This is a genomic window from Kitasatospora sp. NPDC096128 (genome assembly GCF_040303105.1).
Lineage (GTDB): Bacteria > Actinomycetota > Actinomycetes > Streptomycetales > Streptomycetaceae > Kitasatospora.
The window spans coordinates 1-55,395 of sequence record NZ_JBEOSP010000048.1 but is presented as its reverse complement, the minus strand read 5'-3'; the positions used below and the strand labels follow the sequence as shown (position 1 = coordinate 55,395).

Below are 55,395 nucleotides of genomic sequence, written 5' to 3'. Positions count from 1 at the left end.
TCGCTGAAGGGCGCCAACCTCTGGAAGGAGGTCCACAACCGGCTGAACAAGCCGGGCGCCGGCCTCTCCGGCGGTCAGCAGCAGCGCCTGTGCATCGCCCGCGCGATCGCGGTCGAGCCGCAGGTCCTGCTGATGGACGAGCCCTGCTCCGCGCTCGACCCGATCTCCACCCTCGCCATCGAGGACCTGATCGGTGAGCTGAAGTCGCAGTTCACCATCGTCATCGTGACCCACAACATGCAGCAGGCGGCCCGCGTCAGCGACCGCACCGCCTTCTTCAACCTGGCCGGCGTCGGCCAGCCGGGCAAGCTGATCGAGCTGGACGACACCCAGCGGATCTTCTCCAACCCGTCCGTGCAGGCGACCGAGGACTACATCTCCGGCCGCTTCGGCTGAGCCGGACCCCAGCTGTCCCGCGGTGCTGCATGGCGGTGCCGCCGCGGGGCATGAAGAAGGGCCCGCCCCCGAGATGTGGGGGCGGGCCCTGTCTCTTGCTCGCCCGCTCGCCGCCGGGGCGGGGGCTCGCCCGCTCGCCGCCGGGGCGCTGGGACCCGGCCCTTCGGCTCGGGGCGGATCAGGCCGGTTCCGGGCCGGGGATCAGCCCCAGAACAGGTGGACGAACCAGTACATCAGCGCTGCGACGATGGCGGCCGCCGGCATCGTGATGAACCAGCCGAGCACGATGTTCTTGGCGACGCCCCAGCGCACCGCGCGGATCCGCTTGGTGGCCCCCACGCCCATGATCGCTGCGGTGATCACGTGGGTGGTGGAGATCGGCGCCTTGAAGACGAACGACGTGATGTACATGATCACCGAGGAGGTGGCCTCGGCCGCGAAGCCCTGCGGCGGGTCCAGCTCGATGATCTTGCGGCCGAGAGTGCGCATGATCCGCCAGCCGCCCGCGTAGGTGCCCAGCGAGAGCATGGTCGCGCAGGAGATCTTCACCCAGACCGGGATGTCGCCGGTGGTCTGGTGGCCGGAGATGGTGAGCGCCATGACCACGATGCCCATGGTCTTCTGGGCGTCCTGCAGACCGTGGGCCAGCGCCATCGCGGCGGCCGAGGCGGTCTGGGCGACCCGGAAGTTGCGCTTGGCCTTGTGCGGGTTGGCCCGGCGGAAGATCCACAGGATCGCCAGCATCACGATGAAGCCGCCGATCAGGCCGACCACCGGCGAGACGATCATCGGGATGACGATCTTGTCGAGGACCCCGCTCCAGATCACGTCGACGCCGCCGGCCAGGGCCGCGCCCACCATGCCGCCGAACAGCGCGTGCGAGGAGGAGGACGGCAGGCCGAAGTACCAGGTGACCAGGTTCCAGGCGATCGCGCCGACCAGGGCGGCGAAGAGGATCGCCATCCCCTGGTTGCCGGTGGGGGTCTCGATGATCCCCTTCGAGACGGTGTGCGCCACCCCGCTGCCCAGGAAGGCACCGGCCAGGTTCATCACGGCGGCCATCGCGAGCGCGGCCTTCGGGGTCAGCGCCCGGGTGGAGACCGACGTGGCGATCGCGTTCGCCGAGTCGTGGAAGCCGTTGGTGTACGTGAAGAAGAACGCAACGCCGATGACGGCGATGAGTGCAGCCATGTCCACGAGGGTCAGGACTCCTTGACGGCGATGGTCTCCACCGTGTTGGCGACGTGCTCGAACGCGTCCGCCGCCTCCTCAAGGACGTCCACGACCTGCTTGAGCTTGAGGACCTCGATGGCGTCGTACTGACCGGAGAACAGGTGGGCGAGCAGCTTGCGGTGGATCTGGTCGGCCTGGTTCTCCAGCCGGTTGACCTCGATCCAGTACTCGGTCAGGTTCGACATGCTGCGCAGGTTCGGCATCGCCTCGGCGGTGAGCTCCGCGGCGCGGGCCAGCACCTCGATCTGCTGCTCGATGCCCTTCGGCAGGGTCTGGATGTCGTAGAGGACGACCAGGTCTACGGCCTCCTCCATGAAGTCCATGATGTCGTCCAGCGACGAGGCGAGGCTGTAGATGTCCTCGCGGTCGAAGGGCGTGATGAAGGAGGAGTTCAGCTGGTGGAAGACGGCATGGGTGGTGTCGTCCCCGGCGTGCTCGGCGGCGCGCATGCGCTCGACGATCTCCGCGCGGGCCGACACGTCTGATCCCAGCAGTTCCAGCAGGAGCTTCGATCCGACGACGAGGTTCTCCGCGGCGGCGGCGAACATGTCGTAGAAACTCGTCTCCTTCGGGGTCAGGCTAAAACGCACGGAATTCTCCGATGTGCGGGGTACGGACTGAACGATGCTAGGTGCAACCAAGCGCGATCGCGCAAACGGGGTGGTGACCGAGGAGGCGGATCCTCCCCTTCCGTTCGGCTGTCGCACCGGCTGCCCCGGACCGCACCGCCAGGTGCGGCGCAAGGACTCAGTCTGACGGAACCTCGACGCGTTTGCCCCGTCCCGCGTGCGGAAGCCGGGGGCGCCGCTCAGACGGGTGAACCCCGCCACGACCCCCCACCAGGCCGTTCGGCACATGCCGGGTGCGCCGTCGGAACACCACGCGGGGCCCCGGTGTTGGACACTGGTGGCCGACGCAGCCACCAGGCACTCAGACGAAGGCGGGCCGATGACCACGACGCAAGCGCGCACCGAGCCGGACCCCGGGCCCGGGACCGAGCCGCAGGCCGGCGCCCCCGCCCCCGCGGGCCACGGCGGGCACGGCCCGCACGGCTACAGCGCGCAGAAGGACGCCCACCTCAAGCGGCTGCGCCGGATCGAGGGCCAGATCCGCGGCCTCCAGCGGATGGTGGACGAGGACGTCTACTGCATCGACGTGCTCACCCAGGTCTCGGCCAGCACCAAGGCCCTGCAGTCCTTCGCGCTCTCCCTGCTGGAGGAGCACCTGCGGCACTGCGTCGCCGCGGCCGCCGAACAGGGCGGCGTCGAGCTGGACGCCAAGGTGGCGGAGGCCTCGGCCGCGATCGGCCGGCTGCTGCGCAGCTGACGCACCCCCGGCGGCCCGGGGCGTCCGTCGGCCGCCGCCCGTCAGCCCTCGCCCGTCAGCCCTCGCCCTCCTGCTCGGCCCGGGCCGGGGCCACCCGGTCCAGCAGCACCTCGTCGATCCGTTCGGTCGGCAGCCGGTCACCGGAGCTGGCCGTCGCGGCGATCATCAGCTCGCCGGCCAGCTCGATCTCGTCGAGGGCCGCGTCGTCGTGGCCGCCGTTGCGGCCGCCCGTGGACGACACCACCTGCACCACCCCTTCAGTGCCTCGCCAGCCCGGGCGGCAGCCACCCGATGTCCAGCCTAGGCACTCCGGGGCCCGTCCACATGGCACGGACGGGCCATCTCGGCGCCGCCGAAACGGGTGGCCGTCGCTCCCCGGACGGCCACCCGCTCCGGCGGCGCCCCGTTCAGCCCCGGCGCCGGAGCGCTGCCCCGGCGGACTACTTCGGGCTCTCCGTCGGCTTCATCTGGTAGATGTCCGAGGCGGGCGGCTCGGCCGCCTCGACCGGCTTGCCGAAGTCCGACAGCGAGGTGGTCGAGGTGACCTTCACCTGGTCCTTGGCCTCCTTCGACCCGGCGACCCCGGCGAAGGTGAACACCTCCACCACCTTGTGCAGCCGTCCCTGGTCGTCCAGCCAGGCGTCGTAGGGGACCTCCTTGACGGTGAAGGTCTGCCCGCCCATCCGCAGGCCGTCCCCGCCCCGGCCGCCGGTGGCGTCGGCCGCCTTGGCCAGGTCCAGGGTGCCGCGGTAGTGGTGCAGCGGGGCGCCGTCCAGCGTCTCGGTGCCGACCAGGTCGGCCTTCTGCACCCCGCGCAGCGCCCCCGCCGCCGAGGCCGGGTCGGTGGCGCCGCTGCTGACCAGGTTGCCGTCCGGCAGCTGGCGCACGTCCAGCTTCACCCACTTGCCCTCGGGCACCTTGGCGCCGCTGTTCTGCAGGTAGACGGTGCCCGGCAGGACCACCTCGACGATCTTCCCGGTGGTCGCCGCGCCGGGCGGTACCTGGACCTCCAGCCGGCCGATCCGCTTCACGTAGTCGTAGCCGCCGGTCCCGGAGAAGGAGGCCTTCTTGTCGGCGGACTCCGTGACCAGCTCGGTGGCGACGTGCGCGGAACCGGTGCGGCCCGTGATGTCGGCGGCGTTGCGCACCGCCGTCAGCGGGTCGCCGGCCAGCTGGTCCGGGGCGTTCGACTGCTGGTCGGAGGAGCCGCCGCCGGAATGGCCGGAGCACCCGGCGGCCCCCGCGGCCAGCGCCGCGGCGAGCACGGCGGCAGCGGCCGCCGAGCGCAGGCGCGGCCCCGGACGGCGCGCCGGCCGACCGGTCCGCTGCTGGTCGGTCATCTTCATCCTCGCGACAACCCCCTCGGGCCCGACTGCCCGCCCGACTGCGGCACCGGGTGGGGCACCGGGAGGGCAGAGCTCTTTCCGGGCAAACGAGTTGGGTCGCGAAGGGTTACGGGTCCGGGTGGAACCGACGGGTGTCGCGCGGGGGCCGCCCGGCGCGTTACCGTGAACCCCGTGCACAGTGAGCTGCCGGCCGCCCCCGGCACCACCCCGATGCCCGAGCACCGTGTCGCGGTCAGCGAACGCGGCTCCTTCGCCTTCGCCACCTGCAGCTGCGGCTGGTACTCCGCCGCCCGCCGCTCCCGGGACCTGGCCCGCCGCGAGGGGGTCGGCCACCTCGCCGAGCACGGGGCCGAGGCCTCCGACTAGACCGTCCGGTCCGGCCGGGCGCCGACCCGGGCCCCGGCCCGGTCAGGCCGCGAGGTCGGACTCCGGCGGCTGCTCCTCCCGGCGCACCGCTCCCCGCCCGCGGCGACGGCCGCCCTGGGCGCTGCCGCGGCCGGCGGCGCCGCGCTCCGGCGCCCGGATCAGCGGGGCCACCGCCGTCCGGCCCAGCGCGTGGCAGAGCGGGACCAGCACCGCCATCGCGATCGGCGCCAGCAGCAGTACCACGGCGACGGCCAGCGCGAAGCCGCCGATCACGTCGGTCGGGTAGTGGACGCCCATGAACATCCGGCAGAAGCCCTGCAGCAGGGCCAGGCCCCCGGCGATCCAGCCCAGCTTCCGGTTCACCAGGAACAGCGACACCGCCACGGCCATCGTCATGGTCGAGTGGTCGCTGACGAAGGAGTGGGTGCCGGCCTTGCCGTCCACCAGCACCAGCAGCCCCGGGTGGTCGACGAAGGGCCGCGGCCGGTCCACGATCGCGGCGATCGGCAGGTTGGCCAGTTCGGCGACGGCCACCGAGAGCGGCACCCAGAGCAGCCCGGCGATCGCCACCGGCGCGTCCGGGCGGCGTCTGGCCTGCAGCCAGCCGACCAGCCCGAGCAGTGCCAGGCCGATCAGGATGCCGTACTCGCCGATCCACGAGACCGCGTGGTCCAGCCACTGCGGGGAGCGCTTGGCCAGGCCGTTGACGGCGTAGAGCAGACCGAGGTCGGGGTTGGTCGTGTCGGCAAGCGGCGTCGACACGCCGCACCTCCTTCTGGTCCGCTGCACCTGTTCGATCCCGCCGGGCCCGCCCGGCGCGCGAAGCTGACGAGGGGCCACCGGACCCAACGTCATCGCCGGGACACAGCGTTCCACGGAAACGCGCGGTTATGGAAACTTGACTCAGCGTCCACAGCCCGCACACAGATGGGACGGACGACTCAGCCGGTCCTGCCGGTTCCGGCGGATGCGTCGGCCCGTCCCGCGGCCGTCGGGGCGGGCGGGGCGGCGGCCGCCGGCTGGGCGGGGGCGGCCGGGGTGGTCGGCGCCGTCGTGCCCGGGCGGCTCGGGGCGTTGACCGCGCCGTTGCCGTTGTTGCCGCGGGTCGGCAGCGCCTGGGCGCCGTCCGAGGTGACCCGGGTCGCCCCGATGTACTCCCTGGTGTCGATCTTGTCGTAGCGGATCACCGCCCCGGTGTGCGGCGCATTGAGCATGTAGCCGCCGCCGACGTAGATCCCCACGTGGTGGATGCTCCGCGGGTCGCTCAGGTCCGTCGCGAAGAACACCAGGTCCCCCGGCCGCAGCTGGTCGCGCGAGGGGTGCGGACCGGCGTACCACTGGTCGTTGGCCACCCGGGGGAGCTCGATCCCCACCGTCTCGAACGCGGCACGGGTGAGCCCGGAGCAGTCGAACTGCCCGTTCTGCGAGGCCAGCCCCTCACCGCCCCACAGGTACGGCGTGCCCAGCTTGGTCTGCGCGAAGTAGATCGCGGCGGCCGACTGCGCGGACACCTCCACCGGCGCGGTCGGCGCGGCGAAACTGCGGGCCATCGCCTGGATGTTCCGGACGTACCCCTGGGTCTCCTTGTACGGCGGGATGCCCCGGTTCTTCGTCACCGCGTACGGTCCCGCGTTGTAGGCGGCCAGCATGTTGGCCTGGGGGTCGCCCGGCACACCGGCCACGTCCTTGGCGAGCGCGCAGTCGTACACCGCCGCCGTGGCGATCGCGTCGTACGGGTTCCAGACGTCCTTCTTGCCGTCCCCGTCACCGTCGGTGGCGTACACCGGCCAGGTGTCCGGCATGAACTGCGCCATTCCCTGCGCCCCGACCCCGGATTGGGCCTTGGGATCGAAACCGCTTTCCTGGTACAGCTGCGCCGCGAGCATCGGCGGGGAGATCTCCGGGCAGAGCGAGCCCCACTTCTGGATCGCGTCCTGGTAGGCCGCCGGGACGGTCCCCGGAGAGAGGGCGGAACGATTCGCCGTCAGCTGCGGCGTCCCACTCGCCGCATACGTCCCCATCGTCACCAGACCGAGGAACCCGATCGCGACAACTCCCGCAGCAGCGGCGGCCGTACCGCCCTTCCGGAGTACCATCAGCACCATCCCGACGAATCGTCAGTCGAAGTGTCCCGGAAGGCGTTGCTCACCGCAATCATCAGAGATACAAAGAGTGAGCGCTATCCTTCGTACGGTGGACATCCTCGCGTACGTGTCCGATGCCTCACGACCAATCCGCGAGAAGTAGCCAAGTCGACATCAGATCTGGCCAAGAATAGGCACCGACCCTTCGCGCGGGCGGGGTCCGGGCCCTTGAATTTGCCTGATCGGGCGGTGAGATGGAAATGAACCTGAGCAGCGTGCACACCTATGCGGTCGGCCACCTGGCCGAGGACCCCCCCAAGAAGCCGAATATCGACACCATCATCGGCGGGATCGCCCCGGACTGGGGCCCGTTCGCGAGCCTCGGGTCGGAGGCCCGGGTGATGGTCGAGGTCATCATGGCCGTCGCCATCCTCGTCTGCCTCGGCATCGCCGTCTGGGGTGCGGCCAAACAGCGGATCGGTGCGACCGCGATGCGCGACAGCTTCGGCGCCGAACAGGGCAAGGGGCTGATCATCGCCGGGCTGACCGGCGTGTTCATCATCGGATCACTCGGCACTCTGTTCACCATTGTCTACGGCATGGCTATCTGACGATCAGACAGCAGTGATCCGGCCCGCCTGAGGGCAGGTTCCCGCCCGGACCTCCCCAGTGGGCCGACCCGCCAGTAGTCCACCCCCGTTCCCACCCCCCGTCCGCGCCCGCCCCCGGACGGAGGGCCCCCGGAGCCGCCCCGGCTCCCCGCACCAGGAGGGCCGCCGTGCCGTTGTCCGACGACCAGCCGCACACCCGTACGCGGCTGCCGGTCGACGAACAGCCCTCCGCACTGCCGACCGCCCGTCAGTCACGGCCGCTGCGCACCCTGCTGACCGTCCTCGTCGTGGTCACCCTGCTCGTCGTGGCCATCTCCATCGCCAACCGCGGCAAGCCCGGCCCCGGCCCCGGCGGCAGCTCCGCCGACCGCGCGGCCCCCAGCGCCTCCTCCGGCGCCGGCCCGGCCCCCAGCGGCGACCAGCCCGTCGGCACCACCGTCAACGGCATCGCCTCCGGCTACCCGCACAGCGACCAGGGCGCCCAGTCCGCCGCCGCCAACTACGCGGTGGCGATCGGCTCCCCGGACATGTTCCGCACCGACAGCCGCCACACCATCGTCGCCACCATCGCCGACCCGGGCTCGGTCGGTGCCCTGCAGAGCCGCCTGGACCAGGGCTTCGGCGGCGACACCGCCGCCCGCTACGGCCTCGACGCCCAGGGCCGCGCGCCCAAGGGCCTCACCTTCGTCAGTCGCACCGTCCCGGTCGGTACCAAGTCGACGGGCTACACCGACGCGGACACCAAGGTCGAGGTGTGGTGCACCGGCCTCACCGGCCTCGCCGGCGAACGCTCCGTCCAACCGGTGACCGCCAACTGGTTCACCCTCACGCTCTCGCTCCACTGGACGGGGAGCGACTGGAAGCTCACCGACTACACCAGCAGGCAGGGCCCCGCGCCGATGCCCGGAGACCAGCAGGCCGCCACCGCCGAGGAGATCACCGGCGCCGTCCAGCAGTTCGGGGGGTTCCGCTATGCCCGTTGACCAGACCGATCGCCGTACGACCGCACGCCGTGCGGGCACACTGGCCGGTGTCTTCGCCACCTTGCAGGTGGCGGCGATGCTGGCGGCCCAGCGGGTGTTCGCGGAGCCGACGCCGACGCCGTCCGCCACTCCCACCTGCCAGAAGGTCGATCTTCCGATCCCGGGCAGCGATGCCGGATGCGCTCCCAACGGAGCCGTCGTCATCCCCGGCGGCGTCAGCAACGTCACCGACCCGCTCGGGTCGCTGGCCAAGGGCTGTGCCCAGGCGGCGGCGTGGGTGGTGCGGAACCTGTCGGGGGCGATCGACGGGACGACGTCGGTGGACTTCACCAACCAGTCGTTCCTGCAGCAGTACGCCGTGGTGTTCGCCGTGTCGACGGTGATCACGCTGGTGCTCTGGCTGCTCGCGGTGACCAAGCGGGCGGTGCGTGGGGTGCCGTTGACGACGGCGATCTCGGAGGCGGTCGGCTTCCTGTGGCTGACGGTGGTGGCCTCCGCGTTCACGCCGTTGATCCTGTTCACCGTGGTGAGCGTGACGGACGGTCTGACGAAGGCGATCGCGGTCGGGACGAAGTCGGACACCGGGACGTACCTGGGCGGGTTCGCCGACACCCTGGAGAAGGGGAACGTCGGCGGCGGCCCGCTGATCCTGGTGCTCGTGTCGCTGGTCGCGGTGCTGGCGGCGGCGGTGCTCTGGATCGAGCTGGTGATCCGGGCGGCGATGCTGTACGTGGGGGCGCTGCTGGGGACGGCGGTGTACGCGGGGCTGGTGGACCGGCAGTTGTGGAAGCACGTGCGCCGGTGGGCCGGGATGATGCTGGCGGTGGACCTGGCGAAGCCGATCATCGTGATCATCCTGGGGCTGGCGGGCGCGGTGGCGACCGGTGCCGGGGCCAACGACGACTTCGCCCGGGTGCTGTCCGGGCTGGCGATCCTGTTCCTGTCGATCTTCGCGAGCGCCGCGGTGTACCGCTTCGTCCCGACCTTCGGCGACGAGATGCTGAACATGCGCGGGGCCCGGGCCAGCGCGGTGCAGGCCGGCTCGGCGATGATCAACGGGACCGCGAACCTGATGAAGCAGGGCATCACCACCCACGGCGACCGCGGTCCGCAGGCCGGCGGCGGCGGGGGTGCGGGCGGCGGCTCGGTCGCGCCCGGCATCGCCGCGCACGCCGGCCGGACGCCGGCTCCGCCGCCGCAGGCCGGGCCGCCGCCGCAGGCCTCGGTTCCGAACCGCGACAGCAATCCAGCGAAGGGAGGGTGACGGGTAAGTGAGCAGCGAACCGCTCGGCCAGTACGGGGCCCAGTACGCCCAGCCGTACGTGCACCAGCGCCGTACCTACCTGATCGGCAAGGCCCGCCCGAACGCGGTGATCGGCCGGAACCGGGAGTCCGGCGAGATCATACTGATCATCTTCGGGGCGTTCCTCGGGATGCTCTGGGGTCTGCTGATGCCGGTCCTGCCGTTGCGGATCGCCGGCCTGCTCGGTCTGCCGCTGCTGGCCATCGCGGCGGTCTACGTGCCGTACCGCAAGCGGACGTTCTACCGGTGGGTGGAGATCAACCGCACCTACCGCCGGACGGTCCGCAGCGGGCGCGGGGTGTGGCGTTCGGACGCGATGGACGCGGGCACCCGGATGGACGGCCGCGAGGTGGAGATCGGCCCGCCCCCCGGGGTGGGGCGGCTGCGCTGGCTGACCGCGCCGTTCGGGCCGGACGAGGTCGGGGTGCTGATGCACCTGGAGCGGCGGACGGTGACGGCCGCGATCGAGATCGAGGGCCCGGGTGTCGGGCTGCGCGACTCGGAGGACCAGGAGGCGCTGGTCGACCGCTTCGGCACGCTGCTGAAGCACGTCGCCAACGGGGACGGCTTCGTGACCCGGTTGCAGATCCTGGCCCGCACCCTGCCGGCCGACCCGGACGCCCATGCCAAGGACGTCGAGCGCCGCGGCGACCACGACGCGCCGCGCTGGCTCCAGGACTCGTACGACCAGCTGCAGTCGATGGTGTCGACCTCCTCGGAGCAGCACCGGGCGTACCTGGTGGCCTGCATGCACTACACCCGTGACCTGGCCGCCGAGGCGCACGCGATGGGCCGCAGCGCCTATGACAACCGTGCGACCGGCGGGCGGGCCCGGGACGACGACGGGCTGGCGGCCGTGATGGCCCGCGAGCTGACCGACATCTGCGCCCGGCTGGCCGAGGCGGACATCCGGGTGCGCCAGCCGCTGGGCCAGGCCCGGCTGTCCTCGCTGCTGCACTCGATGTACGACCCGGACCACCCGATCGACCACATCCAGGCGATGTCCCGGCGCAACGCCTGGCCGGCCGAGCTGGACGCGACCCACCCGCAGTACCTGACGGCGAAGACCCGGGAGTCGGCGACCCGGGAGCCGTGGTGCCACGCCACCGCGTGGATCAAGGAGTGGCCGCTCACCCCGGTGGGCGTCAACTTCCTGGCTCCGCTGCTGGTGCACACCCCGGACGTGATCCGGACGGTCGCGGTGACGATGGACCTGGAGCCCACCGACGTCGCGATCGAGCGGATGCTGACCGAGAAGACCAACGACGAGGCGGAGGCCAGCCGAGCGGCCAAGATGAACCGCACGGTCGACCCGCGCGACCTGGCCCACACCGGCCGGGTGGACCAGCGCGGTGACGACCTGGCCTCCGGCGCGGCCGGGGTGAACCTGGTCGGCTACATCACGGTCTCCTCGCGCAACCCCGACGCGCTGGCCCGCGACAAGCGGACCATCCGCGCCTCGGCCGGCAAGAGCTACCTCAAGCTGGAGTGGTGCGACCGCGAGCACCACCGGGCCTTCGTCAACACCCTGCCGTTCGCCACCGGCATCCGCCGCTGACCGTCGCGCCGGTCCCCGCCCGGGCCGGCGCTCGTCCACCCACTGCGCTCGTCCACCCCTAGCTGACACCAGGAGGCCGCCCATGGCGCTCGGCAACCTCACCGACGCGTTCACCAGCCTGATGTTCGGCAAGGTGGAGACCACCCGGCTGCCGGTACGCACCTCCACCGGCCAGGCGCAGGCGGTCTACCTGCCGACCGCCGCGCCGGGGCTGGGCGACTCGGGCGTGATCATCGGACGCGAGGTGTACAGCGGCAAGGGCTACGTCTACGACCCCTTCCAGCTGTACGGGCAGCAGCTGCCGGCCCCGCACTGGCTGGTGCTGGGTGAGTCCGGCAACGGCAAGTCGGCGCTGGAGAAGACGTACGTGCTGCGGCAGTTGAGGTTCCGTGACCGGCAGGTCGTGGTGCTGGACGCGCAGGGCGAGGACGGCGTCGGCGAGTGGAACCTGATCGCCAACGCGCTGGGCATAAAGTCGATCCGGCTGGACCCGATGGCCGCCCGGGACGGCGGGGTGAAGCTCAACCCGCTGGACCCGGCGATCACCCAGACCGGGCAGCTGTCGCTGCTGCGCACCATCATCGAGGTGGCGATGGGGCGCGGGCTGGAGGAGCGGGCGGGCTTCGCGCTGAAGGCCGCGCACGCCCATGTGGTCTCCTCGGTGAAGGACCGCCAGCCGGTGCTGGACGACATCATCGACACCCTGCGCAGCCCCGAGCTGTCCTCGGTGGAGTCGCTGGGCGTGGCGGTGGACGAGGTGCAGTCCTGGGGTCTGGACGTGGCGCTGGTGCTGGACCGGCTGGTCGACGGCGATCTGCGCGGCATGTTCGACGGCCCGACCACCGACGGCATCGACCTGGACGCCCCGCTGATCGTCTTCGACCTCTCGCACATCGACCGCAACTCGATCGCGATGCCGATCCTGATGGCGATCGTCGGGGTGTGGCTGGAGCACACCTGGATCCGGCCGGACCGGAAGAAGCGCATCTTCCTGGTCGAGGAGGCCTGGCACATCATCAACAGCCCCTTCGTGGCCCAGCTGTTCCAGCGGCTGCTGAAGTTCGGCCGCCGGCTCGGGCTCTCCTTCGTGGCGGTGGTGCACCACCTGTCGGACGTGGTGGACGGCGCGGCGGCCAAGGAGGCCTCGGCGATCCTGAAGATGGCCTCCACCAGGACGATCTACATGCAGAAGGCCGAGGAGGCGCGGTCCACCGGCCGGGTGCTGGGCCTGCCGCGCTGGGCGGTGGAGATCATCCCGACCCTGTCGCCGGGCATCGCGGTCTGGGACGTCAACGGCAACGTCCAGGTGGTCAAGCACATCATCACCGACACCGAGCGGCCGCTGGTGTACACCGACCGCGCGATGACCGAGGACGCGGTCGCCGAACGGGTCCGGGCGGAGCGGCAGTTGGCGGCCGAACCGGGGGTCTGAGCGGGGGCCGCCGGGAGGGGGTCGGGCGAGGGCCCGGGAGGGGCCGCGGAGATCGTGCGCAGGCTTTCCGTCCCGGCCGGAGGGCGATGGTTCGTCAGCAGGTAATCCTCTCGTTACGTTCGAGGTCCTGACAGCTACGCGCGTTGACCCTAGGCTGCACTCGCGCAACACATTGCCCACGCGCCGGTGCGTTCCGCCGCCGCGTGCTCCTCCGAGGTGCAGGGGACCCCTCATGCTCACCGTCAGATCCCGACGGGCGGCGTTCGCCGTCGTCGCCGCCGCAGGTCTGTTCGGCACGGTGGCCGTGCCGACGGCCGCCCAGGCCGCCGATGCCAACGCCAAGCGTCACAAGACCGTCAACCTCCAGCTGCTGGCGATCAACGACTTCCACGGCAACCTGGAGCCCCCGGCGGGCTCCTCCGGCACGGTCAAGGAGGTCGACCCGGCGACCGGTCAGGTCGTCTCGACCCCGGCCGGCGGCATCGAGTACCTGGCCACCGAGCTGCGCAAGGCGCGGATCCCGGCCGACGACTCGATCACCGTCGCGGCCGGCGACATCGTCGGTGCCAGCCCCCTCACCTCGGCGCTGTTCCACGACGAGCCGACCATCGAGGCGATGGACAAGCTCGGCCTGGACGTCACCTCGGTGGGCAACCACGAGTTCGACCAGGGCGCGGCGGAGCTGCTGCGCAAGCAGGAGGGCGGCTGCCACCCGACCGACGGCTGCTACGAGCCCGGTCGCACCTTCAAGGGCGCCAACTTCAACTACCTGTCGGCCAACGTCACCGACGAGCAGTCCGGCAAGCCGCTGCTGCCGCCGTACTGGGTGACCAAGTCGCAGGGCGTGAAGATCGGCTTCATCGGCGTCACCCTGGAGGGCACGCCGAACATCGTGACCGCCGAGGGCGTCAAGGGCCTCAAGTTCGCCAACGAGGTCACCACGATCAACAAGTACGCCGCGGAGCTGAAGGCCAAGGGCGTCAACTCGATCGTCGCGCTGATCCACGAGGGCGGCTACCCGGCCAGCAGCGTCTACAACTACGACTGCGGCCCGGCCGGCCAGGGCGTCTCCGGCCCGATCGTCGACATCGCCCGGAAGATCGACCCGGCGGTCGGTGCCATCGTCACCGGCCACACCCACAACGCGTACGCCTGCAGCATCCCCGACCCCGACGGCGTGCCCCGCTCGGTGACCAGCGCTGCCTCCTTCGGCCGGCTGTTCACCGAGATCGACATGAAGCTGGACAAGACCACCGGCGAGATCGTCCGCCCGTCGGTCAAGGCCGAGAACCACGTGGTCCGGCGCACGGTCGAGAAGGCCCCGGACATGACGGCGCTGATCGACCACTACTCCAAGCTGGCCGCCCCGAAGGCCAACCGGCCGATCGGCTACATCTCCTCGGACATCAACGGCCGCGGCAGCAGCGACCTGGAGAAGCCGCTCGGCGACGTGATCGCCGACGCCCAGCTGGAGGGCCTCGCCCCGGCCGCCAAGGGCGGTGCCCAGGTCGCCTTCATGAACCCGGGCGGGCTGCGCTCCGACCTGGTCTACAAGGCCTCGGGCAGTGAGGGCGACGGGGTGGTGACCTATGGCGAGGCGTTCACCGTCCAGCCGTTCACCAACATGATGCAGGTCAAGACGCTGACCGGCGCCCAGCTGGTCCAGCTGCTGCAGCAGCAGGTGAGCGGCCTGAACGACGCGGCGCCGAAGATCCTCCAGGTGTCCTCGAACCTCCACTACACCCTGGACATGCGCAAGACCGGCGCGGACCGGGTGGTCCTGGACTCGATCCGGCTGAACGGTGCGCCGGTCGACCCGGCCGCCAAGTACCGGGTCGCCGCCAACGAGTTCCTGGCCGGCGGCGGCGACGGCTTCCCGGCCTTCGCGGCCGGCACCGACAAGCTCGTCGGCGCCTCCGACCTGGACGTCTTCACGGCCTACCTGACGGCCCACAGCTCGGCGGGCTCGCCGCTGAAGCCGCCCGCGCAGGACCGGGTCAAGGTTCTCGGCCCGGGCAGTGACATCGACTGACGGTGAGCCGGATGGGTCCCGGAGCGGGGCCCTCGGACGGGCGGGGCGCTGTCGGGGCGCCCCGCCCGTCCTGTTCTCCCGGCGGCTACTCGGGGGCGGGGCCGCCGGGAAGGCGTACGGTCGCCAGCGCACCGGGACCGCCGTCCTGGGCCGGGCCCAGGGTGACCTCGCCGCCCGCCTCCCGGACACTCTGCGCGACGATCGACAAGCCCAGGCCCGAGCCCGGGAGTTGGCGGGAGGAGGGGGAGCGCCAGAACCGGTCGAAGACGTACTGCAGTTCGTCCGGGGGAATGCCCGGACCGTGGTCGCGGACGGTCAGCACGCCTTGCTGGAGCCGGACTTCGATGGTGCCGCCGGGCGGGCTGTACTTCACCGCGTTGTCCAGCAGGTTGATCACGGCGCGCTCCAGGCCCGCCGCGTCGCCGTGCGCGTACCAGGGGTCGACGGTCGTCTCGAAGACCAGCCCCGGGCCGCGGAGCTTCGCCCGCTCGACCGCCCGCCCGGCGATCTCGTGCAGGGCGACCACGGTCAGGTTCGGCCCGGCCTTCGGGGTGTCGGGGCGGGACAGCTGGAGCAGGTCGCCGATCAGCACGGTGAGTTCCTGCATCTGGGCCTTCATATTGCCCAGCAGCTTGGTCTTGGTCGCCGGGGGCAGCGGGCGGCCGGTGTCGTTGCTGCGGATCAGCAGGTCGACGTTGGTGCGCAGCGAGGTGAGCGGCGTCCGCAGCTCGTGGCCCGCGTCGGCGATCAAACGGGTCTGGCGCTCGCGGGAGTTGGCGAGGGCGGTGCTCATCGAGTTGAAGGACGTGGACAGGCGGGCGATCTCGTCGTCCCCGTTCACCGGGATGGTGGTGCCGACTTCCTCGGTGCGGGCGATGTGCTCGACGGCGTCGGTGAGTCGGTCGACCGGCTTGAGGGAGGAGTGGGCGACGAGGCGGCCCGCGACGGCGGCGAGCAGGATGCCGCCGAGGGAGACGGCGCCGAGGAGGATGGCGAGGCCCTGGAGGGAGTCCTCGATGGGCTGGGTGGGGGTGGCGACCATCACCAGTCCAGGCTCCGGAGCATGTCCGGGGCTGCGGAGGACGGCCGGTGCCACACGGACCAGCGCAGGATCGCCGTTGGTGTACCTGCCGTTCCGAATGATGGACTGTCCGCCTTTGAGCCGGGCTACGGAGGCGTCGTCCGGTGAGATGACGATAGCCCTGGTCGCGTCTCTCGGAAGGCAGACCGCCATGGGATTGACCGCCACGAACTGGGTGTCTCTCGGGGCCGAGCCGCCGGGATCCGGCACGATGCCCTCGCGCTGTACCTGTTCCAGCGCGGCTTCCGGGGTTGCGGGGCAACTGCTGGCGAAGAGCGGTCGAGGCAGTGGCGTACTCGCCAGATCCGTCCGGACCTGGTCGTAGAGCTGCTTGTGCACGATGAACCAGCACGCCAGTGCCGACAGTGCGATCGCCACCGCCACCGCGGCCGCAGTCATGAACGTGAGGCGGCCGCGCAGCGAGCGGGAGCGGTACCAGTGGACGAGGCGCCGGCGTCTGCTGGGCACCACCCGGGGTGGAGCCAGCGGCGGGGGCGGAAAAGCGCTCACGCGCTGGTGCCGACGGCCGGGCGGAGGGCGTAGCCGACGCCTCGTACGGTCTGGATGAGGCGCGGCATGCCGCCCTGCTCGGTCTTGCGGCGCAGGTACATCACGTACACGTCCAGGGAGTTGGAGGAGGGCTCGAAGTCGAAGCCCCAGACCGCCTTGAGGATCTGTTCGCGGGTGAGGACCTGTCGGGGGTGGGAGAGGAACATCTCCAGCAGCATGAACTCGGTGCGGGTGAGTTCGACGGGCTTGCCGCCGCGGGTGACCTCGCGGGTGGCGGTGTTCATCCGCAGGTCGCCGAAGGCGAGGACCTCGCTGTCGTCCTCGGCGGCGGCGCGGGCGGCGGCCTCGGTGGCGAGGGCGTTGCGGCGCAGCAGGGCGCGGACGCGGGCGAGGAGTTCGTCGAGTTCGAAGGGCTTGGCGAGGTAGTCGTCGGCGCCGACGTCGAGGCCGGTGACGCGGTCGCCGACGGCGTCGCGGGCGGTGAGCATCAGGACGGGGACGGTGTCGCCGCGGGAGCGCATCCGGCGGACGGCGGTGAGGCCGTCCATCCGCGGCATCATGATGTCCAGCAGGACGAGGTCGGGCTTGTCGCGTTCGACGGACTCCAGGGCTTCGTAGCCGTCGGTGGCGGTGGCGACCTCGTAGCCCTCGAAGGCGAGGCTGCTCTCCAGGGCGTCCCGGAGGGCGGGTTCGTCGTCGACCACGAGGAGCCGGGCGGAGGGGTGGCCGGCCTCGGCGGGGGTGCGGTCGTCGGCGGACGGGGTCATGGGCTGGTGCCCTTTCTCGTCGGGTGGAGGGCCTGCTGGGTCCTGCTGGGTCTTGCCGGGTCTGCTGCTGGCAATTGTCCGCCTCGCGGATGCTCACCGGTTCCTACGGATTGTGGCTCACAGGCTCTGGCCGGCTTCGAGCTTCGGCAGGACCTGCTTGATGTCGTTCATCGGGATGGCGAAGCCGAGGCCGACGCTGCCGGCGCTGCTGTTGCCGGAGTTGCCGGAGCCGCTGGGCGCGTACATCGCCGAGTTGATGGCGATGACCTGGCCGTGGGCGTTGATCAGCGGGCCGCCGGAGTTGCCGGGGTTGAGGGCCGCGTCGGTCTGGAAGGCCTTGTAGGTGGTGGTGCTGCCGCTGTTCTGCGGCTGCTGGGCGCCGCCGCGCAGGCCGGGCAGGCCGGGCAGGAAGGGGAGGCCGAAGCCGCCGTTGCCGCTGGTGGAGCCCTCGTCGAGCTGGACGGTGACGTCGCGGTTCTCGGCGCTGATGATGCCGGAGGTGACGGTGCCGGTGAGGCCGTCGGGGTTGCCGATGGCGACGACCGGGTCGCCGATGGCCACGGTGGAGGAGTCGCCGAGGACGGCGGGGGTGAGGTTCTTGGCGCCGCTCGCGGTGATCACGGCGACGTCGAGGTTCTTGTCGGTGCCGGTGACGGTGGCGGAGGCGGTGGAGCCGTCCTTGAAGGTGACGGTGATCCGGCCGCCGTTCGAGGCGGTGTCGATCACGTGGTAGTTGGTGAGGATCTGGCCGCTGGTGTTCAGGACGACGCCGGTACCGGTGGCGGTGCCGTTGCTGTCCTTGACGGTGATCTGGACGACGCTGGGCGAGACGGCGGCGGCGATGGCGGGCACGTTGGCGGTGCCGTCGGTGCGGGCGGAGACGGGGCTGGCGATCGCTGCGACCCGGGTGTCGGAGGACTGCCGGTCGGCGGCGATGACCCCGCCGGTGACCCCGCCGATGACGGCGGCGATCGCGGCGACGGCGGTCACCAGGGCGAGCCGTCCGCGCAGCAGTCCGCGCCGGGCCCGGCCGCCGTGGCCGCCGTGGTTGCCGGGGCCTTCGGGGCCCGAGGGTTGTCCGAACAGCGTGGGCGGCACGGGCGGCATCGGCGGGGGAGGGGGCGTCGCGTCGAAGGCGCCGCCGGAGTGGTCCTCGCGGTGGCCGTGCCCGGCGTACGGGTCGGCGGTTTCCTCGCGGTGGCCGTACCCGGTGCGCGGGTCGGTGCCGCCGGTGCCGGAGCCCAGCACGGTGCCCTCGATGACGCGGGGCTCGTACGGACCGTACTGCTCGCTGGGGTTGTGCCGCTGTTCGCTCATGCCGACCAAGCTCCGCCTGGTGGATGAGGACCGGATGAGAAGCGGCTCAGAACGCGGCGAGAAGCCCGTTGACTTCTCATAAAGCCTGGTCAGGCCGCCGGTGGAGCGGAATCGGCCGTTCCGCCCCGGCTACTCCAGGGGAGCCCGCTCGGGCGCGGCCCCGGCGCAGCCGCAGGAACGGCGGATGACCAGGCGGGACGGGAACTTGCGGACCCGCTCGGTGTCCGATCCGGGCACCATCAGGGAGTCGTCCAGCACCAGGTCCACGGCGGCCCGGGCCATCGCGTCGCGGTCGGAGGCGACGGTGGTCAGCGGCGGGTCGGCGAGCGCGGCCTCGGGCACGTCGTCGAAGCCGGCCACCGCAAGGTCCTCGGGGACGCGCAGGCCGACCTCGCGGGCGGCCCGCAGCACGCCGATGGCCTGGTCGTCGGTCGAGCAGAAGATCGCCCGTGGCCGGTCCGGCGAGCGCAGCACACCGAGTGCGACGTCGTACGCGCCGTAGCGGTGGAAGGGGGCGTCGATCAGGTGCGGCTCGGTGGGGACGCCGTGGGCGTCCATGGCGCGCTGCCAGCCCTCGACGTGGTCGATGACCGGGTCGCCGGGGGCGGGGGACTCCACCGGGCCGCCGAAGCAGGCCACGTACGGGTGCCCGTGCACCTCCAGCAGGTGGCGGACGACGGCCTCGGCGCCGCCCACGTCGTCGGTGACCACCGCGACGTCGTCGATCGCCTCGGGCCGGCGGTGCAGCAGCACCACCTTCGCGCCCTCCATCGCGGCGAACTCCTCGGCGGCGCGCTGCGAGGGGCCCTGGCTGACCAGGATCAGGCCGGAGACCCGCATGCCGAGGAAGGCGCGGACGTAGTGGACCTCGCGGTCGTCCACGTAGTCGGAGTTGCCGATCAGGACGAGCTTGCCGCGCTCGGAGGCGGCCCGTTCGACGGCGTGGGCCATCTCGGCGAAGAAGGGCTGGCGGGCGTCCGGGACGACCATGCCGATCAGGTTGGTCCGCCGGGAGGCCATCGCCTGGGCGACGCTGTTCGGCCGGTAGCCGAGCTGTTCGATCGCCGCGAGGACCTTCTCCCGGGTCGCGGGCGCGACCGGGCGGGGACCGTTGTTGATCACGTAGCTGACGACCGCGGTCGAGGTCCCAGCCAGTCGGGCTACATCGTCGCGCGTCACCTTGGCCACGGGTGGAGTCTACGCGTGTGGCCCCCGGGGCGGCAGTGGGACCTGGGGCCGCTCCGGAGGCGCACAGGGCGCAATCCGGACGAGCCGGGCGGGGGACGGCCCGCCCGGCGGTCCGGTCACGCCTCCAACGGGGCCGAGGGGCGCGGGGCGAGGTCCGGGCGCTCGTTCTTCTCGGGCTTCTCCGGGACGACGAAGCGGTAGCCGACGTTGCGCACGGTGCCGATCAGCTGCTCGTTCTCGACGCCGAGCTTGGCGCGCAGGCGCCGGACGTGCACGTCCACCGTGCGGGTGCCGCCGAAGTAGTCGTAGCCCCAGACCTCCTGCAGCAGCTGGGCCCGGGTGAAGACCCGGCCGGGGTGCTGGGCGAGGTACTTGAGCAGCTCGAACTCCTTGAAGGTGAGGTCGAGCGCCCGGCCCTTGAGCTTGGCGGAGTAGGTGGCCTCGTCGACCGAGAGGTCGCCGTTGCGGATCTCCATCGGGCTGTCGTCGGTGACGACCTGGAGGCGGCCCAGCGCGAGCCGCAGCCGGGCCTCGACCTCGGCCGGGCCGGCGGTGTCCAGCAGGACGTCGTCGATGCCCCACTCGGCGGTCACGGCGGCCAGGCCGCCCTCGGTGACCACCAGGATCAGCGGGGAGCCGATGCCGGTGGAGCGCAGCAGCTGGCACAGGCTGCGGATCTGCGGCAGGTCGCGCCGCCCGTCGACCAGGATGACGTCCGCGCTGGGGGTGTCGACCAGGGCCGACCCCTCGGCGGGGGCCACCCGGACGTTGTGCAGCAGCAGGCCGAGGGCCGGCAGCACTTCGGCGGACGGTTGCAGTGCGTTGGTGAGGAGGAGGAGTGAACTCATACCCGGTGGTCCCCTTTCCGGGTCGTCGCGGTGGCGTCCCGACTGCCGCCGCAGTCGGTGGACGCAGGTGCTGAGGGGAGGTGGGAGGACGCCTGGGGGGTGTCGTGGGAGCACTCGGCGCACCGGGGGTCCCGCAACCCGCGGCGCACCGTTTCTGCCCTGTTCATCCCGCGAACCCTCCGGTCTGGTCCGGTCCCGGGTGGCGGCCCGGCGCCGGGTGGCGACACCCCGCCGGCCCGGCACGTCCTTGTGCCGCGAGAGCGGGGCGGTTCCCGCGAAGCGCCGGGGGTGGGCCGACGAATCGCAAGAACGTCCGTACTGGCGTCCTGAAAGCACAAAAGGACCCGGGGGCGACTCTGCCCGGATCCCTCTTGGAGGTCGAGGATAGCCGACCTCCCCGCGCACCGGGAGTGGGCGAATCCGGCGGTTCGCTCAATCCGGGCGTGCGCCGGGTGAGGCTGGACACAGCTTCGAGCGCCGCTCCGGGCCGGTCGGGCCAGGGCGATTGCCGCTCGCACCGGCGGACACGCCATCATGGGACGCACATCGGCGGCGCTGCCCGGGTCCATCGTTCGGGTGGTCGGGCCGGCGGCCGCGGTGGCGAGCCGGACCGGGTCACCGGGGCCGGGCGAGGACGAACGGAAGGGGTGGCCCGATGGGCGCGACCACCGAGCCCGCGAGCGGAGCCCGGGTGCGCGGGACGATCCGCTACTGGGCGGCGGCGAAGTCCGAGGCCGGGCTGGCCGAGGAGCCGTACGAGGCGGCGACCCTGGCGCAGGCGCTGGCGGCGGCCAGGGAGCGGCACGCCGACCGGCCGAAGTTCGTCCAGCTGCTCGGGCACTGCTCGTACCTGGTCGACGGCGCTCAGGTCGGCGGCCGGGACCATGCGACCGTCGCCCTGACCGAGGGCGGGACGGTCGAGGTCCTCCCGCCGTTCGCGGGAGGCTGAGCGGCGTGACGGACATGAACAACCCGAACCACGGCGGCGGCTACGGCAACTGGCCGCAGCAGCCCCAGCAGCCCTACCCGCAGCAGCAGCACCGGCGGCACGCGCAGCCGCCGCCGCAGCACCCGTACGGCTATCCGGTGGACGACGCGGACGCGACCACGGTGCTGCCGCCGGTCCCGCCGATGGACGATGCGGCGACCACGCTGCTGCCGCCGGTGCCCCCGATGGACGATGCGGCGACCACGCTGCTGCCGCCGGTCCCGCCGATGGACGACGCCGCGACCACGCTGCTGCCGCCGGTGACGGTCTCCGGCGCGATGCCGGTCGCCCCGCCGCCGCAGCACGGCCGGCCGCCGGTGCGGCAGCCCCCGATGCCGCAGCCGTACCCGCAGTCGGCGTACCAGCAGCCGCCGTACCCGCAGCAGGCTGCGCCCCACCCGCAGCAGGCTGCGCCCCACCCGCAGCAGGCTGCGCCCCACCCGCAGCAGCCCCAGCAGCCGCCGTCCCGGGCTCGGCACGCGGCTCCGGCGGGGGCGACCGCCCCGGTGTCGCAGTCCGGCCGCCGGCAGGGCGCGCCGGTCGGGCACCCCGCGGCCGCGGTGCCGCCCGCCGGGATGCCCGCCGCCGGGATGCCCGCCGCCGCGCCCGGCTTCGACCCGCCGACCATGACGCTCAAGCGTCCGGACGCCCCCGCCGCCCCGCCGTACGGCGCCGTCCCGGCACAGCCGCTGCCGGGCGTCCCGTCGCCGGCCGCGGCCCCCGGCGGCCGGACCGGTTCGCCGATCATCGACCCGGGCCTGCAGCCCGCCCTGATCACCGCCGGCGCGGCCGCGCTGCTGGCCGCCGGTGCCGCGCTGGGGCAGGTGCCGCTGGCCCTGGTGGTGGCGTTGCTGCAGCTGCTCACGGCGGCCGGCTGGTTCCGGCTGAACGGCATGTGGCCGGCCCGTCAGGGCATCCTGCTGGCCGCGCTGGCCGGGCTGACCGCGGACGTGGCGGTGCTGCTGGCGGACACGAACGGTGGCGCGGCTGCCGTGGTGGGCACCCTGGGCGGGTTCTTCCTGCTGGTGCTGGTGCTGCAGACGTTCCGTCCGTCGGACCCGAAGGAGCGGTTCTACGCGCTGACCGTGCTGGGTTCGGCCGCCGTGGTGACGGCGCTGTGCACCACGCTGCTGCTGGCCGACTGGGTGCCGGCGGGGGTGGGCGCGGTCGCGCTGGCCACCCTGCTGGCGGCGGCTCCGCTGCCCGGCCCCAAGCAGCTGGGCCCGGTGCTGGGCCTGGTCGCGGCGGTGCTGCTGGGCATCCTGGTGGGCGCGCCGGCGGCGCTGGGGGCGCTGGCCGGGTTGGGGGCGCTGGTCGGCCGCCGGGTCGCGGCGTACGACTTCCCGTCCCGCTTCGTGCACATGACGGCGGGCGTGGCGCTGCCGCTGGCGGTGGCCGCGCCGTTGATCTGGATGGCCACCGACCTGCTGGCGGGCTGAGTCGAGCGTCACCACGGCGTCCCGCCCCGGAACCACTGTCCGGGGCGGGACGTCGTACGGTCGTGCGGGAGGGGTCGCGCCCGGCGCGGCTCCGGGACGAGACAGCGACCGGCGACGACGGGGGACACGATGCGCGGATGGCTGAAGGCGACGATCGGCCTGGTGGTGCTCGCCGGGCTGCTGGTGGGCGCGGACCGGATCGCGGTCGGCGTGGCCGAGGACGAAGCCGCCGACCAGTTGGTGAAGAACGGCCGGATGAGCCAGCGGCCGGACGTCACGATCGAGGGCTTCCCGTTCCTCACCCAGGTGCTCTCGAAGAAGCTGGACGACGTCCGGATCTCCTCGGACGGCCTGACCGTCCAGAACAACGGGCAGCAGGTGGCGCTGCACTCCTTCAAGGCGAAGCTGTCCGGGGTCGAGGTGAGCGACAGCATGAACAGCGCCACCGTGGACAGCGGCGCGGGCAGCGGAGTGATCACCTACCAGGACCTCGCCCAGCTGCTGCCCCCGGCCTCCCAGCTGATGGGCGGCGCCTCGCTGCCGGTCGGCGGCAACGCCCGGCTGAGCCTGTCGTACGGCGGGCCGGGCAAGGTCAAGGCCTCGCTGGGGCCGGTGTCGGTGGGTGAGGCGACCGTGCACAACCAGGGCAACACCATCACCGTGGACGGCCTCAAGCTGAGCTCGCTGGCCGAGATGTTCGCCGGGCTGGGCAACCGGAAGGTCGAGCCGGCCGGCTTCACCCTGGACTCGATGCCGGCCGGCCTGCAACTGGCCGCGAAGGACGGTGTGACGCCGCTGCCGGACGGCCTCCAGCTGTCCTTCGAGGGCAAGGGCGTCAAGCTGCTGGGCTGACCGCGGCCCGTCGGCTGCGGCCGGTTCGTTCCCGAAGGGGTAGGACCCCGTTCCGCTCCGCGAGACGCGCTGTCCAGCGCGGACCGCGGAGCGGTGTCGTTTCCGCCCGTTGTGCGCCCTCGGCGGGTGCCCGGCCGGTGCCCGCCGGGCCGCGAGGGGGTCGAATCCCAGTATCCGGTCGTTTTGGTCTCGGCATTCGATACGCTGATGACAGCGGGCCCCGGTGTCCCTAGCATCGTCGGCATGAAGCGACAGACGGATCTCACGAAGCGGCGGGCGGTCGACCTGTGCCGCGTGGCCGCCTGTCTGTGTCGAATGCGCTAAGTCGGCAGTCTGGCAGGGCAGTTCATGCCCGCCGCCGATCTTCCCGGGGACCTTGCCCGGCCCTCGGGGCCGATGGTCGCCCCGGTACTCCGCAGTCCCCCGCCCGGCCGTCCCGGTTTCGCTCCTCAGTCCCATCATTCGGACAGGAATTCGGACCGCCTCCGTTCGGGCACCACTGCAGCACCCCCGCTGAGCAGCTGAGCAGCACCTTCCGCAAACCGCCCTCGGATGGAGAACACCACCATGAGCCGCAGCGACGTCCTGGTCGACGCCGACTGGGTCCAGGCCCGCCTGGACGACCCGAAGGTCGTCATCGTCGAGGTCGACGAGGACACCTCCGCGTACGACAAGAACCACATCCGCAACGCCGTCCGGATCGACTGGAAGCAGGACCTCCAGGACCCGGTCCGCCGCGACTTCATCGACCAGGCCGGCTTCGAGGCGCTGCTCAGCGCCAAGGGCATCGCCAACGACGACACCGTCGTCCTGTACGGCGGCAACAACAACTGGTTCGCCTCGTACGCCTACTGGTACTTCAAGCTGTACGGCCACGGCGACGTCCGCCTGCTGGACGGCGGCCGCAAGAAGTGGGAGCTGGACTCCCGCGACCTGGTCGCCGAGGTCCCGGCCCGCCCGGCCACCGAGTACAAGGCGCAGGCCGTCGACTCCTCGATCCGTGCCTTCCGCGACGACGTGCTCGCCGCCATCGGCACCCTCAACCTGGTCGACGTCCGCTCGCCCGACGAGTTCTCCGGCAAGCTGCTCGCCCCGGCCCACCTCCCGCAGGAGCAGTCGCAGCGCCCCGGCCACGTGCCGAGCGCCCGCAACATCCCGTGGGCGAAGAACGCCAACGACGACGGCACCTTCAAGAGCGACGAGGAGCTCAAGGCCCTGTACGAGGCCGAGGGCATCGACCTGGCGAAGGACACCATCGCCTACTGCCGGATCGGCGAGCGCTCCGCGCTCACCTGGTTCGTGCTGCACGAGCTGCTCGACCAGCAGAACGTGAAGAACTACGACGGTTCGTGGACCGAGTACGGCAGCCTGGTCGGCGTGCCGATCGAGCTCGGCAGCAACTGAGCCCCCGGCTCGACCCGTAAGTCAGAAGGAGACAGACATGTGCGGTGCGAAGGCCGGCGGCCCGGACCTGGCAGGAGTTGACGTGGCGAACGAGACGATCATCCAGGGTTCGGTGACCCGCGACGGAGAGCCGGTCAACGGCTACGTCCGGCTGCTGGACGAGGGCGGCGAGTTCACGGCCGAGGTGCCCACCTCGGCGACCGGCCAGTTCCGGTTCTTCGCCCGCCCGGGCAAGTGGACCCTGCGGGCGCTGGTCCCGGGCCAGACCGTGGACCGCCAGGTGGTGGCCTCCCAGGGCGCCGCCGTCGAGGTCGCGATCGCGGTCTGACCAGGACGGACGATCACGCCGAGGGCCCCTGCCGCGCAGGGGCCCTCGGTCGTACCGTGGAAGACGTGCAGACGAGGCGCCGGCGGCGCTACTACTACGCCATGATGGGCGTGTGCCTGGGCCTGTTCGTGCTGGCCTGGGGCGTGGTGCGGTTCTTCTCGGTGGGAGCCGCGGTGGGGCTGTGCGTGGTCGCGATGGTCATCCCGCCGGCCGCCGCGGTGTTCGCCAACAAGCGGGACCCGGACGACGACTGGTGGAACGACCCGCGCTGGGAGGACCCGAAGTGGGACGAGCCCGGCCACGACCGGGACCGCCCCGACCACGAGGAACGGGACGGCCCCCGGTAGGCGGCCGGCCCGGACCGGCCTGGAGGCCGGTCCTAGTAGACGAGCGCCTGGACGCCGTCCGCCATGATCTCGCTGACGAAGACCTGCGCGCCCGCGATCCGGACGCCGTCGACGGTGTCCTTCTGCTCGATCCCGCGACGGGCCGCGCACTGGGTGCACAGCGTCACCGAGCCGGACGCCAGGATCGAGTCCAGCAGGTCCGGCAGCGGCGCGGCGTGCGGCAGCTCGAACTCCGCCGCCCTCCCCGGCACCGCGAACCAGGAGGACTCCCCGGTCAGCCACAGCGAGACGTCGATCCCGCTGGCGACGGCCACGGCCGCCACCGTGAAGGCTTGCGAGCACCGCTCGGGCGCGTCCGCCCCGGCGGTCACCTTGATGACGAGCTTCTTCGACATGGCGCCACCTTAGAGGTCCCGCCGCCCCCGTCCGCCGTCATCACGGAATCCCATGGGCAAACCTTGGACGGCGCCCCGGAGCGGGTGGGCAGGTCCTAGGGTGCGGCGGCGCGGAACCCGACGTGGTGGGGCTCACCGCGAACGGCCGTAACACGCCGGATAGAGTGAGCGCGAGCAAAATCCACCACACTGTCTCTGCCTGGGAGCCCCCCCGTGACCGGTCTCGAATGGTTCTTCGATGGTCTGCTGGCCCTGATGGCCGTGCTGATCACTTGGTTCGCCATCTTCTCGGTGATGAAGCTGTACCAGGGCCAGCGCTGACCCTGCCGTACGGTTGAGGCAGACCGCACCGACCACGACAGCGACCAGGAACATGATCGAGATCCCCTCTGACCTCCACAGGGACGTCGTCCCGCTCGCCTTCCTCCTCGGTACCTGGGAGGGCGCGGGCGTCTATGCCCCTCTGCCGAATGAGGCGGGCCCCGGCACGGAGAAGTGCAACTTCGGCCAGGAGATCGTGATCCGGCACGACGGCCGTCCCTTCCTGGAGTTCCGCTCCCGCACCTGGGTGCTGAACGAGGAGGGCGAGAAGGTCCGTCCGCTGGAGAACGAGCACGCCTTCTGGCGCATCACCAGCAACCACGACGGCACCAGCGGCGTCCGCGGCATCGAGATCTCCTCGGTCCGCGACGACGGCACGGTCGAGATCTGGTACGGCGAGCTGGCCGACGGCAAGCCGCAGGTCGACGTCTCCACCGACGCGGTGGCCCGGATCGAGGGCTCCCCGGAGTACTCCGGCGGCAAGCGGCTGTACGGCTTCGTCAACGGCGAGCTGCTCTGGGTCGGCGAGAAGGCCGCCCCGAACGTGCCGCTGCGCCCGTACATGTCCGCGCAGCTGAAGAAGGTGCTCAGCCCGGCCCAGCTGATCAAGGACATCAACGACCTGCCGGACGACGGCATCGCCTTCTTCAAGTAGCCGCAGCTCAATTAGCCGCGGCTCGGGCAAGCACGCTTCCTCCACGGAGGAGCAATCCGTGCACGAGGTAGGGACCGGCCCCCCGGCCGGTCCCTACACTTGCTTCAGGACCCCCGACCTTGGCAGGGACAGAACCGTGGCGGACACCGGCACCACCGACTGGCAGCTCTCCGGCGACTGGAAGACCGACCTGCGCGAGCGCGGCTACCGCCTCACGCCGCAGCGGCAGCTCGTGCTGGAGGCCGTGGACGTGCTCGACCACGCCACCCCGGACGACATCCTCTGCCACGTCCGCAAGACCGCCAGCGGCATCAACATCTCCACCGTCTACCGGACCCTGGAGCTGCTGGAGGAGCTGGGCCTGGTCTCGCACGCCCACCTCGGCCACGGCGCCCCGACCTACCACCTGGCCGGCCGCCACCACCACCTGCACCTGGTCTGCCGGGACTGCGAGAAGGTCACCGAGACCGACACCGAGATCGCCCAGCCGCTGATCGAGCGGCTGCGCGAGCAGCACGGCTTCGACACCGACCTCAAGCATTTCGCCATCTTCGGCCGCTGCGCCGACTGCGCCGCCGGTCGGGCCGACGAGCGGTCGTAAGCTGGCCGGTATGACCGGTGTGAAGAGCCCGCTGCTTGCCCTGCCCGGAGCCGTCCCCGCCGAGGGGGCCGACGAGGGCGTCGCCGCCCACTACGGCGACATCTTCCGCGAGCAACGGAACCTGTCGCGGGGCACCGGTTTCGTCGACCTCTCGCACCGCGGGGTGGTCACCGTCACCGGCGCGGACCGCCTCGCCTGGCTGCACCTGCTGCTCACCCAGCACGTCAGCGGGCTGGAGCCGCAGCACGCCACCGAGGCGCTGGTGCTCTCCCCGAACGGGCACGTCGAGCACGCGCTCTACCTGGTCGACGACGGCACCACCACCTGGGCGCATGTCGAGCCCGGCACCCAGGGCGCGCTGGTCGGCTACCTGGAGAGCATGAAGTTCTTCTACCGGGTGGAGGTCGCCGACGCGACCGCCGACTACGCCGTGGTCCACCTGCCGGCCGGCTCCACCGGCTCCGTGGAGGGCGCCGCCGCCGTCCGCGAACTCCCGTACGGCCGCGACCTGTTCGTTCCGCGCGCCGAGCTGGCGGAGCTCGCCTCCGCCCGCCTGTCGAACGGCTTCGGCCCGGCGGCCGGCATCTGGGCGTACGAGGCGCTGCGGATCGAGGGCCACCGCCCCCGGCTCGGCTTCGAGACCGACCACCGGACCATCCCGCACGAGGTGGACTGGCTGCGCACCGCCGTCCACCTGCAGAAGGGCTGCTACCGCGGCCAGGAGACCGTCGCCCGGGTGCACAACCTGGGCCGCCCGCCGCGCCGGCTGGTCTTCCTGCACCTGGACGGCACCGAGGAGACGCTGCCCCCGCACGGCACCGAGGTGCGGCTGGCCACCGACCCGGACGGGCGGGCGCTGGGCTTCGTGACCTCCTCGGCCCGGCACCACGAGCTGGGGCCGATCGCGCTGGCGATCGTCAAGCGGAACGTCCCGGTGGACGCGGTGCTGCTGGCCGGCACGGTGCCCGGTACCCAGGACGTGATCGTCCCGCAGTAGTCCGGCGCTTCGGGCCTTCCGGGGCCTCAGACCTCGACGAGGACGGTGAACGGGCCGTCGTTCACCAGCGCCACCTGCATGTCGGCGCCGAACCGGCCCGTCTCCACCTTGGCGCCCAGCGCGCGCAGTTGGGCCACCACCTCGTCCACCAGCGGCTCGGCGACCGGCCCGGGGGCGGCGGCGGTCCAGGTGGGGCGGCGGCCCTTGCGGGCGTCGCCGTAGAGGGTGAACTGGCTGATCACCAGCAGCGGGCCGCCGATGTCCGAGCAACTCTGCTCCACGCCCTCGCCGTTGACCGGCAGGATCCTCAGCGTCCAGAGCTTGCGGGCCAGTTGGGCAGCCTTGGCCGGGGTGTCCTCGTGGGTCACGCCGACCAGGACGCAGAGCCCGGGCCCCTCGATCGCGCCGACGGTCTCTCCGGCCACGGTCACCCGGGCCTCGGTCACTCGCTGCACCACTGCTCGCATGCCGCCATTGTGCCGGAGCGCGCTACCGCCGCGTGGGGGCTCGGGCGGATCCGGGGGCGTACCCCTGGGGCGTGCAAACGGGTGGCGCACGCCGTGCAGTGCGCGCCTGCGCAGGTTCGGGCGCTGCTCTTCCTGCGGAAAGCCCCGGTCATATCAGCCACCCCCGTTCGCCAGGGGGCCGTTCGGGTGCACGGGCGGTGCGCGCGCGCCGGGTGGGGTGGCACGCTGGGGAACCGTACGAAGGGCCCGGCGCGCCTGGAGGTCCGCCGCACCGGGCCGGGGTTCGGCCGGGCGGTCGAGCCGGTAGGTCAGGCGTTCTGTCGGGGTCGCCCCGGCGGGTGGTCCCGGCCGGGGAGCGGAACCCTTCGGGGCCCCCGGGCGTGCCAACGGACGGGACGTGCGAGCCCGTCGGGGGACGGGCCGGACCGGCGGCAGGGACGGGGTGCCGCGAGCGGGCGGGATCGGACGACGGCAGGTGGGTTGGATGATGGACGCGAGCAGCGCGGCGTGGAGCCGTTCCGGACCGGTGGCGCAGGCCGCCGGGGACCGGTCCCGGACGGCCGCCCAGGACGGCGGACCCGACCTGGAGGCGCTGGGCCTGGAACAGCTGCGGATCCTGCGCCGGGAGACCCTGGACCAGGAGGCCGACCTGTCCTACCTGCGGCGGCTGCTGCACGGGCGGATGGACATCCTGTGCGCCGAGCTCGACCGGCGCCCCGGCGGCGGCCGCGCCCACCCCGCCCGGTCGGGCGGCGACGCAGGCGGCGACGGGAGCGGCGCCCCGGTGGTCGGCGAGGCACCCGGCGGCTACCTGCTGGACCGGCTGCCGGCCATCCTGACCGACGCGCCCTCCACGGTGCGCCGCTCGGCCCGGCATGTCACCCTCGGCCCGCCGCGCACCCAGGAGTCCCAGCTGGAGGCGGATGCCCTGATGGGCGACGTCCAGCTCGCCGACCTGGCGGCCCACCCGGAGGAGGAGCTGCTGGCCGCCCTGGAGCGGCTGCGCGCCCACGAGCGCGAGGTCTCCGGCCGGCGCCAGCGGCTGCTGCGGACGGCGGACGGTTGCAATGCCGAGATCACCCGCAGGTACCGTGATGGGGAAGCACGGGTCGAGGACCTGCTCTCGGAGAGACCGCTCTGACCGGGTGAGTCGTCGCGGGGCGGGTGGGGTCCGGCTTCCTCCCGGCCCACCCTCGCCTCCGGAAGGCTCCGCGATGTCCCAGTCCGCCACCCCGCCCGTGCTCGCCGAGGTCATACGCTCGGGCTTCACCGAGGGCCGCCACCACGGCTCCCTGGTCCTGCTCGCCGCCGACGGGTCGGTGGAGTTCGCGCTCGGCGACCCCGACGCGCCGGTCTTCCCCCGCTCGACGGCCAAGCCGTTCCAGGCGGTGGCCACGCTGCGGGCCGGGCTGGCGATCGAGGGCGAGCTGCTGGCGCTGGCGGCTTCCAGTCACTCCGCAGAATCGTTTCACCTCGACGGTGTACGAGCCATCCTCGGCTCCGCCGGCCTCGACGAGTCGGCCCTGCGCACCCCGGCCGACCTGCCGCTGGACGAGACCGAGGCGGAGCTGCTGCTCGCGTCCGGCGGCCGGCGCGCCCCGATCCTGATGGACTGCTCCGGCAAGCACGCCGGCTGGCTCGCCGCCTGCGTCGCCAACGGCTGGGACACCGAGCACTACCTCGACCCGGCGCACCCGATCCAGGAGCTGGCCCGCGAGGCCCTCGCCGAGGGTACCGGCGAGACCCCCGCGCACACCGGGGTGGACGGCTGCGGAGCCCCGCTGCTCACCGTCTCGCTGACCGGCCTGGCCCGCGGCTACCGCAGCCTGGTGCTGGCAGCCGAGGGCACCCCGCAGCGCCGGGTGGCCGACGCCATGCGCGCCCACCCCGAGTACGTGGCCGGCACCCGCCGGGCCGACACCCTGCTGATGCGGGCCGTCCCGGGCACGCTGTCCAAGATGGGCGCCGAGGCCGTCCAGGTGGCCGCGCTGGCGGACGGCCGGGCGCTCGCCTTCAAGATCGACGACGGCTCCGAGCGGGCCCGCGGCCCGGTGCTGGCGGCGGCGCTGCGCCGGCTCGGGGTGACCGGCGCGGACGACGTGGTCGAGCGGATCGGCGCGGCCCCGCTGTTCGGCGGCGGCGTCCCGGTCGGCGGGGTCCGCGCGGCGTTCTGACGCCCTCCCGGACGCCCGTCGGCACCCGTCGGGGTGCAGGCCGGGCGGGGGCGGTGCACGGTGGACCGGGGGCCGTCGCACAGCTGAGGGAGTTCGCCATGACCGACCATGTGTACCGGGTGACCGAGATCGTCGGGTCCTCGCCCGAGAGCGTCGCCGCCGCGATCCGCAACGGGGTGGAGCGGGCCTCGCGGACGCTGCGCAACCTCGACTGGTTCGAGGTGACGCAGATCCGCGGCCACCTGGAGGACGGCGAGGTCAAGCACTTCCAGGTCGGCCTCAAGGTCGGCTTCCGGCTGGAGGACTGATCCCGGGGACATGACGCCCGGGGACATGACGAGGGCCGGGGCTCGCGGACGAATCCGCGGACCCCGGCCCCGTGCTGTCCCGACCTACTCAGAACTCCCCCGAACGGACGAGGGGCGAACGGATCGGAACGACGGCTCAGTGGCCGCCCTGCTCCGCCAGGCGCTTGATCGAAGCGGTGACCTCGGCCTCGGCCTCGACCCGGCCGACCCAGTTGGCGCCCTCGACCGACTTGCCCGGCTCCAGGTCCTTGTAGACCTCGAAGAAGTGCTGGATCTCCAGGCGGTCGAACTCCGACACGTGGTGGATGTCGCGCAGGTGCTCCCAGCGCGGGTCGGTCGCCGGGACGCAGAGCAGCTTGTCGTCGCCGCCGGCCTCGTCGGTCATGTGGAACATGCCGATGGCACGGCACTTGATGAGGCAGCCGGGGAAGGTCGGCTCGTCCAGGATGACCAGGGCGTCCAGCGGGTCGCCGTCCTCGCCGAGCGTGCCCTCGACGTAGCCGTAGTCGGCCGGGTAGCGGGTCGACGTGAAGAGCATCCGGTCGAGCCGCAGACGGCCGGTCTCGTGGTCGACCTCGTACTTGTTACGAGAGCCCTTCGGGATTTCGATAAGGACGTCGAATTCCAACGGTTCCTCCAAGGTAGGGACTGACAGAATCCAAGTGTCTCCTACGGGAGTGGGTGCTGAGGAAAGGGGCCGGTCGGTGGGAGCTGGGGTGGGGACGGCGCGCCGTCGCAGGGGGACGGCCGCAGGGTTGTTCGGAGCGGCCCTGTTGGTGGCCGGGACGGTGCTGGGCGCGGGCGGTGCGTACGCGCAGCCGTCCCCCTCGCCGGGCGGGCACAGCGCGGGGCAGGTCGAGGACGACAACAGCCAGGGCGACCAGGGCGGTCGTGACGGCCGCGACGGCCGCGACGGTCGTGACGGTCGCAAGGGCGAGCAGGGGAAGGGCAGGCCCGGTCCGAGCCAGAGCCCCGGCCGCCGGTCCGAGCCGCCCGCCGCCGCACCCGGGAGCAGCGGTGGCAGCGGTTCGCCCGTCGCGCGCCCGGCGCCCGCGACGGGCGCCGTCCTGGCCGTCGCCGAGAGCGGTCCGGAGGCCGCCGTCCCCACCGCGCAGGGCCTCCAGCAGGCGCTGGCCCCCGCCCTCGCCGACAAGAGCCTGGGCACCGTGGCCCTCGCCGTCGCGGACGCCGCCGGCGGTCAACTCCTCTACGGCTCCGACGAGAACACTCCGGCCACCCCTGCCTCCACCACCAAGCTGGCCACCTCGGTCGCGGCCCTGTCGCTGATCCCCGCCGACACCCGGCTCTCCACCCGGGTGGTCCGCGGCGCCGACCCGGGCAGCATCACCCTGGTCGGCGGCGGGGACCCGACGCTCACCGCGCTGCCGGCCGACCAGGTGCAGATCGGCGGGCGGCCCGCCGACGCCGACACCGCGCCCGCCTCGCTGGAGGCACTGGCCCGGCAGACCGCCACCGCGCTCAAGGCGGCCGGCACCACGACCGTCCGGCTGGACTACGACCTGTCGCTGTACCCCGACAGCACGCAGCAGCGGAAGCCCGACAACGAGAACCTCGCCCTGGTCGTCCCGCTGATGGTGGACGAGGCCAGGGTCGACCCGAAGAGCAAGGAGGAGGCCCCGGCCCGGGTCGCCGACCCGGCCGGCGCGGCCGCGACGGCCTTCGCCACGATGCTCGCCGCCCAGGGCGTCACCGTCGAGGGCAAGGCCGAGCCGGCCACCTCCCCGGCCGCCGCCGACGCCCCCGTCCTCGGCAAGGTCGACTCGCCGACCGTCGCCCGGCTGGTCGAGCGCCTGCTCACCACCTCGGACAACCAGCTCGCCGAGGCGATCGCCCGTCAGGTCGCCCTCGCCGGGCACCAGCCGGCCGACTACGAGGGCGCGGCGACCGCCGTCGCCAAGGAGCTCGGCAGGCTCGGCGTGCCGATGACCGGCGTGGTCCTCAACGACGGCAGCGGCCTGGTCGCGGACAACCGGATCCCGCCCGCCGTCCTGGTCCGGATCCTCGCTCTGGCCGCCTCCGACCAGCACCCCGCGCTGCGCCCGGTCCTCACCGGCCTCCCGGTGGCCGGCTTCACCGGCACCCTCGGCAAGCGCTACGGCTCGGGCTCCGGCGCCGCCGACGCGGCCGGCCTGATCCGCGCCAAGACCGGCACCCTCAGCGGCGTCAACACCCTCGCGGGCACCGTGGTGGACGCCGACGGCCGCCTGCTGGCCTTCGCCGTGATGACCCGCACCACCGCCCCGGCGGACACCGCCCGCGCCGCCATGGACCGGATCGCCGCCCGCCTCACCTCCTGCGGCTGCCACTGACCCACTGTCCGCACGGCGGCCTCGCCGCCGTCGGCCCGGCCGTCGGAAGGGGCGCCCGGCGGGGTCTTCCGGGGCCCGGCGCCGGGGGGTTCGAGGGGGTCCGGGGGCGGGCAGGGTGTTGGTGGCGGGTGGCTGCCGTCGATGGTGGGGAGCACGTACGGTGAGGGCATGACGAGCGCGAGTGGCGGGGCTGACATGGTCGACTGGAATCTCGCGGTCGCAACCGCGACCAGGTTGGTGCGGCCGGGGCCGGAGGTGAGCCGGGCCGAGGCGGCGGCGGTCGTCGCCGAGCTGCGCCGGCACGCGCTGGAGGCCGAGGAGCACGTGCGGGCGTTCACCGGGATGCGGTCGAGCAGCCTGGCCGCGGCCGCCGCGACGCCGGTGCTGGTGGTGGACCGTCCGGGGTGGGTGCGGGCGAACGTGGCGGGCTTCCGCACGGTCGTCCAGCCGCTGGTGGAGAAGCTGCAGGCGCGGCGGGCGAACAGCGCGGCGGCGGGCGTCTTCGGGGCGGTGGGGGAGAAGGCGACCGGGATCGAGGTCGGGGCGCTGCTGGCGTTCCTGGCGACCAAGGTGCTGGGCCAGTACGAGACCTTCGCCCCGGCCGAGCCCTCGCTGGAGGCGCCGGACAGCCCGGCGGCGCTGTTCGACAAGCCGCGGCTGGGCCCGGAGGGCCCCGGCCCGGGCCGGCTGCTGCTGGTGGCGCCGAACATCGTGCACGTCGAGCGGGAGCTGGACGTCGACCCGTCCGACTTCCGGCTCTGGGTCTGCCTGCACGAGGAGACCCACCGCACCCAGTTCACCGCGGTGCCGTGGCTGCGTGACCACATCCAGTCCGAGGTGCAGTCCTTCCTGGCCGAGACGGACGTGGACCCGGGCGCGCTGCTGGACCGGCTGCGCGAGGCGGCGGGCTCGCTGGGCGCCGGCCTGCCGGGCACGGGCGGCCGGGAGGGGCGGGAGAGCGCCTCCGGCGGCAACCTGCTGGAGATCGTCCAGTCGCCCGCGCAGCGCGAGATCCTCGGTCGGCTGACGGCGGTGATGTCGCTGCTGGAGGGCCACGCGGACGTGGTGATGGACGGCGTCGGCCCGGCCGTGGTGCCGACTGTCGCGGAGATCCGGGAGAAGTTCCAGCAGCGCCGGGACCGCGGGGCGAACCGGCTGGACCTGATGCTGCGCCGTCTGCTGGGCATGGACGCCAAGCTGCGGCAGTACCAGGACGGCGCGGTGTTCGTCCGGGCCGTGGTGGGTGAGGTCGGCATGGAGGGTTTCAACCGGGTGTGGACGTCCCCGAACACCCTGCCGACCAAGGACGAGATCCACGACCCGGCCGCCTGGGTCGCCCGGGTGGGCCGCTGAGCGGTACCGGGAGGCCCCGATCGGGCATTCCCGGCGTGCTGGGGGGCCGCCGTCGGTCGGCGGCGGTCAAACCCGCTCGTACGAGTGGTCCAATCGGGCAGATGGTGGGTGAAGATACGTTTCTCCATTCACCCGTACGTGGGACGGTGGTCGTACCGGTGGCGCGGGTGGCGTAGCGGCCCGCCACTTTCTGCCACCATCTGTGAGCGCCCGGTAACGCGGCGCTATGCAGCTGCGCGGCTCCGGCCGCCCGCCGCAGTCCTGTCCCCTCCGTCGAGGAGTCGTCCGCCGTGGGTCCTCACCCCGCCGTCGCAGCGATACGCCTGGCCGTTCGCCGTACGCTCACCGACCTCGCCGCCGAGGCCGGTTCCACCTTCACCGCGCCCGTGCGCGAACCCCGCGGGCGCCCGGCCGGGGCGCCGCTGGTGGGTGCCGCCGTCGGCACCACCCTGATCGGCAACGCCGCCCGCCACCCCTCCGGGCTGCCCCGCACCCCGGCCGCCCCCGGCTCGCCGCTGGTCCTGGTCGCCGTCAGCGGCGGCGCGGACTCGATGGCCCTGGCCACCGCCGCCGCCTTCGAGGCCCCCAAGATCGGCCTGCGGGTCGGCGCCGTCACCGTCGACCACGGCCTGCAGGACGGCTCCGCCGACCGCGCCGCCCAGGTGGCCGAGCGCCTGCGCTCGCTGGGCCTGGACCCGGTCGAGGCCGTCCCGGTGCGGGTCGGCCGCTCCGGCGGCCCGGAGGCCGCCGCCCGGGACGCCCGCTACGCCGCCCTGGACGAGGCCGCCGAACGGCTCGGCGCGATCGCCGTGCTGCTCGGCCACACCCGGGACGACCAGGCCGAGACCGTGCTGCTGGGCCTGGCCCGCGGCTCCGGCTCCCGCTCGCTGGCCGGGATGCCTGCCCAGAAGGGCCGCTACCGCCGCCCGCTGCTGGAGCTGGACCGGGCGGCCACCCGGCAGGCCTGCTCCGCCCAGGCGATCCCGGTCTGGGACGACCCGCACAACTGTGATCCCGCCTACACCCGCTCCCGGGTCCGCCACGAGGTGCTGCCGGTGCTGGAGAAGCACCTCGGCGGCGGCGTGGTGGAGGCGCTGGCCCGGACCGCCCGGCTGTTCCGCGACGACGCGGACGCCCTCGACCAGTGGGCCGCTCTGGCCGAACGCGACCTCCGTACGGGCGAAGGCACCCTGGACGCCGTGAAACTGGCCGAACTGCCGTCCGCCGTGCGGCGCCGGGTGCTGCGCCGGGCCGCGCTGCGCGCGGGCTGTCCGGCCGGGGACCTGTTCGCCCGGCACCTGGAGACGGTGGACCTGCTGGTCACCGGATGGCGCGGCCAGGGTCCGCTGCACCTACCCGGGGGCGTCGAGGCCACCCGCAGGTGTGGCACGCTGGTCTTTCGGCGGCAGGGCGACTGAGGGCGAGGCATGTCCCGGGGGAGCCGGCCGCCGGCCATCCAGACCCCGAACGTTTGAGGACGTATCCCCGGTGGACCAGAACGACATGGGCGCTGACCTCGCGAAGGTGCTCATCAGCAAGGACGAGATCGACGCCAAGCTCCGGGAGCTGGCCGAGCGCATCGACCGGGACTACGCAGGCAAGGACCTGCTGATCGTCGGCGTCCTCAAGGGGGCCGTCATGGTGATGGCCGACCTGGCCCGGGCCCTGCACTCGCAGGTCACGATGGACTGGATGGCCGTCTCCTCGTACGGCATGGGGACCAAGTCCTCCGGTGTGGTGCGCATCCTGAAGGACCTGGACACCGACATCGCCGGCCGGGACGTCCTGATCGTCGAGGACATCATCGACTCCGGCCTGACGCTGTCCTGGCTGCTGGGCAACCTGGGCTCGCGCGGCCCGGCCTCGCTCGAGGTCTGCACCCTGCTCCGCAAGCCGGACGCGGCCAAGGTCGAGATCGACGTGAAGTACGTCGGTTTCGACATTCCCAACGAGTTCGTGGTCGGCTACGGCCTGGACTACGCGGAGAAGCTGCGTAACCTGCCCTTCATCGGGACCCTCGCCCCGCACGTCTACGGCGGCTGAGGGCTCCGTTCGGGCTATGGGCGGGAACAGTGGGTTGTTCCCGCCCGTTGGACCGGGGGACAAAGAAGCAAAGCTGTGTCGCCGTGCTCCCGCCATGGGTGGGTCCGACTGCGGTACGGTCCAATAAACGGCTCTTCACATGAGCACCGATTCCGATTGCGCCGCGGCCCACAGCCTCCCGGCGCCGTTGAGTGGCAGGAGGGACGGGGCGGCAACGCCCCGCATGGATGGACGTCAAGCGATACTTCCGTGCGCCGATCATGTGGATCGTGCTGGCCGTCCTCGCCGTCATCGTACTGATGCAGGTCGTTTCGGATTCGAACGGCTACAAGACGGTGGACACCGGGCAGGTCGTCGCAGCGATCGATGCGCACAATGTCAAGTCGGCGCAGATCACCACCGGTGACTCGAACACGATCAAGATCCAGTTGAAGGACGGCGCCACGCTGTCCAACGCCGGCACGGGCAAGGTCCCGTCCGGCAACAAGTTCCAGGCCTCGTACATCGGCGACCAGGGTGTCGCGATCGCCGACAAGCTCCAGGCCCAGATCAACGACAAGGACCCGAACACCCTCGCCGAGGGCTACACCGTCAGCCCGGAGAAGCAGAGCACCTTCGTCAGCCTGCTGCTGTCGATGCTGCCGATCGTGATCATCGTCCTGGTCTTCCTGTTCCTGATGAACCAGATGCAGGGCGGCGGCTCGCGCGTCATGCAGTTCGGCAAGTCCAAGGCCAAGCTGCTCACCAAGGACACCCCGAAGACCACCTTCGCGGACGTCGCCGGTGCGGACGAGGCGGTCGAGGAGCTCCACGAGATCAAGGAGTTCCTCCAGGAGCCGGCCAAGTTCCAGGCCGTCGGCGCCAAGATCCCCAAGGGCGTGCTGCTGTACGGCCCGCCCGGGACCGGCAAGACCCTGCTGGCGCGTGCCGTCGCGGGCGAGGCCGGGGTGCCGTTCTACTCCATCTCCGGCTCGGACTTCGTCGAGATGTTCGTGGGTGTCGGCGCCAGCCGCGTCCGCGACCTGTTCGAGCAGGCCAAGGCGAACGCCCCGGCGATCATCTTCGTCGACGAGATCGACGCCGTCGGCCGGCACCGCGGTGCGGGTCTCGGGGGCGGCCACGACGAGCGCGAGCAGACCCTCAACCAGCTGCTGGTCGAGATGGACGGCTTCGACGTCAAGGGCGGCGTGATCCTGATCGCGGCGACCAACCGCCCCGACATCCTGGACCCGGCGCTGCTGCGCCCGGGCCGCTTCGACCGCCAGATCGCGGTGGAGCGCCCCGACCTCCAGGGCCGTCTGGACATCCTCAAGGTGCACCAGAAGGGCAAGCCGATCGCGCCCGACGTCGACATGTCGGCCGTCGCCAAGCGCACCCCCGGCTTCACCGGCGCCGACCTCTCGAACGTGCTCAACGAGGCCGCGCTGCTGACCGCCCGCTCGGACAAGAAGCTGATCGACAACGGCATCCTGGACGAGGCGATCGACCGCGTCGTGGCGGGTCCGCAGAAGCGCACGCGGATCATGTCCGACAAGGAGAAGAAGATCACCGCGTACCACGAGGGCGGTCACGCCCTGGTCGCGGCGGCCTGCCAGTACAGCGACCCGGTGCACAAGATCACCATCCTGTCCCGCGGTCGGGCCCTCGGCTACACCATGGTGCTGCCGGAGGAGGACAAGTACTCCACCACCCGCAACGAGATGCTCGACCAGCTGGCCTACATGCTGGGCGGGCGCGCGGCGGAGGAGCTGGTCTTCCACGACCCCACCACCGGTGCCTCGAACGACATCGAGAAGGCCACCGCCACGGCGCGGGCCATGGTCACCCAGTACGGCATGACCGAGCGCCTGGGCGCGATCAAGTTCGGCAGCGACAACTCGGAGCCCTTCCTGGGCCGCGAGATGGGCCACCAGCGCGACTACTCGGAAGAGGTCGCCGGGCTGGTCGACGAAGAGGTCAAGAAGCTCATCGAGAGCGCGCACAACGAGGCCTGGGAGATCCTGGTCGAGAACCGCGACGTGCTCGACAACCTGGTCCTGGAGCTCCTCGAGAAGGAGACCCTGAACAAGGAGCAGATCGCCGAGATCTTCGCCCCGATCGTCAAGCGTCCGAACCGGCCGGCCTGGACGGGCTCCGCCCGCCGCACGCCGTCCACCCGGCCGCCGGTGCAGTCGCCGAAGGAGCTGGCGCTCACCAACGGCGCCGCCGCCTCCGACACCGTGCCGGTCGACATCGTGAAGCTCCCGCCGCTGCCCGCGGCCGAGCCGCCGACCGAGGGCTGATCCGGCCTCCGGTAGGAATGGATGCCGCGTCACCAGGGTTTGTACCCTGGAGGCGCGGCATCCGTGCTGTTCAGCCAGAGTCTTCCCACGAGTAAGCGAGGCCCGCATGATCGACCCGGTGACGCTCGACGGTCCGCCCGCCGTCGGTGCCTTCGACCAGAAGCGGGCCGAGAACGCCATCCGCGAGCTGCTGCTCGCCGTCGGGGAGGACCCGGACCGCGAGGGCCTGCTGGAGACCCCGGCCCGGGTGGCGCGGGCCTACAAGGAGATATTCGCGGGTCTGTGGCAGGAGCCCGAGGACGTCCTGACCACCACCTTCGACCTCGGCCACGACGAGATGGTGCTGGTCAAGGACATCGAGCTGACCTCGGTCTGCGAGCACCACCTGGTGCCGTTCCGCGGCGTCGCGCACGTCGGGTACATCCCGTCCCCCAGCGGCAAGATCACCGGGCTGTCCAAGCTCGCCCGGCTGGTCGACGTCTACGCCCGCCGGCCCCAGGTGCAGGAGCGGCTGACCAGCCAGGTGGCCGACGCGCTGATGCGGATCCTGGAGCCGCGCGGGGCGATCGTCGTGGTCGAGTGCGAGCACATGTGCATGTCAATGCGTGGCATCCGCAAGCCCGGCGCCAAGACCATCACCTCCTGCGTGCGCGGCCAGCTGCGCGACCCGGCCACCCGGGCCGAGGCGATGAGCCTCATCATCGGCAGGTAGCGGCATCGGCCGTCGGCCAGGACCGGGCCGCGGCTCAGGGCACCTCGGGCTCCGCGTGCTGCGGAGCCGGGGTGCCCAGTGCGTTGCGCCGCTCCGGCATCCGCAGCGTGACCATCCGGCGCCAGCCGAAGGCCCGGTCGTACAGGTAGAGCGCGTGCACCCCGAGCGTGACCACGACCAGCTGCCAGCGCGGCCAACGCAGGATCCGCGCCATCCGGGCGGTGACGGCGAGGCCGACGTCCCGGTGGGTGCGGATCTCGCCGCGGGCGCTGGTCTCCAGGGTGTGCCGGATGTACGGCCCGTGGCCCTCGGCGACCAGCCGCAGCAGCTCCTCGTGGCAGTAGGCGAGGTGGTTGTCCTCGTCGGCGGAGATCATCCGCATCGCCCGGCCGAGCTCGGGGTTGTCCCCGTAGACCTTGACCAGCTGGCGCATCTGCTCGGCGGCGCGCTGCTCGGTGACCCGGCTGTGGGCGAGGTAGGTGATGATCTCGCGGTCGGTCAGCGGGGTGTCGCCGTTCAGCCGTTCGTGGGAGAGGCCGACGCCCTTGCGCTCGAGCAGCATGCAGTAGTCGGCGTCGTCCGGGACCGGCACCTTGGGCAGGCCGCGCTTGTTCAGCAGCTGGGTGAAGATCCGGCCGTGCTTGCGCTCGTCCGCGCCGTGCCGGGCGATCTTCGGGGCGAGCACCGGGTCCCGGCTGAGGGCGGTGATCCGCTCGTTCTCCCAGCCGCCCTGGTCCTCGCCGCCTGCCGCGATGCTGCAGAACAGCTGGTAGGCCTGGTCGTTCCGGTAGATCTCGTTGAAGAGCGATCGGGTGCTCAGCACGGCGCCTCCTGCGCGGATCCGGGGCGGCGCCCGCCGGTGGTCGGACGGGCGGTCGAGATACGTCCCCCGAACCGCCGGCCGGACGCGGCGACCGGCGGGTAATCACCCGCACGCCTCAGCCGAGGTGGGACCCCAGCCACTCCAGCGAGGCGGGCAGCTCCCTGGTCCAGCTGTCGAAGTTGTGGCCGCCGTCGTCCAGGTACAGCGACTCCACCTTGAACTGGGGGTTGGCCGCCGCGACCTGGGTGGCCTGGTCGACGAACTGGACTGTCTGCGGGTAGTCCGACTCCTTGCGGGTGGAGACCACCAGCAGGTTGAGCGGCGGGGCGGGGAGGTTCTGCAGGCGCCAGTTGAGGTCGTGCTGCTGGGCCAGGGCCTTGTCGCCGTTGAACAGGTCGCCGCCGGTGTACTGGTCCTGGCGGACCGCGAAGTCGCCGTGCAGGCCCGCGGCGCTGCCGTAGACGTTCGGGAAGCGCATCGACAGCCGCATCGCGCAGCTGCCGCCGGTGGAGTAGCCGAACAGGCCCCAGGAGCCCGCCGAGCGGCCGAGCCGGTAAGCGCTGTGCAGGGCCTCGGGCACGTCCTTGACGAACCAGGTCTCGGTGCGCGGCCCGCCGGGGACGTCCACGCACTCGGTGTCCCGGGCCGGGACCACGGCCGGGCGGGCCAGCACCAGGACGGTCGGCGGCATCTTGCCGGAGCGCTGCAGCTCCGCCGCGGACTGCACCAGGGGCAGCTCCTTGAGCAGGTTCAGGGTGGTGCCGGGGAAGCCGGCCAGGGCCACCAGGACCGGGAAGCGGACCAGGGCGAACTTCGGGTCGAAGTACTCGGGCGGCAGGTAGACGAACATCTGGTCGGAGAAACCGGTCTCCTTGCCGTTGACCCGGACCGACTCGATCTTCCCGACCTCCTCCGGCGCGCCCTTGGGCAGGTTGGGGGCGCCCTCCATGCCGCCCTCGTTGGTGGGCTGGACCAGCTGGTCGGAGACCGGGGTGCCGCCCTTGTGGTTCTCGTTGCTGGTCAGCGCGAGCTTGGCGCCGCCGGGGTTGAGCAGGTCGTCCCAGGAGGTGTAGAACCCGAAGGAGTTGTTCACCGACAGCGCCAGCACCGCGAGGATCGAGACTTGAACGACTGTCAGCAGGCCGATCCGGCCGAGCACCGGGAGCGGGCGCTGCCGGGCGAGCCGGGGCCAGATCCACAACGTGGTGACCAGGGCCGCAGCTCCGAGTGCGAGCAGCGCGTTCACCAGCACGTCGCTGGTCAGTTCCATGCCGTCGGCCTTCCGGTGGGACACTGTCGATGCAGGCTTCATCGTCTGGCGGGCCGTCAGGCCGGGCCACCGCAGCTAGGCTGTCCGGACGCCCCGGCGGGGGCGGGAGGGCGGGGGGAGGTCCGGGGCAACCGGCGCCCTAGAATGCGGCGTCCACCGTACGTACCACGCACCGGAGGGCCGTACCCCGCCACGCGGCGGCGGACCCGCGGCTCCCACCCCCGGCTCAACCCGCAGCGCGCGCCCACGGCACCGGATTACCGTCCCTTTCCGGATCCTTGGTATGCGCATTGCCCGATGAAGGAATACGCATGAAGGTCCATCACACGTGCTCCCCCGGAGTGAACGGACACCGCACCGCAACCTCTACGCTGAGCTTCCATGAGCGCTCCCGTGTCCGTTGAGCCGACCCCCGAGCAGCCGCCGCGCCGTCGGCGCGGTCTGCAGACGCTGCGCAACCAGGCGGCCGCCGTCCCGAGGGCCTGGCTCCCCGGTGCGGTCGGCTACGCCTGCCTGCTGATCGGGCTGGTGGACATCGCCAGCGCGGTGTTCCCCAAGCTCCGGCACACCAAGATGCACACCTTCGCCGGGCAGCTGCCGGGCGGCACCACCAGCCTGGCCGCGGTCGGCACGCTGATGGTCGGCCTCCTGCTGGTGCCGCTGGCGCACGCGCTGCGCCGGCGCAAGCGGCGGGCCTGGCGCGCGGTCTGCGTGCTGCTGCCGCTCAGCGCCGCGCTGCACATCGTGCGGTGGCACCAGATCGGCCCGGCGGTCGTCTCGCTGCTGGTCCTCGTCGTGATGCTCGTGCACCAGCGCGAGTTCTACGCCAAGGCCGACCCGCGCACCCGCTGGGGCGCGGTGGTCAACCTGGTCGTCATGGGCGCCCTCAGCGTGCTGCTCGGCCTGCTGATCGTGAGCACCCGCACCCGGTACGAGCTCGGGCACCCGGGCCTGGTGGAGCGGCTGCAGCACGTCGGGTACGGGCTGTTCGGCTTCGAGGGCCCGATCCGCTACACCAACGAGCGGATGTCCGACCTGGTCGCCTACCTGCTCGGCGGCCTCGGCCTGCTGACCGCCTTCACCACCGCCTACCTGGCGCTGCGCCCGGGCAAGCCCAAGCCGGAGCTCACCGCCGAGGACGAGGAGAAGGTCCGCGAGCTGCTCAAGCGGCACGGCGAGCGCGACTCGCTCGGCTACTTCGCGCTGCGCCGCGACAAGAGCGTGCTGTTCTCGCCCACCGGCAAGGCCGCGATCTCCTACCGGGTCGTCTCCGGCGTGATGCTCGCCTCCGGCGACCCGGTCGGCGACGTCGAGGCCTGGCCGGGCGCGATCAAGGTGTTCATGGCCGAGGCCCGCGAGCACGCCTGGGTGCCGGCCGTGATGGGCTGCAGCGAGGTCGGCGGCGAGGTCTGGACCCGCGAGGCGGGCCTGGACGCGCTGGAGCTGGGCGACGAGGCGATCGTCGACACCGGCACCTTCTCGCTCTCCGGCCGGGCCATGCGCAACGTCCGCCAGATGGTCAAGCGGATCGAGCGCAACGGCTACTCCTGCAAGGTGCGCCGGGTCTCCGACCTCAGCGTCGAGGAGAAGTACCGGATCGCCGACGCCGCCGCCCGCTGGCGCGGCACCGACACCGAGCGCGGCTTCTCGATGGCCCTGGGCCGCTTCGGCGACCCGCTGGACGACGACTGCGTGGTGGTCACCGCCCACAAGGACCCGGAGGAGGGCGAGGGCGGCGACGACCTGAAGGCCGTGCTGCACTTCGTGCCCTGGGGGCCGGACGGCATCTCGCTGGAGCTGATGCGCCGCGACCGCGCCGCCGACCCGGGCCTGAACGAGCTGCTGATCGTCGCCGCCCTCCAGGAGGTGGGTGCCCTGGGCATCCGCCGGGTGTCGCTCAACTTCGCGATGTTCCGCTCCGCGCTGGCCCGCGGTGAGCGGATCGGCGCCGGACCGGTGCTGCGGGCCTGGCGCGGACTGCTGGTGTTCCTGTCGCGCTGGTTCCAGATCGAGTCGCTGTACAAGTTCAACGCCAAGTTCCAGCCCGAGTGGGAGCCGCGCTTCCTGGTCTTCCCGAGCACCCGGGACCTGCCGCGGATCGGCTTCGCGGCGATGCAGGCGGAGGCCTTCATCACCCTCGGGATGCCGCGCTTCGGCCGCAAGCGCCAGCGCGAGGGCCTGATGCCCGTCCCGTCGACCCGCGAGGTCGGCGAGGCCGCCTGAGGCACCGCGAACCGTTCGGGGCCCCCGCCGAGAATCCTCGGCTGGGGCCCCGTTCGATAATGGGGGCATGAGCGAGCGCAGCGAGCGGATCATCGGAAGGCGCGCGTGGGCGAATGCCCCCGCGGAGCGAAGCGAGGCGGGCGCATGAGCGATTCGCCGTCCTTCGTCCTGCCGGCCGGACTGCCGCGGCTCGACCGCTGCGCCGTGATGGGCGTGGTCAACGTCACGCCCGACTCCTTCTCGGACGGCGGGCTGTGGTTCGACCCCGCCAAGGCCATCGCGCACGGGCTGGCCCTGCGAGCCCGCGGCGCGGACCTGGTGGACGTCGGCGGCGAGTCCACCCGGCCCGGAACCCAGCGGGTGCCCGAGGAGGAGGAGCTGCGCCGGGTGCTGCCGGTGGTGCGCGAGCTGGCCGCCGCCGGGCTGGTGGTGTCGGTCGACACCATGCGGGCCTCGGTCGCCGAGCGGGCCGTCGAGGCCGGCGCCGCGATCGTCAACGACGTCTCCGGCGGCCTCGCCGACCCGGCGATGGCCCGGGTGGTCGCCGAGACCGGCGCGCCCTTCGTGGTCATGCACTGGCGCGGGCAGTCCGCCGACATGGACCGGCTGGCCGTCTACCGGGACGTCGTGCGGGACGTGGTCGAGGAGCTGACCGGGCGGATGGACGCGCTGCTGGCCGCCGGGGTCAAGGAGGACCAGCTGGTCCTCGATCCGGGGCTCGGCTTCGCCAAGACCGCTGAGCACAACTGGGCGCTGCTCGGCCGGCTGGACGCCCTCACCGCGCTCGGCCGTCCCGTCCTCGTCGCGGCTTCGCGCAAGCGGTTCCTGGGTACGCTGCTCGCCGACCCGGAAACCGGGGAGCTGCGCCCGGCCCGCGAGCGGGACGACGCGACCGCCGCGGTCTCGGTGCTGTCGGCCCAGGCCGGAGCCTGGGCGGTACGGGTGCACGACGTGTCCGGTACGGCGGACGCCGTCCGCGTGGTCGCGGCCTGGCAGCGCGCGGCGCGGCTGGGGTGAGGGAGGGTCTGTGACAGGTGACGGCAGGTTGAGCGGCGGGACGGCCGGAAAGGCCCGGGAGGTGGACCTGGAGGCGGTGCTCGCGGCGAACCGCGCCTTCTACGAGGCGCTGGAGCGGGGGGACGTCGAGGCGGTCGAGGAGGCCTGGCTGGGGCCCGAGCACGCCGACGACAAGGGTGGGGTGGTCTGTGTGCACCCCGGCTGGCCGGTGCTGCGCGGGCGGGCACAGGTGACCCGCTCGTACATGCTGATCATGATGAACACGGAGTACATCCAGTTCTTCCTGACCGATGTCGAGGCCGAGGTCCACGGGGATGTGGCCCTTGTCACGTGCACCGAGAACATCCTCTCCGGCGGTGAGGCGGAGGAGGAGGGGGAACTCGGGCCGCTGGTGGGCGGAAAGGTCGTGTCGAGCAATCTGTTCCGGCGTACCCCGGCCGGGTGGAAGCTCTGGTCGCACCACGGTTCACCCGTTCTGACCAGCGGGGACGAGGACGACGAGGACTGATTCCGGGGGCTGGGGGAATTCGGTGCCGGGCGGTCGCCGGGGAATTTCCGGGTGGTCACCGAACGTTCACGTCAATCGCCATTTCGGTGCGCGTGGCGACGGTTCGTGCCGGGTAGGACGGTCAGGCGTTGTCCGCGCTCACGGGTAGATTCGAAACGGAGTGGCGGGTGTGCTGCCCGCCTTCGCCCTGCCCGTCCAAGCTTTCCTCCGGGCGGGGCCCGTCCGACTGGGAGCAGTGATTCGTTTGCTGGACCGCGTCACCCTGCGGGGGCTGCGAGCCCGGGGCCACCACGGCGTCTTCGAGCGCGAGCGCGTCGAGGGGCAGACCTTCGTGGTCGATCTCGTGCTGTACCTGGACACCCGCCCCGCCGCGTCCGGAGACGACCTCACCCGCACCGCGCACTACGGCATCGTGGCCGAGGAGGTCACCGCGATCATCGCCGGGGAACCGGTCGACCTGATCGAGACCCTGGCGCAGCGGATCGCCGACCAGTGCCTGAAGCACGACGCGGTCGAGGAGGTCGAGGTCACCGTGCACAAGCCGGACGCCCCGATCACCGTGCCGTTCGACGACGTGACCGTGACCATCCACCGGGGCCGCGCATGACCCCCACCGCGCGCCTGGTTTCCGATGCAGAGGGATTTCTTCGATGAACAGCAGTGACCCGATCGCCGAGCCGAACGCGTTCGACCTGGAGAGCCGGGTGGACTCCGCCGACACCACGCTGCACAGCCAGCGCTGTGCGGTGATCGCGCTCGGCAGCAACCTGGGCAACCGGCTGGACACCCTCCAGGGTGCCGTCGACGCGCTCGCCGACACCCCCGGGCTGAAGATCAAGGCGGTCTCGGCGATCTACGAGACCGAGGCCGTCGGCGGCCCGGAGGAACAGCCCAACTACTACAACGCGGTCGTGGTGCTGCGCACCTCGCTGCCCCCGCGCGACCTGCTGGAGCGCGGCAACGCGATCGAGGACGCCTTCGGGCGGGTCCGCGAGGTCCGCTGGGGCCCGCGCACCCTGGACGTCGACATCCTGGCCTACGAGGGCGTGGTCAGCGAGGACCCGCAGCTGCTGCTGCCGCACCCGCGTTCGCACGAGCGGGCCTTCGTGCTCGCCCCCTGGCTGGACGCCCAGCCCGAGGCAGAGGTGCCCGGGCACGGGCAGGTCGGCGCGCTGCTGGAGGCGCTCGGCGGCCCGGACGCGCAGGGCGTGAAGCGCCGCGACGACATCCGGCTGACGCTGCCCGAGTAGTGCCGGGCGCGGCCGGTCCGCAGCCGGTCCGCGGCCGGTCCCCGGCCCGGCCGGTCGGGAGTCCCCGGGGTGGCCGGGGAACTCGGCGACCGGGCCCGGCCGTACGAGTAGATGTCCGCCCGTCCGGTCCCGGTACGGTGGCCTGACGCCGCCGTACCGGGCCACCGGGCGGGCGGTCGGCTCTGGCAAACCCCGGGAAGGACCACCTCCGCGTGAAGCTGCTTCGCCTCCGTCTGCTGATCGGCATCACCGCCGCGACGACGGCGCTGTCCTGGGCCGGCTCCAAGCTGTGGGCGTCCCTGGACACGCTGCCGGCCGTGCCGGCCGCGGCCCCGGTGGTGTTGGCGGCGGTGGCGGTGATCCTGCTGGCGACCGCGCTCTCGCTGCGGTCCCGGCTGAAGGCGGTGCGCGAGCGGCAGCCCGGCGCGAAGCGGGTCGACCCGCTGCTGGCGGCCCGGGCGGTGGTGCTCGGGCAGGCCAGCGCGCTGGTCTCCTCGGTGGTCACCGGCATCTACGCCGGGGCCGGGATCTACCTGCTCGGCGAGCTGGACGTGTCGGCCCGCAAGGACCAGGCGGTCACCGCCGGGCTCGCGGTACTGGCGGGGGCCGCGGTGATCGCGGCGGCGCTCTGGCTGCAGCACGTCTGCAAGCTGCCGGAGGACCACGACGATCCGAGCGGTCCGGCGGCCTCCCACCGCTGACGGATCGGCCGGATCCCGTCGGGCGTCGCTGAGCAGGGCTTTTTTCGTGATCTTGAGTGAAAAGCCGGGCACGTGCGGTAAAAAATCCCCAGTGTCAAGGGTGGAAGGGGACCCTGGGCTGACACGGCCCCAATTCGCACGCTAGTTTCTTGGCATGTCTCGCGGACGCCACCGTCAATCCTCCGTCCTCGGCCGGGTCTTTCCCCCCACCGCCGCCGGCGTACTGCTGGTCGCCGCACTGGCCGCTCTGCTTTTCAGTCAGGACACCATCCTGGTGCGCTCGGTGGGCGTCGCCGCACTGATCGCGACGCTCGGCTTCGCCGTGCTGCTGCGGCAGCGCGACAAGACCGCCCGGGCCGCCGCCGAGATGTCCGCGGCGCAGCGGCTGCGGGCCGAAGAGCGGTTCGAGGAGCAGCTCGCCGAGGCCGAGTACGCGGCCGAGGTCGCCGAGGAGCGGGCCACCCGCTTCGGTCGGCGGCTGACCGCGGAGAAGTCGCGGCTCGCGAAGGCCGAGACCGAGATCGCCCGGTTGCTCCGGGAGCGGGCCGTGGCGGTCGCCGAGCAGGCGCTCAAGGAGGCCGAGGCGGCCCAGCGGGCGCTCGCCGCGAGCCGCCCCAAGTACCCGGCCAGCCCGGCCGCGTTCGTCCGCGCCGCTTCCGTGCTGCGGCTGCTGGAGCGGCGCGCCGCCGAGCAGGAGGCGCAGCGGGAGCGCACGGCGGGCGCGGAGGTCGCGCTCCGGGCGCGGACGGCTCCGGCCACCTCGACTGCTCCCACCGCCGCGACCGCCCCGGTGCCGGTGTCCGTGCCCGCCCCGGTGGCGCCCTCGGTGCCCACCCCGGCGCAGGCGCCGGCCGGCCGGACCCCGGTGCGGCCCACGCCGCTGCGCCCGGCGCTGACCGCGACTGTCGGTCAGCTGGGCGGGGCGCCGGATGCCCTGCCCGCCGTGCCGGTGCCGGTGTCGGTGCCGGCGGAGCGTCAGCGGCCGCGTCCGGCGCAGTCCGGGCAGGCGCGCGGGCAGGGTTTCAGCTTCTTCGGCCGTGGTCCGGGTGCGGCGGTCCGGGCGGCCGCTCCGGCGCCGGCGGTGGGCAGCGTCGTCGAGCTGGGGGAGCGCGCGGACCTGGCGGACGTGGTGGGTGACGAGGCGGTCGCCGCGAAGGCGAAGGCCGAGGCACAGGAAGCCGCGGCGGTCGGCGCGGACGCGTCGTCCGAGCACCCGGAGCAGTCGGTGCGCGCGGGCGGCGCCGAGCCGGACGGGCCGACCGTGGTGGACCTGACGCCCGAAGAGGAGACCGAGCTGATCGAGCTGCCGGAGCTGCGCGCCTCGCGCTGAGCGGCCGAGGAACGCGCAGGGGTGGGAAGTCGACCGACTTCCCACCCCTGCGCGTCGGTGCCCGGGCCGCGTCAGATCTGGACCCCGAAGTCCTGGGCGATGCCGGCCAGGCCGGAGGCGTAGCCCTGGCCGACCGCGCGGAACTTCCACTCGCCGTTGTTGCGGTAGAGCTCGCCGAAGATCATCGCGGTCTCGGTGGCGGCGTCCTCGGAGAGGTCGTACCGGGCGATCTCGGCGCCGCCGGCCGCGTTCACCACGCGGATGTAGGCGTTGCGGACCTGGCCGAAGTTCTGGCCGCGGGCGGTGCCGTCGTAGATGGTGACCGGGAAGGTGATCTTGGCGGCCTCGGCGGGCAGACCGGCCAGGTTGACGTTGATGGACTCGTCGTCGCCCGCGCCCTCGCCGGTCCGGTTGTCACCGGTGTGCACGACGGTGTTGTCCGGCGTGCTGGTGTTGTTGAAGAAGACGAAGTGCGCGTTGGACAGCACCTTGCCGTCCGCGTTCAGGACGATCGCGCTGGCGTCGAGGTCGAATTCGGCGCCGGTGGTGGTGCGGGTGTCCCAGCCCAGGCCGATGCTGACCGCGGACAGGCCGGGGGCCTCCTTGGTCAGCGAGACGTTGCCACCCTTGGAGAGGCTCACTGGCATGGCGATTGCAGTCCCTTCGTTCGCTTTTCCCGGGACAACGCGACAGCCGGGGGGCTTGGTTCCGGAGAACCCGTGAATTCTTCACGGACGTCAAAGTCGGGCAAAGGGCGGGCAATGCGTTGGCCGGCCCGGTCGGTTCCGGGTGTCAGATCCGGGGGAACCGGCCCTGCAGCGTCCAGATGTTCGGGTTGTCGGCCAGGTCGGGGTGCATGTCGAACAGGTCGGCGAGGGTGTCCTGGAGGAAGTCCCGGGCCTCGCGCCGCAGCTCGCTGTGCCGGACCACGGCGGGCGGCTCGTCGCGCAGCCAGGTCGCGGTGACCTCGACCCAGTTGAAGCGGCGGGCGAAGCGCAGCAGCTCGGTGTTCTGGGTGAAGTCGAGGTCGGCGGTCTGCACCCGGGCGGCGCGGGAGCCGTCCGGGTCGCGGTCGAGTTCCTCGACGATGTCGCAGAGCGCCCAGGCGAAGTCCAGCACCGGGACCCAGCCCCAGCGGGTGGAGAGTTCGGCGCCCTCGGCGTCCAGGTAGACGTCGCCGCAGAACAGGTCGTACCGCAGGGCGCGCACGGGGGCGGTGCGGTAGTCGGTCTGCGGGGGGTCGGGGAAGCGGTTGGAGAGGGAGTAGCCGAGCTCGATCACGTAGGCCATTGTCGGGGGTGCCGGTGGGTGCGGATAACCGGGTGACCCGGTGGGTCTCGCGCGGGATGATGGCGGCATGTCCGAGCCCATCCGCGTACGGGGGTCGGTGGTCGTCCCCGACGCCGAGCTCGTCTGGCGCTTCTCGCGTTCCTCCGGCCCCGGCGGCCAGCACGTCAACACGTCCGATTCCAAGGCCGAGCTGCGCTTCGACCTGGCGGCGTCCAAGGCGCTGCCCGAGGTGTGGCGCACGCGCGCCCTGGAGCGGCTGGCCAACCGGCTGGTGGACGGCCGGGTGCTGGTGGTCCAGGCCTCGGAGTTCCGGTCCCAGTGGCGCAACCGGGAGGCGGCCGCGGTGCGGCTGGCGGCGGTGCTGAGCGAGGCGTGCGCGCCGCCGCCGAAGGCCCGCCGGGCGACCCGGCCCAGCCGGGGGATGGTCGAGCGGCGGCTGGAGAACAAGCGGCACCGGTCCGAGCTCAAGCAGGGGCGGCGGCTGCAGCGGGGCGAGTAGTCCCGCCCGCAGGTCGGTCCCGGCCCGCCGGACCGTTTCAGCCCAGCGTGCGGTAGCCGCCGCGGAAGTAGAGCAGCGGGCGGCCGCCGGGGTTGGGGACGACGGCTTCCAGGACGCGGCCGATCAGCAGGGTGTGGTCGCCCGCGGGTATCCGCTGCTCGGTGCGGCACTCGACGGTGGCCAGCGCGCCCTCGATCAGCGGGGCGCCGGTGTGGGCGCCGCGGTGGTGCGCGGTCTCCGCGAACAGCAGCCGGTCGCTGAGCCGGCCCTTCATGGCGAAGCGGGAGCCGAGTGCCTTCTGCCCCTCGGTGAGCACCGAGACCGCCCAGGTGTCGTTCCGGGAGAGCACCTCGTCCATCCGGGAGTCCTCGCGGACCGAGACCAGCACCAGCGGCGGGTCCAGCGAGACCGAGAGGAAGGACGTGGCGGTCATGCCGACGTCCTCGCCGTCCTCCTCGTCGTGGACGGTCACCAGGCTCACGCCGGCGGCGAGCTGGGAGAGGGCTGCCCGGAACTCGTCGGGCGTGGCGTGGGGGGCAGCTTCGGACTGCGGGGACGGGTACACGTACCGCACGGTAGCCGTCGCCCCCGGGTGACGGCATCGGGCCGTGGTCGTAGGACCACCGCCGCAGGCCGCTCGCGGCGCGGTGCCGGTCACTCCCAGGGGTGAAGCGGGGGTACCGGTCGGTGCAGTCGGCTTCAGCCCGCGGCCGGGGCGGTCGACCACCAGAAATGTTCCGATAGCGGTTTATGTCCCGCTATGGGGAGGATGAACTGATTAAGGACGCATTAGTGTCGTGTGATTTAAGTCACAAGTGGTGGCCTATTGCTGACCGAGCGTGCCGAACGCTGTGCTCCCTGTGATTCAGTTCTTCTGGCAATCGGACGATAACCAATCAAGAACTATCCGAAGCAGCCGGGGAGCCCCCGCATGGAAGCCGAGTCGGAGCCGTACGTCCGTCTCGCGACCCTCCGCACCTTGCACCGGGTCGTGGCGGACCTCAACGCTGCCCGCAGCCTGGCGGGCACGCTGCAGGCCGTCGTCGAGGGCGCGGTGCACGGACTCGGCTTCGACGCCGCCGCGGTCAGCCTGGTCCGGCCGGACGGCGACCTCGTGGTGGCGGCTGTCTGGGAGCTGGAGGAGAGCCCGATGGGCGGGCCCTCGGTGCTGCTCGGCCAGGTCGGCTCACGGGAGTCCTGGGACCGGCTGCTCGGCGTCAGCGACCACTGGGGCACCCTGCGCTTCCTGCCGTACGACCGCGGCTGGGCCGTCGCCAGCGACATCCCGCGGTGGATCGGGGACGGCCCGCTGCCCGTCTACGCCAACGACTGGCACCCCGCCGACGGACTGCTCGCCCCGATGTACAGCGCCGGTGGCGACCTGCTCGGCGTGCTCTCGGTGGACCGCCCGCGCAGCGGCAAGCGGCCCGGGGCGTGGACCCGCGAAGCCCTGGAGATGTTCTCGCTGCAGGCCTCCATCGCGATCGGCAACGCCCGGCTGCGGGCCGAGATGCAGCGCGCGCTGGCCAGGCTGGAGAAGGAGCAGCAGGCCCTGCGGGCCAGCGAGGAGAGCTTCCGGCAGGCCTTCGAGTACGCGCCCAGCGGGATGGCCATCACCGAACTGCACGGCGCCGGGCGCGGCCAGCTGACCAGGGTCAACGACGCGCTCTGTCGACTGCTCGGCCGCCCCCGCGCGGTGCTGCGCCAGCAGAGCTTCGCCGACCTCGTGCACCCCGAGGACCGGGCCCTGTTGGAACGCACCAGCGCCGAGAGCGGCCGGGCGGAACTGAGGCTGTCCCGGCGGGACGGCGGCTACCAGTGGGTCTGCCTGCGCAACTCGATCGTGGCGGACGCGGCCGAGGGCCCGAGCTTCCTGCTCACCCACGTCGAGGACATCGAGGACCGCAAGCGCCACGAGCTCCAGCTCGCCCACCGGGCCAGCCACGACGCGCTCACCGGCCTGCCCAACGGCGCCGAGCTCAAGGCCCGGCTGGCCCGCCGGCTCTGCGCCGAGCCGCAGCCGGTCGGCGCCGCCGCCGGCGCGCTGACCGCCGAGGTCGGCTACCCGCAGCCGTACGCCTACCCGGCCGACTCCTACAGTGCGCACACGGCGTACGAGGGGCTGGAGGGCGCGGACCCGTACGCCGGGCCGGTGCACGGCTACGGGCCGCTGGAGGGCGGGCCGCTGTCCGGCCTCGGCGCGGGCTACGGGGAGCACGTGCACGCCGTGGTGCCCGCCGAGTTCGGGCCCGGCGGCGAGGCCTGGTCCGCGCCGTTCCGCTCCGGCCCGGCGACGCCGGCCGAGAAGGGGCTGGCGGTGCTCTTCTGCGACCTGGACGGCTTCAAGTCGATCAACGACCGGTTCGGGCACAACGCGGGCGACTCGGTGCTGGTCGAGGTCGCCCGGCGGCTGAGCGGGGCGGTCCGGGACGGCGACACGGTGGCCCGGCTGGGCGGTGACGAGTTCGTGGTGCTGGCCGACGGGATCGGCCGCGAGGAGGCCAAGGACCTGGCCCACCGGCTGCGCAACGCGATCATTCCGCCGATGCGGATCGACGGCCGGGCGATGCGGGTCGGGGTGAGCCTCGGGATCGGCTGGGCCGGCTGCGGGATGAGCATCGAGGAGGTGCTGCACACCGCGGACGAGCGGATGTACGACGAGAAGCGGGCCCGGGGCGGCGCGGTGCGCGGGGCGCGCGGCGAGCGCTCGCACCGGCGGGCGGGCTGACGGCGGGCTCGCGGCCCTTCCCGGGCGCCCGGGAACGCGCAGGTTACCCACGGGTTGTCAAGGGTTCTTTTCCTGCTGTCAGGTAGGGCAGGTAGGGTGCCCGGTACGACAGCGTCCATGATCTGCGCCGCCCGCGCGCGGCGCACACCGGATGGGGGACAGACCACCGTGACGACCGCCGGCGACAACGGATTGCCCGAGGGCCAGGGGGGCGGTGCCCCGCAGGACGACGACCCGTTCGGCTACCTCTACCGCCCGGCCGACGGCTCCGCCGGACAGCCGGCCGAGCCGCAGCAGGGAGTTCCCCGTACGTCGTACAACCGGCCGATGGAGGTCGGCCGGGCGCAGTACGGCCAGCCTCCGCGCGCCCAGCAGCCGTCCTACGGCCAGCCCGGCCCGGCGCAGCCGCCGTACGGTCAGCAGGGGATGCCCCCGCAGGGCCAGTACGGCCAGCCCGGCCTCCCGCAGCAGGCCGAGTACGGCACACCCACCCAGCAGACCCGCTACGCCGAGCACTCCCGGCCGCAGCCGGGGGACGAGCGGCCGAGCAGCGGCCGGAGCAAGGGCGCGGTGATCGGCGCGGTCGCCGTGGTCGCGGCGATCGCGATCGGTGCCGGGATCGCGCTCTCCACCGGTGACCCGGAGGGCGACAAGAGCGCCAAGGGCGGCACCACGACCGCCGCCCCGCCCGCCCCGAGCACCCCGGCGACCTCCGCCGCCAGCGGGACGGCCTCGCCCTCGGCGAGCGCCACCGTCTCGGCCGGCCCGGCGACCGTGGACGCCGGCCAGCTGCAGGGGCAGAACGCGCCGTCCGGCAACAGCGTCAAGGGCGCCAAGTCCGCCGACGGCAGCTACCTGACGCTCCAGCAGGGCGGCTCGGTGACCTGGAGCGGGCAGGTCGCCGCAGCCGGGACGTACAAGCTCACGGTGCACTTCAACAACGCCGGCGGGGACGTGAAGGGCGCGGCCTCGGTCAACGGCAAGGACTGGCCGAACGGGCTGACGTACAAGAACTACTCGCCCGGCAAGGACCCGGCGTCGTCCTGGTACACGACCTGGATACTGCCGCAGTTCCAGGCCGGGGCGAACTCGGTCACCTTCACGGTGCCCTCCGGGCCGATCCTGATCGACCAGATCACCGTCGAGCCGAGCAGCTGAGGCCCGCTCAGAGACGAGGACGGCCGCCCTTCCCCGGTGGGGGGAGGGCGGCCGTCGCCGTTGCTCAGGCGGTGTTGACGGTGTTGACGGTGCTTCTGACGGTGGGGAACCTGTCGCCGCCGAGGACCCAGCGGCCGCGGCGCATCACGGCGACCAGGTCGTAGCTGTCGGAGTCGACCACGACCAGGTCGGCGAGCTTGCCGGCCTCCAGCGAGCCGATC

Annotated in this window: 57 protein-coding genes (1 of these 57 only partly in view); 38 read left to right on the top strand and 19 right to left on the bottom strand. The window is 72.4% G+C overall.

All coding sequences use genetic code 11. The features are described 5' to 3' along the window. Positions 1-396: the 3' portion of a phosphate ABC transporter ATP-binding protein PstB gene (gene pstB / locus ABTY61_RS35290; RefSeq protein ID WP_045692274.1), read on the top strand. Its footprint begins 381 nt before the window's first position; only the last 396 of its 777 coding nucleotides appear in the window; its start codon lies off the left edge, out of view; it ends in the stop codon at positions 394-396. Between the two features lie 201 nt (positions 397-597). On the opposite strand, the gene ABTY61_RS35285 is transcribed toward pstB, so the two are convergent. Continuing rightward, positions 598-1,593, bottom strand: coding sequence for an inorganic phosphate transporter (locus tag ABTY61_RS35285; protein WP_350509259.1), 996 nt, complete (start codon positions 1,591-1,593; stop codon positions 598-600). Positions 1,594-1,598: 5 nt separating this feature from the next. Next, positions 1,599-2,219, bottom strand: a complete 621-nt coding sequence (locus tag ABTY61_RS35280) for a DUF47 domain-containing protein (protein WP_030059626.1) — start codon at positions 2,217-2,219, stop codon at positions 1,599-1,601. Between the two features lie 358 nt (positions 2,220-2,577). On the opposite strand from ABTY61_RS35280, the gene ABTY61_RS35275 reads away from it, so the two are divergent. Beyond that, on the top strand, positions 2,578-2,955 hold the full coding sequence (locus ABTY61_RS35275; protein WP_350509258.1) for a metal-sensitive transcriptional regulator: 378 nt from the start codon (positions 2,578-2,580) through the stop codon (positions 2,953-2,955). A 55-nt stretch (positions 2,956-3,010) separates the two neighbouring features. Here ABTY61_RS35275 and ABTY61_RS35270 read toward each other — a convergent pair whose 3' ends face one another. Both ABTY61_RS35270 and ABTY61_RS35265 read right to left on the bottom strand, forming a co-directional pair. Continuing rightward, complete coding sequence (locus ABTY61_RS35270; protein WP_350509257.1) at positions 3,011-3,199, bottom strand: hypothetical protein; 189 nt, start codon at positions 3,197-3,199, stop codon at positions 3,011-3,013. Positions 3,200-3,395: 196 nt separating this feature from the next. Beyond that, positions 3,396-4,295: an SCO4651 family lipoprotein gene (locus ABTY61_RS35265; RefSeq protein ID WP_350509256.1), complete on the bottom strand. Its 900-nt coding sequence runs from the start codon at positions 4,293-4,295 to the stop codon at positions 3,396-3,398. A 177-nt stretch (positions 4,296-4,472) separates the two neighbouring features. Between ABTY61_RS35265 and ABTY61_RS35260 the strand changes: the two genes are divergently transcribed. Further along, complete coding sequence (locus tag ABTY61_RS35260) at positions 4,473-4,667, top strand: hypothetical protein (protein WP_350509255.1); 195 nt, start codon at positions 4,473-4,475, stop codon at positions 4,665-4,667. Between the two features lie 42 nt (positions 4,668-4,709). On the opposite strand, the gene ABTY61_RS35255 is transcribed toward ABTY61_RS35260, so the two are convergent. Both ABTY61_RS35255 and ABTY61_RS35250 read right to left on the bottom strand, forming a co-directional pair. Continuing rightward, positions 4,710-5,429 carry a phosphatase PAP2 family protein gene (locus ABTY61_RS35255; protein WP_350509254.1) on the bottom strand — a complete coding sequence of 240 codons (720 nt, stop codon included), beginning with the start codon at positions 5,427-5,429 and terminating at the stop codon, positions 4,710-4,712. Positions 5,430-5,608: 179 nt separating this feature from the next. Continuing rightward, positions 5,609-6,763 (bottom strand): C40 family peptidase, encoded by a 1,155-nt coding sequence (locus ABTY61_RS35250; protein ID WP_350509253.1) that lies wholly within the window; start codon positions 6,761-6,763, stop codon positions 5,609-5,611. 248 nt (positions 6,764-7,011) lie between these two features. On the opposite strand from ABTY61_RS35250, the gene ABTY61_RS35245 reads away from it, so the two are divergent. The 6 genes from ABTY61_RS35245 (at position 7,012) to ABTY61_RS35220 (ending at position 14,670) form a co-directional block, all read left to right on the top strand. After that, positions 7,012-7,362 (top strand): DUF8827 family protein, encoded by a 351-nt coding sequence (locus ABTY61_RS35245; protein ID WP_350509252.1) that lies wholly within the window; start codon positions 7,012-7,014, stop codon positions 7,360-7,362. Between the two features lie 167 nt (positions 7,363-7,529). After that, a complete protein-coding gene (locus tag ABTY61_RS35240) occupies positions 7,530-8,345 on the top strand; it encodes a hypothetical protein (RefSeq protein ID WP_350509251.1) in 816 nt (271 codons plus the stop codon). Then, a complete protein-coding gene (locus ABTY61_RS35235) occupies positions 8,335-9,609 on the top strand; it encodes a hypothetical protein (protein WP_350509250.1) in 1,275 nt (424 codons plus the stop codon). The genes ABTY61_RS35240 and ABTY61_RS35235 overlap by 11 nt, the downstream gene beginning before the upstream one ends. Before the next feature lie 7 nt (positions 9,610-9,616). Continuing rightward, positions 9,617-11,206, top strand: coding sequence for an SCO6880 family protein (locus ABTY61_RS35230; protein ID WP_350509249.1), 1,590 nt, complete (start codon positions 9,617-9,619; stop codon positions 11,204-11,206). An 82-nt stretch (positions 11,207-11,288) separates the two neighbouring features. Then, positions 11,289-12,638, top strand: coding sequence for an ATP-binding protein (locus ABTY61_RS35225; protein WP_350509248.1), 1,350 nt, complete (start codon positions 11,289-11,291; stop codon positions 12,636-12,638). A 232-nt stretch (positions 12,639-12,870) separates the two neighbouring features. After that, positions 12,871-14,670 carry a bifunctional metallophosphatase/5'-nucleotidase gene (locus tag ABTY61_RS35220; RefSeq protein WP_350509247.1) on the top strand — a complete coding sequence of 600 codons (1,800 nt, stop codon included), beginning with the start codon at positions 12,871-12,873 and terminating at the stop codon, positions 14,668-14,670. Between the two features lie 85 nt (positions 14,671-14,755). Here the strand turns inward: ABTY61_RS35220 and ABTY61_RS35215 are convergent, their stop codons facing one another. From ABTY61_RS35215 to ABTY61_RS35195, 5 genes are all read right to left on the bottom strand, one after another. Next, the gene (locus ABTY61_RS35215; protein WP_350509246.1) at positions 14,756-16,219 is read right to left on the bottom strand and encodes a HAMP domain-containing sensor histidine kinase; all 1,464 of its coding nucleotides are present in this window, start codon (positions 16,217-16,219) and stop codon (positions 14,756-14,758) included. Between the two features lie 38 nt (positions 16,220-16,257). Next, entirely contained in the window at positions 16,258-17,028 is a 771-nt protein-coding gene (locus tag ABTY61_RS35210; RefSeq protein ID WP_350509245.1) for a response regulator transcription factor, read from the bottom strand. Between the two features lie 117 nt (positions 17,029-17,145). Continuing rightward, a complete protein-coding gene (locus ABTY61_RS35205; protein ID WP_350509244.1) occupies positions 17,146-18,345 on the bottom strand; it encodes a S1C family serine protease in 1,200 nt (399 codons plus the stop codon). 129 nt (positions 18,346-18,474) lie between these two features. Further along, positions 18,475-19,533 (bottom strand): LacI family DNA-binding transcriptional regulator, encoded by a 1,059-nt coding sequence (locus tag ABTY61_RS35200; protein WP_350509243.1) that lies wholly within the window; start codon positions 19,531-19,533, stop codon positions 18,475-18,477. 116 nt (positions 19,534-19,649) lie between these two features. Beyond that, positions 19,650-20,381: a winged helix-turn-helix transcriptional regulator gene (locus ABTY61_RS35195; protein WP_350509242.1), complete on the bottom strand. Its 732-nt coding sequence runs from the start codon at positions 20,379-20,381 to the stop codon at positions 19,650-19,652. Between the two features lie 655 nt (positions 20,382-21,036). On the opposite strand from ABTY61_RS35195, the gene ABTY61_RS35190 reads away from it, so the two are divergent. From ABTY61_RS35190 to ABTY61_RS35160, 7 genes are all read left to right on the top strand, one after another. Continuing rightward, positions 21,037-21,330, top strand: a complete 294-nt coding sequence (locus ABTY61_RS35190) for a MoaD/ThiS family protein (protein WP_350509241.1) — start codon at positions 21,037-21,039, stop codon at positions 21,328-21,330. A 5-nt stretch (positions 21,331-21,335) separates the two neighbouring features. Continuing rightward, positions 21,336-22,808: a hypothetical protein gene (locus ABTY61_RS35185; protein WP_350509240.1), complete on the top strand. Its 1,473-nt coding sequence runs from the start codon at positions 21,336-21,338 to the stop codon at positions 22,806-22,808. 129 nt (positions 22,809-22,937) lie between these two features. Then, positions 22,938-23,660, top strand: coding sequence for an LmeA family phospholipid-binding protein (locus tag ABTY61_RS35180; RefSeq protein WP_350509239.1), 723 nt, complete (start codon positions 22,938-22,940; stop codon positions 23,658-23,660). Positions 23,661-23,867: 207 nt separating this feature from the next. Further along, positions 23,868-23,984 (top strand): Ms5788A family Cys-rich leader peptide, encoded by a 117-nt coding sequence (locus tag ABTY61_RS35175; RefSeq protein WP_350509238.1) that lies wholly within the window; start codon positions 23,868-23,870, stop codon positions 23,982-23,984. A gap of 243 nt (positions 23,985-24,227) precedes the next feature. Continuing rightward, positions 24,228-25,064, top strand: a complete 837-nt coding sequence (locus ABTY61_RS35170) for a sulfurtransferase (RefSeq protein WP_350509237.1) — start codon at positions 24,228-24,230, stop codon at positions 25,062-25,064. A 37-nt stretch (positions 25,065-25,101) separates the two neighbouring features. Further along, positions 25,102-25,392, top strand: a complete 291-nt coding sequence (locus tag ABTY61_RS35165; protein WP_030244525.1) for a DUF1416 domain-containing protein — start codon at positions 25,102-25,104, stop codon at positions 25,390-25,392. A 101-nt stretch (positions 25,393-25,493) separates the two neighbouring features. Continuing rightward, a complete protein-coding gene (locus ABTY61_RS35160; RefSeq protein ID WP_350509268.1) occupies positions 25,494-25,739 on the top strand; it encodes a hypothetical protein in 246 nt (81 codons plus the stop codon). A gap of 32 nt (positions 25,740-25,771) precedes the next feature. On the opposite strand, the gene ABTY61_RS35155 is transcribed toward ABTY61_RS35160, so the two are convergent. Beyond that, positions 25,772-26,134: a DsrE family protein gene (locus tag ABTY61_RS35155; RefSeq protein WP_350509236.1), complete on the bottom strand. Its 363-nt coding sequence runs from the start codon at positions 26,132-26,134 to the stop codon at positions 25,772-25,774. A gap of 373 nt (positions 26,135-26,507) precedes the next feature. Here ABTY61_RS35155 and ABTY61_RS35150 point away from each other — a divergent pair, with 373 nt between their 5' ends. The 3 genes from ABTY61_RS35150 (at position 26,508) to ygfZ (ending at position 28,708) form a co-directional block, all read left to right on the top strand. Then, the gene (locus tag ABTY61_RS35150; RefSeq protein WP_350509267.1) at positions 26,508-27,110 is read left to right on the top strand and encodes a heme-binding beta-barrel domain-containing protein; all 603 of its coding nucleotides are present in this window, start codon (positions 26,508-26,510) and stop codon (positions 27,108-27,110) included. 136 nt (positions 27,111-27,246) lie between these two features. Beyond that, the gene (locus ABTY61_RS35145; protein WP_350509235.1) at positions 27,247-27,711 is read left to right on the top strand and encodes a Fur family transcriptional regulator; all 465 of its coding nucleotides are present in this window, start codon (positions 27,247-27,249) and stop codon (positions 27,709-27,711) included. 19 nt (positions 27,712-27,730) lie between these two features. Continuing rightward, positions 27,731-28,708, top strand: coding sequence for a CAF17-like 4Fe-4S cluster assembly/insertion protein YgfZ (ygfZ, locus tag ABTY61_RS35140; protein WP_350509266.1), 978 nt, complete (start codon positions 27,731-27,733; stop codon positions 28,706-28,708). Between the two features lie 26 nt (positions 28,709-28,734). Here ygfZ and dtd read toward each other — a convergent pair whose 3' ends face one another. Then, entirely contained in the window at positions 28,735-29,175 is a 441-nt protein-coding gene (gene dtd / locus ABTY61_RS35135) for a D-aminoacyl-tRNA deacylase (protein ID WP_350509234.1), read from the bottom strand. Positions 29,176-29,659: 484 nt separating this feature from the next. On the opposite strand from dtd, the gene ABTY61_RS35130 reads away from it, so the two are divergent. The 3 genes from ABTY61_RS35130 (at position 29,660) to ABTY61_RS35120 (ending at position 31,657) form a co-directional block, all read left to right on the top strand. Beyond that, positions 29,660-30,316, top strand: coding sequence for an RsiG family protein (locus ABTY61_RS35130; RefSeq protein ID WP_350509233.1), 657 nt, complete (start codon positions 29,660-29,662; stop codon positions 30,314-30,316). Between the two features lie 73 nt (positions 30,317-30,389). Continuing rightward, the gene (locus ABTY61_RS35125) at positions 30,390-31,349 is read left to right on the top strand and encodes an asparaginase (RefSeq protein ID WP_350509232.1); all 960 of its coding nucleotides are present in this window, start codon (positions 30,390-30,392) and stop codon (positions 31,347-31,349) included. Positions 31,350-31,447: 98 nt separating this feature from the next. Then, complete coding sequence (locus ABTY61_RS35120) at positions 31,448-31,657, top strand: dodecin (RefSeq protein ID WP_350509231.1); 210 nt, start codon at positions 31,448-31,450, stop codon at positions 31,655-31,657. A gap of 136 nt (positions 31,658-31,793) precedes the next feature. Here ABTY61_RS35120 and ABTY61_RS35115 read toward each other — a convergent pair whose 3' ends face one another. Beyond that, the gene (locus tag ABTY61_RS35115) at positions 31,794-32,285 is read right to left on the bottom strand and encodes an inorganic diphosphatase (RefSeq protein WP_189924907.1); all 492 of its coding nucleotides are present in this window, start codon (positions 32,283-32,285) and stop codon (positions 31,794-31,796) included. A 127-nt stretch (positions 32,286-32,412) separates the two neighbouring features. On the opposite strand from ABTY61_RS35115, the gene dacB reads away from it, so the two are divergent. The 6 genes from dacB to folE all read left to right on the top strand — a co-directional run bounded on the left by dacB (position 32,413) and on the right by folE (position 40,377). Then, a complete protein-coding gene (gene dacB, locus ABTY61_RS35110; RefSeq protein ID WP_350509230.1) occupies positions 32,413-33,987 on the top strand; it encodes a D-alanyl-D-alanine carboxypeptidase/D-alanyl-D-alanine endopeptidase in 1,575 nt (524 codons plus the stop codon). Positions 33,988-34,155: 168 nt separating this feature from the next. Beyond that, positions 34,156-35,340: an Rv3626c family coenzyme F420 biosynthesis-associated protein gene (locus ABTY61_RS35105; protein ID WP_350509229.1), complete on the top strand. Its 1,185-nt coding sequence runs from the start codon at positions 34,156-34,158 to the stop codon at positions 35,338-35,340. Between the two features lie 290 nt (positions 35,341-35,630). Beyond that, positions 35,631-36,758 (top strand): tRNA lysidine(34) synthetase TilS, encoded by a 1,128-nt coding sequence (gene tilS, locus ABTY61_RS35100; protein WP_350509228.1) that lies wholly within the window; start codon positions 35,631-35,633, stop codon positions 36,756-36,758. 70 nt (positions 36,759-36,828) lie between these two features. Beyond that, positions 36,829-37,383, top strand: coding sequence for a hypoxanthine phosphoribosyltransferase (gene hpt / locus ABTY61_RS35095; protein ID WP_350509227.1), 555 nt, complete (start codon positions 36,829-36,831; stop codon positions 37,381-37,383). Positions 37,384-37,610: 227 nt separating this feature from the next. Further along, positions 37,611-39,665, top strand: coding sequence for an ATP-dependent zinc metalloprotease FtsH (gene ftsH / locus ABTY61_RS35090; protein ID WP_350509226.1), 2,055 nt, complete (start codon positions 37,611-37,613; stop codon positions 39,663-39,665). 106 nt (positions 39,666-39,771) lie between these two features. Further along, entirely contained in the window at positions 39,772-40,377 is a 606-nt protein-coding gene (gene folE / locus ABTY61_RS35085) for a GTP cyclohydrolase I FolE (protein WP_350509225.1), read from the top strand. Between the two features lie 34 nt (positions 40,378-40,411). On the opposite strand, the gene ABTY61_RS35080 is transcribed toward folE, so the two are convergent. Continuing rightward, complete coding sequence (locus ABTY61_RS35080) at positions 40,412-41,200, bottom strand: ferritin-like domain-containing protein (RefSeq protein ID WP_350509224.1); 789 nt, start codon at positions 41,198-41,200, stop codon at positions 40,412-40,414. 115 nt (positions 41,201-41,315) lie between these two features. Continuing rightward, positions 41,316-42,470, bottom strand: coding sequence for an alpha/beta hydrolase (locus ABTY61_RS35075; RefSeq protein ID WP_350509223.1), 1,155 nt, complete (start codon positions 42,468-42,470; stop codon positions 41,316-41,318). 381 nt (positions 42,471-42,851) lie between these two features. Between ABTY61_RS35075 and ABTY61_RS35070 the strand changes: the two genes are divergently transcribed. The 7 genes from ABTY61_RS35070 (at position 42,852) to ABTY61_RS35040 (ending at position 49,499) form a co-directional block, all read left to right on the top strand. Further along, entirely contained in the window at positions 42,852-44,693 is a 1,842-nt protein-coding gene (locus ABTY61_RS35070; RefSeq protein ID WP_350509222.1) for a phosphatidylglycerol lysyltransferase domain-containing protein, read from the top strand. Positions 44,694-44,837: 144 nt separating this feature from the next. After that, entirely contained in the window at positions 44,838-45,710 is an 873-nt protein-coding gene (folP, locus tag ABTY61_RS35065; protein WP_350509221.1) for a dihydropteroate synthase, read from the top strand. Positions 45,711-45,720: 10 nt separating this feature from the next. After that, the gene (locus ABTY61_RS35060; protein ID WP_350509220.1) at positions 45,721-46,218 is read left to right on the top strand and encodes a nuclear transport factor 2 family protein; all 498 of its coding nucleotides are present in this window, start codon (positions 45,721-45,723) and stop codon (positions 46,216-46,218) included. Positions 46,219-46,465: 247 nt separating this feature from the next. Beyond that, complete coding sequence (gene folB / locus ABTY61_RS35055) at positions 46,466-46,825, top strand: dihydroneopterin aldolase (RefSeq protein ID WP_030288941.1); 360 nt, start codon at positions 46,466-46,468, stop codon at positions 46,823-46,825. Positions 46,826-46,868: 43 nt separating this feature from the next. Then, positions 46,869-47,468 carry a 2-amino-4-hydroxy-6-hydroxymethyldihydropteridine diphosphokinase gene (folK, locus tag ABTY61_RS35050; RefSeq protein ID WP_350509219.1) on the top strand — a complete coding sequence of 200 codons (600 nt, stop codon included), beginning with the start codon at positions 46,869-46,871 and terminating at the stop codon, positions 47,466-47,468. A 212-nt stretch (positions 47,469-47,680) separates the two neighbouring features. Continuing rightward, the gene (locus ABTY61_RS35045; protein WP_350509218.1) at positions 47,681-48,169 is read left to right on the top strand and encodes a DUF3180 domain-containing protein; all 489 of its coding nucleotides are present in this window, start codon (positions 47,681-47,683) and stop codon (positions 48,167-48,169) included. 154 nt (positions 48,170-48,323) lie between these two features. After that, entirely contained in the window at positions 48,324-49,499 is a 1,176-nt protein-coding gene (locus tag ABTY61_RS35040) for a hypothetical protein (RefSeq protein ID WP_350509217.1), read from the top strand. A gap of 71 nt (positions 49,500-49,570) precedes the next feature. Here the strand turns inward: ABTY61_RS35040 and ABTY61_RS35035 are convergent, their stop codons facing one another. After that, on the bottom strand, positions 49,571-50,146 hold the full coding sequence (locus tag ABTY61_RS35035) for a TerD family protein (RefSeq protein ID WP_350509216.1): 576 nt from the start codon (positions 50,144-50,146) through the stop codon (positions 49,571-49,573). A 145-nt stretch (positions 50,147-50,291) separates the two neighbouring features. Next, positions 50,292-50,789, bottom strand: coding sequence for a hypothetical protein (locus ABTY61_RS35030; RefSeq protein ID WP_497969888.1), 498 nt, complete (start codon positions 50,787-50,789; stop codon positions 50,292-50,294). A 67-nt stretch (positions 50,790-50,856) separates the two neighbouring features. Between ABTY61_RS35030 and arfB the strand changes: the two genes are divergently transcribed. Continuing rightward, positions 50,857-51,288, top strand: coding sequence for an alternative ribosome rescue aminoacyl-tRNA hydrolase ArfB (gene arfB, locus ABTY61_RS35025; protein WP_350509214.1), 432 nt, complete (start codon positions 50,857-50,859; stop codon positions 51,286-51,288). Positions 51,289-51,325: 37 nt separating this feature from the next. Here the strand turns inward: arfB and ABTY61_RS35020 are convergent, their stop codons facing one another. After that, positions 51,326-51,853, bottom strand: coding sequence for a flavin reductase family protein (locus ABTY61_RS35020; RefSeq protein ID WP_350509213.1), 528 nt, complete (start codon positions 51,851-51,853; stop codon positions 51,326-51,328). Between the two features lie 366 nt (positions 51,854-52,219). Between ABTY61_RS35020 and ABTY61_RS35015 the strand changes: the two genes are divergently transcribed. Together ABTY61_RS35015 and ABTY61_RS35010 are read left to right on the top strand one after the other, a co-directional pair. Then, positions 52,220-54,016, top strand: coding sequence for a GGDEF domain-containing protein (locus tag ABTY61_RS35015; protein WP_350509212.1), 1,797 nt, complete (start codon positions 52,220-52,222; stop codon positions 54,014-54,016). Positions 54,017-54,184: 168 nt separating this feature from the next. After that, on the top strand, positions 54,185-55,174 hold the full coding sequence (locus ABTY61_RS35010; RefSeq protein WP_350509211.1) for a carbohydrate-binding protein: 990 nt from the start codon (positions 54,185-54,187) through the stop codon (positions 55,172-55,174). Positions 55,175-55,395 lie beyond the last annotated feature (221 nt).

Coding starts and splice junctions, on each gene's coding strand:
- ABTY61_RS35275 (WP_350509258.1), top strand. CDS start 2,578: ATGACCACGACGCAAGCGCGCACCGAGCCGGACCCCGGGCCCGGGACC.
- ABTY61_RS35265 (WP_350509256.1), bottom strand. CDS start 4,295: ATGACCGACCAGCAGCGGACCGGTCGGCCGGCGCGCCGTCCGGGGCCG.
- ABTY61_RS35250 (WP_350509253.1), bottom strand. CDS start 6,763: ATGGTACTCCGGAAGGGCGGTACGGCCGCCGCTGCTGCGGGAGTTGTC.
- ABTY61_RS35245 (WP_350509252.1), top strand. CDS start 7,012: ATGAACCTGAGCAGCGTGCACACCTATGCGGTCGGCCACCTGGCCGAG.
- ABTY61_RS35235 (WP_350509250.1), top strand. CDS start 8,335: ATGCCCGTTGACCAGACCGATCGCCGTACGACCGCACGCCGTGCGGGC.
- ABTY61_RS35225 (WP_350509248.1), top strand. CDS start 11,289: ATGGCGCTCGGCAACCTCACCGACGCGTTCACCAGCCTGATGTTCGGC.
- ABTY61_RS35220 (WP_350509247.1), top strand. CDS start 12,871: ATGCTCACCGTCAGATCCCGACGGGCGGCGTTCGCCGTCGTCGCCGCC.
- ABTY61_RS35210 (WP_350509245.1), bottom strand. CDS start 17,028: ATGACCCCGTCCGCCGACGACCGCACCCCCGCCGAGGCCGGCCACCCC.
- ABTY61_RS35205 (WP_350509244.1), bottom strand. CDS start 18,345: ATGAGCGAACAGCGGCACAACCCCAGCGAGCAGTACGGTCCGTACGAG.
- ABTY61_RS35195 (WP_350509242.1), bottom strand. CDS start 20,381: ATGAGTTCACTCCTCCTCCTCACCAACGCACTGCAACCGTCCGCCGAA.
- ABTY61_RS35190 (WP_350509241.1), top strand. CDS start 21,037: ATGGGCGCGACCACCGAGCCCGCGAGCGGAGCCCGGGTGCGCGGGACG.
- ABTY61_RS35180 (WP_350509239.1), top strand. CDS start 22,938: ATGCGCGGATGGCTGAAGGCGACGATCGGCCTGGTGGTGCTCGCCGGG.
- ABTY61_RS35175 (WP_350509238.1), top strand. CDS start 23,868: ATGACAGCGGGCCCCGGTGTCCCTAGCATCGTCGGCATGAAGCGACAG.
- ABTY61_RS35170 (WP_350509237.1), top strand. CDS start 24,228: ATGAGCCGCAGCGACGTCCTGGTCGACGCCGACTGGGTCCAGGCCCGC.
- ABTY61_RS35165 (WP_030244525.1), top strand. CDS start 25,102: ATGTGCGGTGCGAAGGCCGGCGGCCCGGACCTGGCAGGAGTTGACGTG.
- ABTY61_RS35160 (WP_350509268.1), top strand. CDS start 25,494: ATGATGGGCGTGTGCCTGGGCCTGTTCGTGCTGGCCTGGGGCGTGGTG.
- ABTY61_RS35155 (WP_350509236.1), bottom strand. CDS start 26,134: ATGTCGAAGAAGCTCGTCATCAAGGTGACCGCCGGGGCGGACGCGCCC.
- ABTY61_RS35150 (WP_350509267.1), top strand. CDS start 26,508: ATGATCGAGATCCCCTCTGACCTCCACAGGGACGTCGTCCCGCTCGCC.
- dtd (WP_350509234.1), bottom strand. CDS start 29,175: ATGCGAGCAGTGGTGCAGCGAGTGACCGAGGCCCGGGTGACCGTGGCC.
- ABTY61_RS35130 (WP_350509233.1), top strand. CDS start 29,660: ATGATGGACGCGAGCAGCGCGGCGTGGAGCCGTTCCGGACCGGTGGCG.
- ABTY61_RS35125 (WP_350509232.1), top strand. CDS start 30,390: ATGTCCCAGTCCGCCACCCCGCCCGTGCTCGCCGAGGTCATACGCTCG.
- ABTY61_RS35120 (WP_350509231.1), top strand. CDS start 31,448: ATGACCGACCATGTGTACCGGGTGACCGAGATCGTCGGGTCCTCGCCC.
- ABTY61_RS35105 (WP_350509229.1), top strand. CDS start 34,156: ATGACGAGCGCGAGTGGCGGGGCTGACATGGTCGACTGGAATCTCGCG.
- ftsH (WP_350509226.1), top strand. CDS start 37,611: ATGGACGTCAAGCGATACTTCCGTGCGCCGATCATGTGGATCGTGCTG.
- folE (WP_350509225.1), top strand. CDS start 39,772: ATGATCGACCCGGTGACGCTCGACGGTCCGCCCGCCGTCGGTGCCTTC.
- ABTY61_RS35075 (WP_350509223.1), bottom strand. CDS start 42,470: ATGGAACTGACCAGCGACGTGCTGGTGAACGCGCTGCTCGCACTCGGA.
- ABTY61_RS35070 (WP_350509222.1), top strand. CDS start 42,852: ATGAGCGCTCCCGTGTCCGTTGAGCCGACCCCCGAGCAGCCGCCGCGC.
- folP (WP_350509221.1), top strand. CDS start 44,838: ATGAGCGATTCGCCGTCCTTCGTCCTGCCGGCCGGACTGCCGCGGCTC.
- folK (WP_350509219.1), top strand. CDS start 46,869: ATGAACAGCAGTGACCCGATCGCCGAGCCGAACGCGTTCGACCTGGAG.
- ABTY61_RS35040 (WP_350509217.1), top strand. CDS start 48,324: ATGTCTCGCGGACGCCACCGTCAATCCTCCGTCCTCGGCCGGGTCTTT.
- ABTY61_RS35035 (WP_350509216.1), bottom strand. CDS start 50,146: ATGCCAGTGAGCCTCTCCAAGGGTGGCAACGTCTCGCTGACCAAGGAG.
- ABTY61_RS35030 (WP_497969888.1), bottom strand. CDS start 50,789: ATGGCCTACGTGATCGAGCTCGGCTACTCCCTCTCCAACCGCTTCCCC.
- arfB (WP_350509214.1), top strand. CDS start 50,857: ATGTCCGAGCCCATCCGCGTACGGGGGTCGGTGGTCGTCCCCGACGCC.
- ABTY61_RS35015 (WP_350509212.1), top strand. CDS start 52,220: ATGGAAGCCGAGTCGGAGCCGTACGTCCGTCTCGCGACCCTCCGCACC.